At 63.4% G+C, this 57,671-nt stretch carries 52 protein-coding genes and 2 pseudogenes (1 of these 54 running past the window's edge); 20 read left to right on the top strand and 34 right to left on the bottom strand.

Annotated elements, in window-relative coordinates; genetic code table 11:
- A protein-coding gene (locus K323_RS0121285; RefSeq protein ID WP_022887289.1) for an aldose epimerase family protein crosses the window boundary here: on the top strand, nt 1-114 show its 3' end. It extends 810 nt beyond the left edge of the window; 114 of the gene's 924 nt are visible here — the last part of the coding sequence; its start codon lies off the left edge, out of view; its stop codon occupies nt 112-114.
- A 1-nt stretch (nt 115) separates the two neighbouring features.
- Here K323_RS0121285 and K323_RS0121280 read toward each other — a convergent pair whose 3' ends face one another.
- The 3 genes from K323_RS0121280 to K323_RS29160 all read right to left on the bottom strand — a co-directional run bounded on the left by K323_RS0121280 (nt 116) and on the right by K323_RS29160 (nt 2,139).
- Nucleotides 116-382: a hypothetical protein gene (locus K323_RS0121280; protein ID WP_157509533.1), complete on the bottom strand. Its 267-nt coding sequence runs from the start codon at nt 380-382 to the stop codon at nt 116-118.
- Between the two features lie 148 nt (nt 383-530).
- Nucleotides 531-1,409, bottom strand: coding sequence for a hypothetical protein (locus K323_RS0121275; protein ID WP_022887287.1), 879 nt, complete (start codon nt 1,407-1,409; stop codon nt 531-533).
- A complete protein-coding gene (locus K323_RS29160; protein WP_169515722.1) occupies nt 1,402-2,139 on the bottom strand; it encodes a TIGR02391 family protein in 738 nt (245 codons plus the stop codon). Before K323_RS29160 ends, K323_RS0121275 begins: the two co-directional genes overlap by 8 nt.
- Before the next feature lie 101 nt (nt 2,140-2,240).
- On the opposite strand from K323_RS29160, the gene K323_RS0121265 reads away from it, so the two are divergent.
- Complete coding sequence (locus K323_RS0121265) at nt 2,241-2,705, top strand: hypothetical protein (RefSeq protein ID WP_022887285.1); 465 nt, start codon at nt 2,241-2,243, stop codon at nt 2,703-2,705.
- A gap of 174 nt (nt 2,706-2,879) precedes the next feature.
- On the opposite strand, the gene K323_RS0121260 is transcribed toward K323_RS0121265, so the two are convergent.
- Nucleotides 2,880-3,593, bottom strand: a complete 714-nt coding sequence (locus K323_RS0121260; protein WP_084697584.1) for a DUF7927 domain-containing protein — start codon at nt 3,591-3,593, stop codon at nt 2,880-2,882.
- 234 nt (nt 3,594-3,827) lie between these two features.
- Between K323_RS0121260 and K323_RS27825 the strand changes: the two genes are divergently transcribed.
- The 5 genes from K323_RS27825 (at nt 3,828) to K323_RS0121235 (ending at nt 8,960) form a co-directional block, all read left to right on the top strand.
- Nucleotides 3,828-4,808, top strand: a complete 981-nt coding sequence (locus tag K323_RS27825) for an ABC transporter substrate-binding protein (protein ID WP_211219890.1) — start codon at nt 3,828-3,830, stop codon at nt 4,806-4,808.
- Complete coding sequence (locus K323_RS0121250) at nt 4,798-5,871, top strand: FecCD family ABC transporter permease (protein WP_211219889.1); 1,074 nt, start codon at nt 4,798-4,800, stop codon at nt 5,869-5,871. The genes K323_RS27825 and K323_RS0121250 overlap by 11 nt, the downstream gene beginning before the upstream one ends.
- Nucleotides 5,872-5,933: 62 nt before the next feature.
- Nucleotides 5,934-6,902, top strand: a complete 969-nt coding sequence (locus tag K323_RS0121245) for a FecCD family ABC transporter permease (protein ID WP_211219888.1) — start codon at nt 5,934-5,936, stop codon at nt 6,900-6,902.
- Entirely contained in the window at nt 6,895-7,746 is an 852-nt protein-coding gene (locus K323_RS27820; protein ID WP_022887280.1) for an ABC transporter ATP-binding protein, read from the top strand. The genes K323_RS0121245 and K323_RS27820 overlap by 8 nt, the downstream gene beginning before the upstream one ends.
- Before the next feature lie 242 nt (nt 7,747-7,988).
- On the top strand, nt 7,989-8,960 hold the full coding sequence (locus K323_RS0121235) for an NADP-dependent oxidoreductase (protein WP_022887279.1): 972 nt from the start codon (nt 7,989-7,991) through the stop codon (nt 8,958-8,960).
- 303 nt (nt 8,961-9,263) lie between these two features.
- Here K323_RS0121235 and K323_RS27815 read toward each other — a convergent pair whose 3' ends face one another.
- Nucleotides 9,264-9,821, bottom strand: coding sequence for an MFS transporter (locus K323_RS27815; RefSeq protein ID WP_022887278.1), 558 nt, complete (start codon nt 9,819-9,821; stop codon nt 9,264-9,266).
- Between the two features lie 193 nt (nt 9,822-10,014).
- Between K323_RS27815 and K323_RS0121225 the strand changes: the two genes are divergently transcribed.
- The 4 genes from K323_RS0121225 to K323_RS0121210 are packed head-to-tail and all read left to right on the top strand — an operon-like array spanning nt 10,015 to nt 13,109.
- Nucleotides 10,015-11,094 (top strand): cupin domain-containing protein, encoded by a 1,080-nt coding sequence (locus tag K323_RS0121225; protein ID WP_026851956.1) that lies wholly within the window; start codon nt 10,015-10,017, stop codon nt 11,092-11,094.
- Complete coding sequence (locus K323_RS0121220; protein ID WP_022887276.1) at nt 11,091-11,924, top strand: fumarylacetoacetate hydrolase family protein; 834 nt, start codon at nt 11,091-11,093, stop codon at nt 11,922-11,924. Before K323_RS0121225 ends, K323_RS0121220 begins: the two co-directional genes overlap by 4 nt.
- A 7-nt stretch (nt 11,925-11,931) precedes the next feature.
- Entirely contained in the window at nt 11,932-12,684 is a 753-nt protein-coding gene (locus tag K323_RS0121215) for a maleylpyruvate isomerase family mycothiol-dependent enzyme (RefSeq protein WP_022887275.1), read from the top strand.
- Nucleotides 12,675-13,109 (top strand): MarR family winged helix-turn-helix transcriptional regulator, encoded by a 435-nt coding sequence (locus K323_RS0121210; protein WP_022887274.1) that lies wholly within the window; start codon nt 12,675-12,677, stop codon nt 13,107-13,109. Before K323_RS0121215 ends, K323_RS0121210 begins: the two co-directional genes overlap by 10 nt.
- A 98-nt stretch (nt 13,110-13,207) precedes the next feature.
- Here K323_RS0121210 and K323_RS27810 read toward each other — a convergent pair whose 3' ends face one another.
- Nucleotides 13,208-13,978, bottom strand: a complete 771-nt coding sequence (locus K323_RS27810) for an IclR family transcriptional regulator (RefSeq protein WP_169515718.1) — start codon at nt 13,976-13,978, stop codon at nt 13,208-13,210.
- 132 nt (nt 13,979-14,110) lie between these two features.
- Between K323_RS27810 and K323_RS0121200 the strand changes: the two genes are divergently transcribed.
- The 4 genes from K323_RS0121200 to K323_RS27800 all read left to right on the top strand — a co-directional run bounded on the left by K323_RS0121200 (nt 14,111) and on the right by K323_RS27800 (nt 19,512).
- Nucleotides 14,111-15,352, top strand: coding sequence for a flavin-dependent oxidoreductase (locus tag K323_RS0121200; protein WP_022887272.1), 1,242 nt, complete (start codon nt 14,111-14,113; stop codon nt 15,350-15,352).
- 61 nt (nt 15,353-15,413) lie between these two features.
- The gene (locus K323_RS28575; protein WP_022887271.1) at nt 15,414-16,847 is read left to right on the top strand and encodes an aldehyde dehydrogenase family protein; all 1,434 of its coding nucleotides are present in this window, start codon (nt 15,414-15,416) and stop codon (nt 16,845-16,847) included.
- Nucleotides 16,847-18,541, top strand: a complete 1,695-nt coding sequence (locus tag K323_RS29155) for a thiamine pyrophosphate-binding protein (RefSeq protein ID WP_022887270.1) — start codon at nt 16,847-16,849, stop codon at nt 18,539-18,541. The genes K323_RS28575 and K323_RS29155 overlap by 1 nt, the downstream gene beginning before the upstream one ends.
- A 2-nt stretch (nt 18,542-18,543) precedes the next feature.
- A complete protein-coding gene (locus K323_RS27800) occupies nt 18,544-19,512 on the top strand; it encodes a malate dehydrogenase (RefSeq protein WP_051147472.1) in 969 nt (322 codons plus the stop codon).
- Here the strand turns inward: K323_RS27800 and K323_RS0121185 are convergent.
- The 6 genes from K323_RS0121185 to K323_RS0121160 are packed head-to-tail and all read right to left on the bottom strand — an operon-like array spanning nt 19,490 to nt 24,583.
- Complete coding sequence (locus K323_RS0121185; RefSeq protein WP_157509532.1) at nt 19,490-20,905, bottom strand: amidase; 1,416 nt, start codon at nt 20,903-20,905, stop codon at nt 19,490-19,492. The genes K323_RS27800 and K323_RS0121185 overlap by 23 nt on opposite strands.
- Nucleotides 20,902-21,114 carry a hypothetical protein gene (locus tag K323_RS0121180; RefSeq protein ID WP_022887267.1) on the bottom strand — a complete coding sequence of 71 codons (213 nt, stop codon included), beginning with the start codon at nt 21,112-21,114 and terminating at the stop codon, nt 20,902-20,904. Before K323_RS0121180 ends, K323_RS0121185 begins: the two co-directional genes overlap by 4 nt.
- A gap of 7 nt (nt 21,115-21,121) precedes the next feature.
- The gene (locus K323_RS0121175; RefSeq protein WP_022887266.1) at nt 21,122-21,928 is read right to left on the bottom strand and encodes an ABC transporter ATP-binding protein; all 807 of its coding nucleotides are present in this window, start codon (nt 21,926-21,928) and stop codon (nt 21,122-21,124) included.
- A gap of 37 nt (nt 21,929-21,965) precedes the next feature.
- Nucleotides 21,966-22,748: an ABC transporter permease gene (locus tag K323_RS0121170; protein ID WP_022887265.1), complete on the bottom strand. Its 783-nt coding sequence runs from the start codon at nt 22,746-22,748 to the stop codon at nt 21,966-21,968.
- Nucleotides 22,745-23,530 (bottom strand): ABC transporter permease, encoded by a 786-nt coding sequence (locus K323_RS0121165; protein ID WP_022887264.1) that lies wholly within the window; start codon nt 23,528-23,530, stop codon nt 22,745-22,747. The genes K323_RS0121170 and K323_RS0121165 overlap by 4 nt, the downstream gene beginning before the upstream one ends.
- A 57-nt stretch (nt 23,531-23,587) precedes the next feature.
- Nucleotides 23,588-24,583 (bottom strand): ABC transporter substrate-binding protein, encoded by a 996-nt coding sequence (locus K323_RS0121160; RefSeq protein ID WP_022887263.1) that lies wholly within the window; start codon nt 24,581-24,583, stop codon nt 23,588-23,590.
- A gap of 330 nt (nt 24,584-24,913) precedes the next feature.
- On the opposite strand from K323_RS0121160, the gene K323_RS0121155 reads away from it, so the two are divergent.
- Both K323_RS0121155 and K323_RS0121150 read left to right on the top strand, forming a co-directional pair.
- Nucleotides 24,914-25,861: a zinc-dependent alcohol dehydrogenase gene (locus tag K323_RS0121155; RefSeq protein WP_022887262.1), complete on the top strand. Its 948-nt coding sequence runs from the start codon at nt 24,914-24,916 to the stop codon at nt 25,859-25,861.
- Nucleotides 25,858-27,534: an FAD-dependent oxidoreductase gene (locus K323_RS0121150; RefSeq protein WP_022887261.1), complete on the top strand. Its 1,677-nt coding sequence runs from the start codon at nt 25,858-25,860 to the stop codon at nt 27,532-27,534. The genes K323_RS0121155 and K323_RS0121150 overlap by 4 nt, the downstream gene beginning before the upstream one ends.
- Before the next feature lie 36 nt (nt 27,535-27,570).
- Here K323_RS0121150 and K323_RS0121145 read toward each other — a convergent pair whose 3' ends face one another.
- From K323_RS0121145 to K323_RS27790, 7 genes are all read right to left on the bottom strand, one after another.
- Nucleotides 27,571-29,004: an amidase family protein gene (locus K323_RS0121145; RefSeq protein ID WP_026851951.1), complete on the bottom strand. Its 1,434-nt coding sequence runs from the start codon at nt 29,002-29,004 to the stop codon at nt 27,571-27,573.
- Nucleotides 29,005-29,018: 14 nt separating this feature from the next.
- Nucleotides 29,019-30,014, bottom strand: a complete 996-nt coding sequence (locus K323_RS0121140) for an ABC transporter substrate-binding protein (RefSeq protein WP_022887259.1) — start codon at nt 30,012-30,014, stop codon at nt 29,019-29,021.
- A 1,119-nt stretch (nt 30,015-31,133) separates the two neighbouring features.
- Nucleotides 31,134-31,907 (bottom strand): SDR family NAD(P)-dependent oxidoreductase, encoded by a 774-nt coding sequence (locus K323_RS0121130; protein ID WP_033373830.1) that lies wholly within the window; start codon nt 31,905-31,907, stop codon nt 31,134-31,136.
- Entirely contained in the window at nt 31,907-32,692 is a 786-nt protein-coding gene (locus K323_RS0121125; RefSeq protein WP_022887256.1) for an SDR family NAD(P)-dependent oxidoreductase, read from the bottom strand. The genes K323_RS0121130 and K323_RS0121125 overlap by 1 nt, the downstream gene beginning before the upstream one ends.
- A complete protein-coding gene (locus K323_RS27795; protein ID WP_084697572.1) occupies nt 32,689-34,068 on the bottom strand; it encodes an MFS transporter in 1,380 nt (459 codons plus the stop codon). The genes K323_RS0121125 and K323_RS27795 overlap by 4 nt, the downstream gene beginning before the upstream one ends.
- A 33-nt stretch (nt 34,069-34,101) precedes the next feature.
- Complete coding sequence (locus K323_RS0121115; protein ID WP_022887254.1) at nt 34,102-34,980, bottom strand: polysaccharide deacetylase family protein; 879 nt, start codon at nt 34,978-34,980, stop codon at nt 34,102-34,104.
- A 37-nt stretch (nt 34,981-35,017) separates the two neighbouring features.
- Complete coding sequence (locus tag K323_RS27790; RefSeq protein ID WP_022887253.1) at nt 35,018-35,974, bottom strand: asparaginase; 957 nt, start codon at nt 35,972-35,974, stop codon at nt 35,018-35,020.
- 199 nt (nt 35,975-36,173) lie between these two features.
- Here K323_RS27790 and K323_RS0121105 point away from each other — a divergent pair, with 199 nt between their 5' ends.
- Nucleotides 36,174-37,175, top strand: a complete 1,002-nt coding sequence (locus tag K323_RS0121105) for a LacI family DNA-binding transcriptional regulator (RefSeq protein WP_022887252.1) — start codon at nt 36,174-36,176, stop codon at nt 37,173-37,175.
- A gap of 309 nt (nt 37,176-37,484) precedes the next feature.
- On the opposite strand, the pseudogene K323_RS30585 reads toward K323_RS0121105, so the two are convergent.
- The 13 genes and pseudogenes from K323_RS30585 to K323_RS27760 form a co-directional block, all read right to left on the bottom strand.
- Nucleotides 37,485-37,873, bottom strand: a pseudogene (locus K323_RS30585) (transposase); the annotation flags it as partial.
- A gap of 20 nt (nt 37,874-37,893) precedes the next feature.
- A complete protein-coding gene (locus K323_RS0121100) occupies nt 37,894-39,363 on the bottom strand; it encodes an NAD-dependent succinate-semialdehyde dehydrogenase (protein WP_022887251.1) in 1,470 nt (489 codons plus the stop codon).
- A gap of 385 nt (nt 39,364-39,748) precedes the next feature.
- The gene (locus K323_RS27785; protein ID WP_022887250.1) at nt 39,749-40,840 is read right to left on the bottom strand and encodes a tartrate dehydrogenase; all 1,092 of its coding nucleotides are present in this window, start codon (nt 40,838-40,840) and stop codon (nt 39,749-39,751) included.
- Nucleotides 40,837-42,228: an acetyl-CoA carboxylase biotin carboxylase subunit gene (locus K323_RS27780; protein ID WP_022887249.1), complete on the bottom strand. Its 1,392-nt coding sequence runs from the start codon at nt 42,226-42,228 to the stop codon at nt 40,837-40,839. The genes K323_RS27785 and K323_RS27780 overlap by 4 nt, the downstream gene beginning before the upstream one ends.
- Nucleotides 42,229-42,233: 5 nt before the next feature.
- Nucleotides 42,234-42,479: an acetyl-CoA carboxylase gene (locus K323_RS0121085; RefSeq protein WP_022887248.1), complete on the bottom strand. Its 246-nt coding sequence runs from the start codon at nt 42,477-42,479 to the stop codon at nt 42,234-42,236.
- The gene (locus tag K323_RS0121080; protein ID WP_022887247.1) at nt 42,476-43,495 is read right to left on the bottom strand and encodes a 5-oxoprolinase subunit C family protein; all 1,020 of its coding nucleotides are present in this window, start codon (nt 43,493-43,495) and stop codon (nt 42,476-42,478) included. Before K323_RS0121080 ends, K323_RS0121085 begins: the two co-directional genes overlap by 4 nt.
- Nucleotides 43,492-44,391 carry a 5-oxoprolinase subunit B family protein gene (locus K323_RS0121075; RefSeq protein WP_022887246.1) on the bottom strand — a complete coding sequence of 300 codons (900 nt, stop codon included), beginning with the start codon at nt 44,389-44,391 and terminating at the stop codon, nt 43,492-43,494. Before K323_RS0121075 ends, K323_RS0121080 begins: the two co-directional genes overlap by 4 nt.
- A 9-nt stretch (nt 44,392-44,400) precedes the next feature.
- On the bottom strand, nt 44,401-45,141 hold the full coding sequence (locus tag K323_RS0121070) for a 5-oxoprolinase subunit PxpA (RefSeq protein ID WP_022887245.1): 741 nt from the start codon (nt 45,139-45,141) through the stop codon (nt 44,401-44,403).
- Nucleotides 45,142-45,213: 72 nt separating this feature from the next.
- Nucleotides 45,214-46,473, bottom strand: a complete 1,260-nt coding sequence (locus K323_RS27775) for a sugar ABC transporter substrate-binding protein (protein ID WP_022887244.1) — start codon at nt 46,471-46,473, stop codon at nt 45,214-45,216.
- 36 nt (nt 46,474-46,509) lie between these two features.
- Nucleotides 46,510-47,541, bottom strand: coding sequence for an ABC transporter permease (locus K323_RS27770; RefSeq protein ID WP_022887243.1), 1,032 nt, complete (start codon nt 47,539-47,541; stop codon nt 46,510-46,512).
- The gene (locus K323_RS27765; RefSeq protein WP_211219887.1) at nt 47,531-48,490 is read right to left on the bottom strand and encodes an ABC transporter permease; all 960 of its coding nucleotides are present in this window, start codon (nt 48,488-48,490) and stop codon (nt 47,531-47,533) included. The genes K323_RS27770 and K323_RS27765 overlap by 11 nt, the downstream gene beginning before the upstream one ends.
- 59 nt (nt 48,491-48,549) lie before the next feature.
- On the bottom strand, nt 48,550-50,037 hold the full coding sequence (locus K323_RS0121050; protein ID WP_157509531.1) for a sugar ABC transporter ATP-binding protein: 1,488 nt from the start codon (nt 50,035-50,037) through the stop codon (nt 48,550-48,552).
- A 28-nt stretch (nt 50,038-50,065) separates the two neighbouring features.
- On the bottom strand, nt 50,066-53,026 hold the full coding sequence (locus tag K323_RS27760) for an aminotransferase class III-fold pyridoxal phosphate-dependent enzyme (protein ID WP_022887240.1): 2,961 nt from the start codon (nt 53,024-53,026) through the stop codon (nt 50,066-50,068).
- Between the two features lie 138 nt (nt 53,027-53,164).
- Here K323_RS27760 and K323_RS0121040 point away from each other — a divergent pair, with 138 nt between their 5' ends.
- The gene (locus K323_RS0121040; protein WP_169515716.1) at nt 53,165-54,313 is read left to right on the top strand and encodes a helix-turn-helix domain-containing protein; all 1,149 of its coding nucleotides are present in this window, start codon (nt 53,165-53,167) and stop codon (nt 54,311-54,313) included.
- Nucleotides 54,314-55,143: 830 nt separating this feature from the next.
- Here the strand turns inward: K323_RS0121040 and K323_RS27755 are convergent.
- Nucleotides 55,144-55,434 (bottom strand): annotated as a pseudogene (locus K323_RS27755) (ISAzo13-like element transposase-related protein); the annotation flags it as partial.
- Nucleotides 55,435-55,680: 246 nt separating this feature from the next.
- On the opposite strand from K323_RS27755, the gene K323_RS27750 reads away from it, so the two are divergent.
- Nucleotides 55,681-55,992, top strand: coding sequence for a hypothetical protein (locus tag K323_RS27750; RefSeq protein WP_033373823.1), 312 nt, complete (start codon nt 55,681-55,683; stop codon nt 55,990-55,992).
- A gap of 539 nt (nt 55,993-56,531) precedes the next feature.
- Here K323_RS27750 and K323_RS0121020 read toward each other — a convergent pair.
- The gene (locus tag K323_RS0121020; protein ID WP_022887235.1) at nt 56,532-57,623 is read right to left on the bottom strand and encodes an IS630 family transposase; all 1,092 of its coding nucleotides are present in this window, start codon (nt 57,621-57,623) and stop codon (nt 56,532-56,534) included.
- Between the last annotated feature and the right edge of the window lie 48 nt (nt 57,624-57,671).

Genomic DNA, 57,671 nt, shown 5'->3' with positions numbered 1-57,671 from the left:
ACGGCGCCACCGAATGCCCTGCAGAGTGGAGTCGATCTGCGCTGGTTGGTACCTGGCGAAAGCTGGGTGCTGAGGTGGGGCATTCAGGGCTTGGGCAGTTTGGCGCCCCACTGAATCAACGCGTGCTCGTCACCACCGCGTTATGCAGGCGGTCGGATCGAGGAAGCGCGCCAACGCGTAGGTCCGGCGGCGCCGAAGGCCTGAGCGGGCTGGCCTGGATGGTCGCGCCAGACGCTTCACGCACCGAGCTGGCGGTGGCGTAGCGTTCCAGCCCGATCCCGACGAACAGCACCGCACCTGCGCTGAGTGCGGCGCTGACTGCGAGCCCGAGCCGTTCGAGACGGACGCGGGCATCAGGATCGCTTTCTCGTGCCCGGAGCACGGCGTGCACTCTGTCGTGGACCCGTTCGAGGGGAGCGGATGACAGGGTCGAGACTACCTATAGGTTGTCATTTCCAGCGCATCTTCTGCTGTGCGCCATGACCTTCTCATGACACGTCGAGCACCTGAACTCGTCGGGCGCTCGCTCGTCACTCCTGCGTGCGATTGATAAAGCCTGCGATGCTCGTTCGTGCGCCTGCGTGCGCTTGGGTCCACCGCTCCACGACGGATTCCCCGGGCACGCAGCGCTCGATCAGGAGATCGCAGATGGCCTGCGTGGCATCGATCATGTACATGCAGTACTCCATGACCATCTTGTCGTCGCGTCGCATCCGACCCGTCCGAAAGTCATAGAAGTTGGCGGTCGCCCACTCGTTGGAGTGAGCAGCGCCCGACAGGCCTGAGTACGTGTACGCACCGTGGCTTGGGTAGAGCGCCTCGAGGAACGCGATAGCGAGCATGCTGACCCCTCCTCCACTGAGGGAGAGGCCACGCACCTTTGCCCAGGCAGCGAGGTTCGCCCGGTGTACGTCGACCGGATTCGTGGCTTCAATCTCGAACGGGAGTCGACGGAGCAATGCCGCGCATCGCTGCGGATAAGACAGCGCACGGTGCTCCAGAGAGGCAAGCCGAGCGGTGCACCCCTGAGGGTCGTCCGCCGTGAGCAGCCAATACGCCCGGCTGTTGGCCTCGATACCCGCGCGGGTGACGGTCGCCAGCGGCACCATCAATCCACGACGCGACCGGGCCAATTCGAACAATGCAAAGCCGTGTTCTCGTGCTGCTTCGGTGCCGCGCCCGATGTCGCCGCGCAGCCGCGTGTGGAGCTCGTTGCCATCCCAGCTAGGAAGCGCATTGATGTCCGACGCCGCAAACTCGGCCGACCAGCTCCACGGCGTGAGCGGCCCCTGAAGGCACGCCGAGGCGACGCTGGCAGCCGCCTTCACGACGCGCAGGAGCGCTGCCGTGAGTAGCTGGCGATGCTCGTCCGTCATGGTCGTCGTCGAGTTGGCAGAGGGCTCAGGCATCAGACGGCCTATCTCCTACCGCCGCGGCGTTCCGTTGGCGGCGTAGTAGTCGTAGCAGGAGATCTGCGAGGAGGATCACTTCGCTCGCCTCAGTGGGGTCGTCGTAGTCAACGCGGCGATGCGATGCCGGATTCTTGAACAGACCGATCGCGCCAGCGAAGAGGTTCATCTGGGCAACAGACTCCGCCGTATGCAACTCGGAATCATGGAGCGGGCCATCTTCACGAAACGCCTGCTGCATAAGCGCAACTCCGATGAGATCAGCACCAAACGCGCCAAGTTCGCGCACGGCAATCTCGACCTCACGCATCGCAGCAAACGCCGCAAGTTCGAAGTCACCGAGCAGGAACTGAGGCCGGACCCGCTGCTCAAGCACCTCGACGAGTTCGACGTCGAGACGGGCAACCGCCCGTACGTACGGAAGTCCACGCTCCAGGGCAGCGTCTCCGGCGCGGGTGATGTGTACGTCGTGGAAGTCGAAACTGCCCCGCGCCCCGTTGGTGGACACAAGACCGTGCGCCGAAAGCCACCCCCATGCCTCCGCGAGCGCATCCTGCACATCGGCGAGTTGATTGTGCTCACGCGAGTTGCCGAATTCGAGCATCCAATTTCGCCAGTTCCATGGGTTGGTCGTGGATACGTCAGCTAACAAGAGCAGCGCGAGCCGGTCGACGGGTATCGCAACGATCTCAGCGTTGTTAAGCTCGCGGAGGAGCGCTGCGTCAGCCATCATCGCCCACTCGGATAAAAGGGAAGTCCATGCCAAGAGACTATGGTCGACCGGCGACGCCCCCACACCACTTCAAGTCGCGTCGCCCGTAGGATGCGATAGTGAGCAGTCAACATATCGGCGCGGCAGGCGAGGTTCTAGTCCAATACCTCCTGCTCAAGGAGGGGATCGACTCCGCGCGTCTGACAACGGACTCCGGTATTGATCTGGTCGCCTACGCACCCGGAACGTCGCGAGCGGTCACGATTCAGGTCAAGACGCAGGAGCGTCCACTTCCGGCGGGAGGCAAGGGTGCGTTGGCGCTCGGCTACCCCTTTCCGCATGCCCTCAGCGCGGAACTCCTGGCGCTGGTCGACCTATCAACAGACTCGTGCTGGCTGTTCTCGCGAGACGAAGCGCTCACGCTTGCGCAGCAGCGCTCCCCGAAGGATGTTCGGCGTCTGTACTGGTACCTCGAAGCTCCGCAGAATGCCCGCCTCGACGGACAGTTGAGCGGGCCGCTCCTAGAGAAGCATCGGCTCGCAGCGCGAATCCCGGAGTTAATCACGGGCGACACTTCGGCGTGACGCGCCTGTCTGCGATGGCCCGCCTGCTCCTACGCTGTAGCGTCGCTGACAAGCAGCGCTGACGTCCCGTCCGCCAGTCGAATCAGGTCTGCAGCGAGCAGATACGTCCACACCACACATGTCTCCGCTTCAGCTGCGGTGACGTCGTCGTGAATCCCCTTGCTTGCGAGCGAGTCAAGGGACTTGAGGCGCGCACCGAGACTCACCATCTGGCGGCGGCACCTGGCCCGGGTTGAGGATGAAGTTGCCCAGCTGGTCGTCACCACGCTCCCCGTCGGCCTTCACCGTCACCGTGTAGGTGACCGTCACTGCCTGACCGGCATCCAGCGAACCCGTCACCGAGAACCGGCCGTCCGTCACCGGCGACACGCTCAGTGCGGCATCCGATGATGCCGGATCCACAGTCAGGTCCACATCATCCAACACAGCACTCAGGTCGTCGTCGCGAGCGACATCAACCAAAGCCTTACCCGTGTTCTTGAAGTGCAGCGTGTAGGTCATGACTATGCCGGGCTGCACCGTGGTTCCAGATGCCGGATCCACCGACTTCCAGTCATCCAGGTCACCGACCGGGTGCTCAGTGCCCGGACCTGGACACAGTTCACCGTCCTCGCACAGCTGCGGAACATCCGGAATCAACACGTTGGCAAGATCGTTGTCACCGTGCAGCCAGACGGTCACCGTGACCTGGTAGGTCACGGTGACCGTCTGGCCCGGCTGGAGATCGCCGACAACACGGAGCTCGTCGTCTGCGCGTGTCGCGGTCACCGCATCCGGAGCCGACGACACCGGCTCGCTCGTGACATCCGCGTCGTCCAGAACGCACGGAGCGAGAGATAAGCTTCGAGCCGTGAGCTGAGTACCTCCACCGGACAGAAGCCGACGCATGACGCGGGTGCTGGAACTGGTGCAGTCACTCACGCAGTAGAGCGGCGATCTGGATCCAGGAGAGCTTCGGCGCTGTCAGCAGTCAGCGTGGGCGGGAGTGCATCGGTACCGAACATCGTCAGTTCGGCAGCCAATTTGACGGCGCGCTAGCCGGTCCCATATTCTAAGTTAGGTAAGCCTTACCTCCTTACCTCGCAACGGGCGCTGTGCGCTCATCTAGGAAATTTTCCCATTGTGACTCACCCGCTTGTGGCCCGTCGCGGCCCGCGCATCTTTCTGTCCACCGTGTCGGCGACTGCCATCGCACTCGCGATCGTGGCCTGTTCAGCGCAACCCGTGCCTCCCGCGGAGCGGGGCGGTGATGTCGCAGGGGTATCCGATTTTCGCACGGTCGCTCATGACCTGGGCGAGACCAAGGTCGCTGGAATGCCGAAGCGTGTTGTCGCCCTCGAGTACTCCTTCGTGCAGGCGCTCGACGAACTCGGCGTGACGCCCGTCGGTATCGCGGACGACGATGACCCGGACCGCATCGAGCAGCTGCTCGGCGAGACGATCGACTACACCTCTGTCGGCACCCGCCTCGAGCCCAACCTCGAGCTCGTGAGCAATCTCCAGCCCGATCTGATCATCGCCGATACCACGCGGCATGCTGCGATCTACGAGCAGCTCTCATCGATCGCGCCGACGGTCGTGCTCAACAGCTGGGAGGGCACGTACGACGACATCAAGGATTCCGTCGTCACGATCGCGGACGCTCTCGGCGACAAGGCTGCTGGTGAGCAGGCCGTCACCAACCACGAGGCGCGTATGGAGGAGATCGCCGCAGAGATCCCCAACGGAACCGACGGCACTTTCCTACTCATCGTCGCGAACCCCGACTCCGCGGCCCTCCACACGTCCAGCGCGTTCACCGGCTCGGTGTTCGAGGCGCTCGGCCTCACGCCTGCGATCGAGTCGGACGGTGAAGCGGTAGAAAGCGACGCCGGCCTCGAACGCCTCATCGATGTGGACCCGGACTTCCTCTTCGTTGCCACGGACGGACCCGGCACCGTCTTCGAGCAGTGGCCGAGCACCAACGCCTGGGCCGGCATGTCTGCCGTGCAGAGCGGAAACGTGTATGAGGTAGATCGCAACCAGTTCTCGCGGTTCCGCGGACTGCACACCGCAGAGGTGATCGCGGAAGACATCGTGCAGAAGCTCAACGGTGACAAGTAGCGTCATCAGCGACACCTCGTTGCGGCTCGCGCCCCGAGGCACCCGCCGTGGGAAGCGACGCCACTCCCCAGGAGCCCCTGCTCCATCCATCCGACGCCTGATGATCAGCTGCCTCATCTCCCTCGCGGCACTCGCGCTGGTTGTCGCGGTCAGCCTCGGCGTGGGTGCCACGGGCATCGACCCGCTGGGCACGCTGCGGACCCTCGTGACCGGCACACCGGCATCCGCTCATAATCTCGTCGTCGACGTGCGGATGCCGCGGGTACTGCTGACCGTGTTGATCGGCGCGAGTCTCGCGACGGCCGGCCTGCTCGCCCAGACGCTCACCCGCAACCCTCTCGCTTCCCCGCAGACCTTCGGGGTCAATGCCGGCGCGGCTGCGGCGATCGTGACGACGATCGTGCTCTTCCCCTCGCTAGGCGGCTTCAGCGTGGTAGCCGCCTTCGCCGGCGCGGCGCTCGTCGGCGTGGTGATGTGGGCACTCTCTGCGGCTTCGTCCATGTCGACGGTGAGTCTCGCTCTCGCGGGCATGACTCTGCAGATCCTGCTGTCGGCCCTGGTGCAGGCCGTCCTCATCATGAACAACGCGACACAGGATCTCGTGTTCTGGCTGGCCGGCTCCGTCACCGGAGCGCAGTGGAGCGACGTGACCCTGCTCCTGCCTTTCACCCTCGCCGGATGCACCATCGCCCTGATCGGGCAGCGCCACTTCGGCCTACTCGCCCTCGACACGGCCACGAGCAAAGCACTCGGCCAGAACACGAACCAGGTCGCTGGGCTCGCCGCACTCGTCGTGGTTGCGCTGGCCGGGGCATCCGTCGCCGTCGCCGGACCGATCGGGTTCATCGGGCTCATCGTCCCGCACATCTCCACCCGCATTGTGGGGAGCAGCTTCACCCACCGACTCATGTTCGGTCTCGTCTGCGGGCCACTGCTCTTCGCGAGCGCCGACGTCATCGCCAAGCTCATCGCCTTCCCGCAGGAGACACCGGCAGGCATTGTGACGGCGCTGATCGGCGCACCAGTGTTCCTCCTGCTCGCGCTGAGGCAACGGTCGCGATGAGCATGATACTGAAGTCGGGCCGTCCGCGGATACCCCGCGGGACGTCATTGCGAGGCCGGCGGTTGACCGGACTCATCGCCGTGGTAGTGCTCGTGATCGTGATCACGGTCGCCGGTATCTGTGTCGGCGCGGTGCCCCTGGCACCTGCGCAAGTGCTGGATGGCCTCGCAGGAGGGCCCAATGCGTTCATCGTGCAGGAATACCGCCTGCCGCGCGTCGGGGTAACCCTGCTCGCCGGGGCAGCGCTCGCCGTTTCGGGCCTTCTCTTGCAAGCCGCCGTGCGCAATCCACTCGCCTCCCCCGACGTCATCGGCATCACGAAGGGCGCGGCCCTCGGTGCGATGTCCGCGACAGTACTCGTGCCTGCCGCCGCGCAGTCCTGGGCCATCCCGCTCGGGATCGCAGCAGGCGCATCCGTCGTAACCGCCGCCATCCTGGTGCTCGCGGGACGCGTCGGATCTCGTGGTTCCACCCTCGCACTCGTCGGTATAGCCATCGCAGCTCTGGCCGGCGCCGGCATGCAATACCTGATGACGGTGTTCCCGCAGAAGTCCGACCAAGCGATGGTCTGGCTCGCAGGCAGCGCCTACGGTACCAATTCGACCGACGTCGCACTGCTAAGCCTGTGGCTCGCGGCCTGTCTCCCCGTCGTAATCAGCTGCACTCGCCTGCTCGATCTCAGCGCATTCGGCGACGACAGCCTCTCGAGCCTGGGTCACGCCCCAACCCGCGTTCGAATGTTGTTCGTTATCACCGCAGTCGCACTTGCCGGCGGAGCCGTCGCTACCGTAGGGGGCATCGGATTCCTCGGGCTACTCGCACCGCACTTGGCCCGCACCCTCTTCGGTTCGCGCCCGGCGTGGCTCGTGCCGGCATCCGCCCTGCTCGGTGCCGCGTTGCTCTCGGCGGCGGACCTCGCCGGTCGGCTCATCGCGCTGCCCAACGAGATCCCCGCAGGCATCGTGGCAGCCGTGATCGGTGGCCCGTATCTTCTATTCGTGCTCATCAGGGAGGCTCGCATCCGTGGCTGAACCCACCCACCACCTCACCGCCGCGTCGCTCGCCGTCGGATACTCACCGAGCCGGCCCGTACTGACCCTCGACGACCTCGCAATCCCCACCGGCCGCATCACGACGCTCATCGGATCGAACGGAAGCGGCAAGTCGACGCTCCTGCGCACGATTGCACGGGCGCTCGACCCCCTTGGCGGGGTGGTGTCTCTCGACGGCGACGACATCGCGCACGTTCCACGGAGACAGCTCGCAACTATATTGTCGCTGCTTCCGCAATCCCCCACCGCACCCGAAGGGCTCACGGTGAGGCAGCTGTGCGAATTCGGGCGGCATCCGCATCGGGGATTCCTCAAACGCTCGACGGATGCCGATCGGACGGCCGTGGATAATGCCCTCGCAGCCGCTCATCTTGAGGAGCTCTCGGGGCAACGGCTCGACGAGCTCTCCGGAGGCCAGCGGCAGCGAGCATGGATCGCGATGTGCCTCGCACAACAGACACCGATCATGCTGCTCGACGAGCCAACGACATTCCTTGACATCGCCCACCAGCTCGAGGTACTCGACCTGCTGCACGAGCTCAACCGGACAACGGGCACCACCATCGTGATGGTTCTACACGACCTCAACCATGCCGCCCAGTACTCCGATCACGTCATCGCCGTCGCAGACGGTGGTGTGCACTCACGAGGGCGGCCTGCCGAAGTCTTCACAACCGAAACACTGCGCGAGGTGTTCGACGTGGAGGCCGTTGTGATTCCACACCCCGTCACAGGAGCTCCGCTATGCCTGCCCTTGCCGCGAGCATCCAATGCAGCGGCTCCGAACGCATACTCAAGGCAAACGGGAGCATCCAATTTATAGACAAAGACTCTCGACTCTCGCTGGTCGATGTGAGCGGCGATCGCAAACATGATCGAGTGAAGAGGACTGCGGCTCCACAAAATTGCGGCTACTAAAAGGCAGGGCATGCTGTCCGGATTCGGGTGGTTCCTGACCGGATACCCGCTGCATCTAAGCATTGCACCGCCATGCTTAGATGGATAGCGCGCCAGACGGAACCTTCTACCCGGTGCCTGCGACCAAAGCAAATTTGAGGATCAACGATGGACGCTGAACTGACCGCCACGAACAGCCCACCTCTGATGATGGCACTCCGCGCGCATAAGCGCGGTGGGCCCGAGCAACTTGTGTACGAAGAGGCACCGCGGCCGGTTCCCGGCCCGGACGAGATCTGCGTCGCTGTGCGGGCAGCAGCTATCACGTTCGCCGAACTGACCTGGCCAGAGACATGGGAGGTTGACGGCATCGATCGAACTCCTATTATCCCGTCGCACGAATTCGCAGGAGTGGTCTCCGAAATTGGCCCGGGTGTAATCGACTTGGCTGTGGGCGACTCGGTCTTCGGGATCGCGCCATTCAACCGCGATGGCGCAGCGGCTGAGTTTGTGGTCGTCCCAGCCGCGTGCGTCGCACGGAAGGAGACTGGAGTTTCCGATGTCACCGCCGCCGCCGCAGCGCTGCCCGCTTTGACCGCCTGGGAGGCACTTCGCGATCAGACGCACTTGACTGCTGGTCAGCGCCTCCTGATTAGGGGCGGAACCGGTGCGGTCGGCGCGTTCCTCACACAGTTCGCACACGCGATAGGCGCGGAGGTCACAGTGACCGTGACCTCGGCGTTGGCCGAGGCCCGCGCAAGAAGGCTCGGTGCTGACCATGTGGACGTGACCACTCCTCACTCCGAAGCACGCGATCAAAAAGCGTTCGACGTCGCAATCGACGCTGTCGGCGACAACGTACCGGAATGGATGTATGCCTCGGTCCGCCCGGGCGGACAACTCATCGTTCTCCAGGAACCCCCGAGCAAGGAGCTGGCTGACAAGTACGGCATAAGCGCGGTCTTCTTCGTCGTCAGCACACGCCACGAAAGGCTAGAGGAACTGGCCGCGCTGATCGCCGCGAGCCAAATCGAAGTCGCGATCGCTCAGACGTTTCCACTTTCTGCTGGCAGGGCTGCCTACGAGAGCGGCTCCTTGCCGAAGCCTCGGCCTGGCAAGACGGTCATACTCGTCCCCTAGTCTGAACTCACCCATATCTGACCTAGACGCGACGTCAGCCACCGTGACTCTGGAACGGACCCCGGCCAAGCCCTGGAAGGGTTAGACGTCCTGACAGGGGAATCCACCGCAGAGGATGTCGCGAGGTCGCACGCTTGTGATCGTCGGCAGCCGCAGCGATGGCCGCCGGTGCATAGCCGGCGGCTTCGTGGTCGCGGAGGCTGGTGCGGGCGGCGACGAGACCGAAAACCTTAACCACCTGGGCGATCCGGCCCATCCCGAAAGCGCGGAGCGTCTGGTGAACATGCCGACAGCAGCCTTCTGTCAAGTCGTTGATCGGCTGGCGACCGGATCGAAACGTTCGAGCTGTGCTTTCCGCCTGGTTTCCTTCACCGGGAGGATCGCCACCGCGGCCAACAACATCACCGCAGCGCTGACGATGAAGAGCGCCGGGTAGCCGCTGACCGAGATCGCCCACGCCGCGATGAGTGGCGCGATCGCCTGTCCGACGTTCGTCGAGAAGTTGAAGATGCCGAGCCCGCGGGCGGCATGTTCTCCGGGATCGGGCAGCACCTGACTTGCCAGCGCGGTGTCGCATGCGATAGCCAGGCCCAAGGCCACGCCCAGGCAGACTGCCAAGGCGAGTATCCCCTCGGTCGTCGGCCATAGCAACGGAAACACATTCGCTGCCGCGACCAACGCGCAGGCCATGAGGATGAACGGTTTGCAACGGCCTAACCGATCGCTGAGCCATCCGCCCGCCACAACGGCGACGACGACACCCATTCCGCCGACGACGGTTGCTCGACCCACCAACCCGGCGGCATCAACGGGCCCGACGCCGACATAGTCGGTCAGGAGATAGAGGAGGTACCCGTTCACAACGCCGTAGGTCCGACTCAGGCTTCTTCCATCCAGAACGAGGCATACCCCCACAATACCGGCCAAACCCTTAACTGAACGGTATTGAGGCTAAGCCCCTAGACCGCCCGTGCTCTCGCTCTTGCGGTGGGTAGCGGATATAGTTGGTACACTGAGCAATTCCGGTGCACTGCAGCACGAGAGGACGAGACCCATGGAACAAATGGATGGTCACGCCGACAGCCCCGAGTTGGAGCAGCTCTATCGCGACTTCGACGCTAACCAGCTCTCCCCCCTATGGACGCAACGCGAAGGGCTCATGCCGATGGCGCCGGAGCCTGCCGCCGTCGCCCACGTATGGAAGTGGCAGACTCTTTACGAACTGGCCAGGCGCAGTGGCGACCTGGTGCCGGTCGGCCGCGGCGGCGAGCGCCGGGCCATCGGTTTAGCGAACCCTGGCCTGCCCGGCACTGCCTACGCGACCCCCACCCTGTGGGCGGCCATCCAGTACCTCGGCCCGCGCGAGACCGCGCCAGAGCACCGCCACAGCCAGAACGCGTTCCGCTTCGTTGTCGAGGGCGAGGGCGTGTGGACGGTCGTGAACGGCGACCCGGTCGCCATGCGCCGCGGCGACCTGCTGTTGACCGCCAGCTGGAACTTCCACGGCCACCACAACGACACCGACCAGCCGATGGCGTGGATCGACGGTCTCGACATCCCGTTCTCCAATTACACCGACGTCGGCTTCTTCGAGTACGGTTCCGAGCGGGTGACGGATGAGGCGTCCCCAGCTGTGTCGCGCGCCGAGCGACTCTGGGGGCACCCCGGATTGCGGCCGCTCTCGGGTCTGGAGGACACCGCCAGTTCACCGCTGGCCGCGTACCGCTGGGAGAACACGGATGCCGCGCTCCGCGAGCAGTTGCTCCTGGAGGACGAAGGCCACCCGGCCACCGTCGAGCAGGGCCACGCCGCCATCCGCTACGTGAACCCGACCACCGGCGGCGACGTCATGCCGACTATCCGCGCCGAGTTCCACCGGCTGCGTGCCGGAGTGGAAACTCCCACGCGTCACGAGGTGGGCTCCTCCGTGTGGCAGGTGTTCGAGGGGGACGGCAGTGTCGTCCTGGGCGGCACCGAGCACAAGCTCGTGACCGGTGACCTGTTCGTGGTGCCGTCGTGGGTGCCGTGGTCGCTGCACTCCACTAGCCAATTCGACCTGTTCCGTTTCAACGACGGACCCATCATTGACCGTCTCAATTTCGCCCGCACCTACATCCCAGGAGAAAACGCATGAAGCTCGCCACCCTTCGCACCGAGACCGGCAATAGCGCGGTCGTCATCACCGACGACAGCGCCATCGAGATCGATGAGGTGGCGGATGTCGGCGCCCTGCTCGGCAACCCGGAGTGGCGCGCCGTCGCTGAGGCCGCCGACGGCAAGGTGCACGCTCTGGACTCGATCGAGGACGCTGCGTGGGCCCCGGTGGTGCCGCAGCCGAGCAAGATCATCTGCGCCGGACTCAACTACCGCAAGCACATCCTCGAGATGGGGCGCGAACTTCCCGAGTACCCGACCTTCTTCGCCAAGTACCCGGAGGCGCTGATCGGCGCCTTCGACGAGATCGAGTTGTCGCCGCTGTCGAACGCCGTCGACTGGGAGGCCGAGCTCGCCGTCGTCATCGGCAAGCCGGTCCGGAACGCCACCGAGGCTGAGGCCGAGGAGGCCATCGCCGGCTACGCGGTGCTCAACGACGTGACCATGCGGGACTTCCAGTACCGCACGCTGCAGTGGCTCCAGGGTAAGACCTTCGAGAACACCACGCCGTTCGGCCCCTACCTGGTCACCACCGACGAGTGGACCCCTGGGCCCACCATGAAGGCAGTTGTCGACGGTGACACTGTGCAGGAGGTTTCCACGGGGGAACTCGTGTTCTCCCCCGCCGCCCTCATCTCGTACTTCTCACAGGTGGTCACCCTCAACCCGGGCGACGTGATCGCGACCGGTACCCCAGGAGGCGTCGGGCACGCGCGCAAGCCCCAGCGCTACCTGCAGAACGGCTCCGTGCTGCAGACGTCTATCGAGGGTGTCGGCGCGCAGCGCAACGTCGCCGGCCTGGCCGGATAGCACGACCATGGGTGCGCGCATCGACAAGACACAGGATCCGGAGATCCTCGCGGCCCTGCTGCTGGCCAGGCGGGGCACAGCCTATTTCCAGCGAAAGCTTGCCGAGCTCCGCGACGACCAGTTCGACGGGCCGTCGCTGCTGCCCGGCTGGAGTCGACGACACGTGATCGCCCACGTCGGTTACAACGCTCGGGCGCTCACCCGGCTCACGGAGTGGGCGGCCACCGGTGTGGAGAACCCGATGTACCCATCACCGGATGCGCGGGGTGAAGAGATCGAGTACGGTGCCACTCTCAGCCCGGCGGCCCTCCGCAACCTCAGTGCGCACGCTGCGGTGCACTTGAACGTGGAGTGGCGAGACCTGGAGCCGACGTCTTGGAATGCCGAGGTGCGCACCGCGCAGGGGCGCATCGTGCCGGCATCCGAAACCGTGTGGATGCGCACCCGCGAAGTGTGGCTGCACGCCGTCGACCTCGACAACGGCGGCAGCGTCACCGACTTCCCGCCCGAGCTGATCGACCGCTTACTGACGGATGTTCTGGGCGCCTGGAACCGTCGACAAGCCGCCGAAAGCATCCCCAACTTCGTGCTTCGCGCGGATGATCGGGCAGACATCCGCTCAGTCACCGGTGACACGGATGATGGCATTGAACTGCTCGGCACGGCGGCCGCCCTGACCCGCTGGGCGACCGGCCGAGGGAGCATCGGCGTCAGCACGGTGGGCTGCTCTCCGGTTCCGAAGTCCCCGCGATGGCTGTGACGCCTGCCGCCGTCCAGCTGGCCGACTACACCGGCTTCCTGATCAGGCGCGCGCAACAGCTGCACGCCGCCGTCTGGCAGCGCGAGGCATCCGCCGAGTTCACCTCAGTGCAGTTCGGCGCCCTCAACCTGGTGCACGCCAACCCGGGAATCGACCAACGCACGCTTGGCGAGCACCTGAAGCTGGATCGTTCGACGATCGCGGACGTCTGTGCTCGCTTGGAGCGTCGAGGCCTCATCATGCGCGACCGGGATTCAGCAGATCAGCGACGGAACGTCCTTTCTCTCACCGAGCAGGGCCAGGCTGTGCTGGTCGATCTGGTTCCTCGTGCCGACCGGGTCCACGAGGTACTGATTGGCAGGCTTAGCCAGCCCGACCGAGCGGAGCTCCACCGCCTGCTGATTCTCCTTCTCGCTAGGGGATAAGCTCGGACTACCGCTCGCCGACAGTCGCAACCCTGACGCGTTGTGAGTTGACACGCGGACACGCTCTCGATTTGGCAAACCGAACCGGCAGTGTGCCCTCAGATGCTACGCCCGATGACATCGGCATAACGGTGAAGCGGTCCGAGGAACTCGCGGAGACGTCGGGCACTTCCACGGGCAACTGGTACGGCAATAGCAACCGCCGCGACGACATCACCCGTGCCACCGCGAACGCCGACGGCGATGGCCCGAAGCCCTTCGTCGCTCTCGCCGCGATTCATTGCGTAGCCGAGCCTCTTGATGTCATCGAGCTCGTCGGTAAGAGTATCCGGCTGAACCAGTGTGTCGCGCGTGATACGTTTCAGCCGACCCGACAGAAGGGCCTCACGCCGCTGTTCACTCGCGTACGCCAGCAGGAGCTTCCCACCTGATGTAGTGTGCGCCGGCAGAAGCACACCGATCCGTGAGGCGACCCGAATAAGGTGCGAACTCTCGACCCCGTCGATGAACCGTACCCCGAAGCCTTCAAGCACCAGCAGGTGCACCGTCTCTCCCACCTCCGCCGCTAAACGCAGCAGGTAACGGCGGGCCTCACGGCGGATGTCGAGATCTCCTACGGCGGAGAGTCCTAGCTCGATCAGCACTCGCCCCGCACGGTAAGAACGGGAGACCCTGTCCTGTTCGGCAAAACCACGCACCACGAGCGTCGACAGCAGTCGATGCGCGGTGGACGGCGCAACTCCGAGCTCCCGGCTGACGTCGACGACTCGCACCTCACCACTCCCGCGAAGCATCATGAGCAGTGTAAGTGCCTTGTCGACCGAATCCAGGGTGGAGCGGGGCGAAACCGCCCGGGAGTTATTCCTCATAGAGGAATAGTGTTGCATACGCGGACTGGGCGCCCGATGGTCCATTACCTTCTGGGGACACCCGTTTGGACAGTATTGGATTTCTGGTAGCACCGATCGGGTAACACCAAATACGCACGGTCGGGAGTCGCATTGGAAGACGTAGCTATTATTGGAGCTGGCATTGGAGGGCTAACCCTGGCGCTGGAGTTACACCGCGTCGGCAAGACCTGCAAGGTGTACGAAGCCGTCCCCAGCGTCGCTCCGTTAGGTGTCGGCGTGAACCTGCTCCCGCATGCTTCCAAGGTGCTGGCCAACCTTGGCCTCGAGGACGCGCTGACGGCGACTTCAGTGCTGACGGAAGAGTCTGCATTCTTCAATCGTTTCGGCCAACTCATCTACAGTGAGCCGGCCGGGCGGTATGCCGGATACGCGTTCCCGCAGTACTCGGTCCACCGGGGTGACCTACAGTTGATGTTGCTCGAGGCCGTACGAGAACGACTTGGTCCTCATTCCGTAGTGACCGACCACCGCGCAACGGGCGTCCGCTCCTTGAGTGATCGCATCCTGGTCCAGATGGAGAACTTCGCCGGAACACAAAAGTACTCGGAGGTTCAGGCTAGAGTGGCGATCGGCTGTGACGGCATACACTCTGCCCTCCGGCGACAGTTCTACCCGGACGAGGCCGAAGCCCGCTACTCGGGCATCATGATGTGGCGCGGCGTGACAGTGCACGATCGCTTCCTCACAGGTGCCAGCATGGTTCGAATCGGATCGCTGGCAACCGGGAAGGTGGTCGCCTATCCATTGAACCCGAGACTCGAAGACGCGCCAGACAAGCAACTCATCAACTGGGTCGCGGAGATCGAGGTTCCCGAGGCCGACCAATCCACCGGCGCAGACTCACGAAGCTACCTCGCTGAGGTCTTCAAAGACTGGACCTTCGACTGGCTCGATGTGCCAGGTCTCATCCGCGGTGCGGACACAATTCTTCGGTATCCGATGATCGATCGCGATCCAGTAGACCGATGGACATTCGATCGCGCAACACTTCTCGGAGACGCCGCCCACCCGATGGTTCCCCGCGGGTCGAACGGCGCCGGCCAGGCGATCATCGACGCTCATGTTCTCGCCGAGAAACTTGTCAGCGAAGACGACCCCTCGCGGGCCCTCGCGGAATACGAGCAGGAACGCTTGCCGGCGACGAACCAGATCGTTCATGCCAACCGCACATTCCCTCCGGATCTGATCCTGCAAGAGACGCTGGAGCGCACGAACGACCAACCCTTCGATGACGTAACGGACATCTTCACCGAAGAGGAACTGCGCTCGATCACTCGTCGATATCAGGACGTGGCAGGATTCTCACTTACTGCCCTCGAAGGTGAGGAATGATGGAGACACCGATGCTCATTGGCGGCGTGCGCCGACTCGACGTCGGAGACAGGTGCAATCCGTGAGCGCGCACCCATCCGACAGCGATGCCAAACGCACGATCCGTAATCCTGCGCGGCTGATCGACGTGGTTGGCGAGCTGCCTCTCACGAGTACCGAGCAAGTGCTATGCGCTGTGGAAACGGCGGAGAATGCCTTCTCGGGTTGGTCGGCCGGAGAAGCGGCGGATCGGGCAGGTTTCCTCAGCCGTGCGGCTGATGCGGTGGACGCCGAGCATGGTGACTGGGCGACCCTCCTCACCCGCGAGCACGGCAAGACGCTGCGCGAGGCTGGGGCGGAGATCGGCAACGCCGCCGGAGTACTCCGCTACTACGCCGGGCTCGCGGAGCAGTACGAGCAGGAGCTCGAGCTCAACGACCACCTTGGACGCCGAATCCAGCGCCGTCACCCGTTCGGCGTCGCCGCCGTCATCGTGCCTTGGAACTACCCCGTGATCCTCGCGCTGCTCATGACCGCCCCGGCTCTGCTCGCGGGCAACACGGTCATCGTCAAGCTCCCCGACCATGCGGCGCTCGCCGTACGCGGAATCCTGGGCCGGCTGGCGGATCTGCTGCCCCCGGGCGTCCTGCAGATTGTTGCGGGCGACGCCAGCGGCGTCGGCAGCGTGCTCACTGCCCACCCGCGGATCCGCAAGGTCCTGTTCACCGGCAGCACCGACACCGGCCGGGTCATCATGCGCGACGCCAGCGCGAACCTGAAGAGCCTGAGCCTCGAACTCGGCGGCAACGACCCGGCGATCGTGCTCGAGGACGCTCGCCTCGACGACGGCATGATCACTGAACTGGTGCGCGGTGCGTTCTCGGCGAGCGGGCAGGTGTGCTACGCGCCCAAGCGGATATACGTTCATCGCTCCCGCTTCGATGAGTTCGTCGACGGCTACCTCTCCGTCGCCGATGAACTCGTCGTCGGCGACGGATTGGAGGCCGACGTTACGATGGGCCCAGTGAACAACGATGCGCAGTTCCGCCACGTCCGCTCGTTGATCCGGGGCAGCGCTGATGGCGGGGGAACGGTGCGCACTGTGGGTCGGATGCATTCTGGTTCAAGCGAGCGTGATGGCTTCTTCATACTGCCGACAGTGGTGACCGGTCTCGGCCAAAGCGCCGACCTCGTGCAGAAGGAGCAGTTCGGACCGGCCATCCCGATCCTGCCCTTCGAGTCGGAGGCGGACGCCGTGCGGATGGCCAATGACTCAGAGTACGGACTCGCGGCGTCGGTATGGTCTGCCGACTCCGATCACGCCTTCGGCCTTGCGCGCCGGATCGAGGCCGGAACAATCTTCGTGAACATCCACCGGGTGGGTGCGTCCGACGTCTCGATGCCGTTCGGCGGGTTCAAGCAGAGCGGCCTCGGGCGCGGCCATGGCTTCGTGGGGCTGGAAGAATGCAGCGAGTCGCAGTTGGTGGTAGAGCGCTCGGACCTGAGGGGGCTTTGATGAGCACGGACGGAACGGTCATTGACATGGAATCCGGAGCGGCGGAGCTCGTACATCTCCTCGAGGCGTGGGGCGTGCGGCACATCTTCACGTGCCCAGGCAGCACGGAGGCCGCGTTCCTCAAGGCAGCGAGCGCCAGCGAAGACATCGAGCTGATCCTCACGACGCACGAAGCCATCGCCGTCTCCATGGCCGACGGGCGTTCGCGCGTGGCCGGAGGCCCGTCCATCGCATACCTGCACGCCAACGTCGGGCTGACCAACGGGCTGAGCCACCTGTTCGCGGCCAAGCTCGCCCACAGCCCCGTGGTCGTGCTCAATGGTCTCAAGTCGACGGCGATTCAGAATCGTGGCGGATTCACGACCGCGGAACACATGCGCGACTTCGTGCGCCAGTACGTCAAGTCCGACTGGCAGGTGCTGTCGCCGACGGCCGTACTCGAGGACGTGAACCGCGCCCTGAAGATCTCGACGACGGAGCCGCAGGGCCCCACGTGGGTCGGCCTATCCCAGGACCTGCTGGAGGCCCCGGTCCCGCGTGCTCGCCCGGACGCGGAGCGCAGCCGAGTTCCGGGCCGCACCCGGCCCTCGCGGCAGCTGATCGAGGAAGCTGCTCGCGTCCTGTCCGCCGGTACTCGCGTGTTGATCGTTGCGGGTGCTGAGGCGCGCACTCCCGAAGATGTCGAAGAACTCCGGACTCTCGCCGAGATCCTCGATGCCGCGGTCGTCGAGGAGGATCGCCGCACCGCCGAACGTCTGGTGTTCCCCACCGGCCACCGGTCATACGCCGGGCGGTACTCCATCGGCCGTCAGAGCGTGAGTAGCGCCGACGTGGTGTTCCTGGTCGGCGCCCGCTCCTTCATCGAGTTCGAGCCGGTCGCGAACCCGGACCTCCCTGCCAACGCCACATTCATCCACCTCTACCCCGACCCGGCCGAGCTCGGCAAGCTGTACGGGACCGACATCCCGCTGGCCGGCACCGTGGCCGAGACGCTGCACGAACTCAACGAGATCCTCCGTGCTTCGGGCCAGACGCCGGCACGAAGCACCGCGCACCTGGAGGCGGCCGTCGAGGAGAACGACCGTCTAACGGCGACCACCCTCGAGCGGCCACCTTCGACCACCGCTGACGCCGGGAAGACGCTCTCCGTGCGCGAAGTGATGCACTCCCTGCCCGGAACAATTCCCTCCGGAGTCACTGTGATCGCCGACGCGATCACGTCGAACGGACTGGTGTTCCTCGCCGCGGAACAGATGGAGGACGTGCAGGTGCTCGCCTCCGCCTCGGGCTCCCTCGGCTGGGGCCTGGGAGCGGCCCTGGGCGCGCAGCTCGGCGATCCGAATCGGCGCGTCCTGGCCGTGCTCGGTGATGGCGGCTTCCAGTTCGGACTCCCCGGCCTCTGGACGGCCGCCCGGTACGACATTCCCACGATCTTCCTGGTGATCAACAATCAGTCCTACGCGGCAGTCGGTGCCGCCGTGCGGCGGTTCGCTGGAACCCTCACGGACGATGAGCGAGCGAGTTTCGTCGACCTCAGCGGAGCAGATCTTGCGGCGATCGCGAACGGATTCGGCATCCCCGGCGTGCGCGCGCGTACCCTCTCCGAACTCGGCGAAGCGCTGCGCGAGGCGTTCGAGCGGAGCGGCCCCAGCGTCATCGAAGTCATGACCGATCCCGTCGACCTCGGGCCGTGACCATGAGCGATCCGGCGAAGAGACCACCGGTGCGCGTCGCGGTGTTCGGCGCAGCAGGCGGCATCGGCTCCAGCATTGCTTTCAATCTATGCATGCGGCTACCCGGTGCCGAAATTGTGCTCGTGGACACGAACACCGCCATGGCCGAGAGCCACGCCATGGACCTGCTGGATGTGCTTGCACTCGGTGAGGCGCCAACGGTGCGGTTGGGCACTGCCGCGGATGCGGTCGATGCAGACGTGGTCGTGATCAGCGCCGGGGTCGCCCTGCACTCCATGCCGTCCCGGGCGGAGTTCCTCGACGCGAATGCCGCAATCGTCGCAGAGGTGGCCGATCCGCTCGCCGCAGCCGGGTGGCGGGGATCGATGCTGATCATGACAAACCCCGTTGACGCTCTCGTCACGTGGGTGCAGCGACGGACCGGCATCGACCGCTACCGCATCATCGGATACACCCTGAACGACACCCTACGTCTGCGCACCGCGATCGCGTCCCAGCTCGAGGTGCATCCAGCTACCGTCGACGCGTGGGTGCTCGGCGAGCACGGCGGCACACACCTGCCGGTCTTCAGCCGCGTCATGGTCGAGGGCCGGCCTGTCGAGCTCGACGCCGCACAGCGCGAAGCCGCCCGGGACTACGTCGACGGCTGGTTCGCCCGGCATGCGCGTCTCGACGTTCGCAGATCGTCCGCCTGGACCTCGGGCGCGGGCGGCGCCGAGCTCGTCGATGCCATGGTGTCGGGGCAGTCCTCCCCGTTGCCGGGGTCGATCGTACTCGATGGTGAATACGGGATCAGCGGAGCGGCCGTCAGCGTGCCTCTCGTCTTCGATCCTGCCGGTGACGCGAGGGTCATCGAGTGGACTCTCTCCGCCGAAGAGTCCTCAGCGCTCAGCGACGCGGCGCGTCGGGTGGGAGCGACCGCGGAACAGGTCGGCTCCGGCCTGCCCGTCAGCGAATGGCGCCTGGGCTGACCGGCGCGAGCGCTCCGACGAAGTCCGTGGCTCGCTCGTAGGTGCGGCCCACTCGCAGCACGAGCGCCTCCTCGAACGGCCGCCCGGTCAGTTGCAAGGACAGCGGCAGCCCAGCCTCCGACCGGCCGATCGGCAGAGCGAGGCTCGGGAAGCCGCTGACGTTCGCGGCCGCCGTGAGCCGGATGACCGCATTCCGCATCGGCTCCTCGCCGGCGGGCCCCCAATCCTGGAACGGGTGGCCTGCCCGCCCACCCGCCATGGGCAAGGTGGGTGACACGAGCAGATCGATATCGCGGAAGAGCTCGTGCCAGGCGGAGAGCACGGCGGTGCGCACCCGCTGGGCGCGGACGTACTCGGTGGCGAAGACAAACTGCCCGGCCTCGAGCACCTGCCGCACGTCTGCCCCGATGAGGTCCCCTTCCGACTGCAGGAGCTCTCGGTAGTAGGAACTGGCCTCGGGGAGCACGATGGATCGGTGGATCGGGAGCATGGCGTCGGCGAACGGCACCTCCACCAGCTCGACATGAGCACCAGCGCCCTGCAGCACCTCGACGGCGCGTACGCAGGCGTCGAGCACTTCCTGATCGGCCGGGCTCGCGAAGGAGGGGCTAGCCACGCCGATCCACACGCCATCGATACCGCGGTCGAGGGTGGCTGCGGAGGAGGGAACCGCCACCCGCAGCGAGCCGGGGTCCAGAGGATCGTAGCCAGCGATCGCGTCGAGCACGAGAGCGCTGTCAAGCACGTTCCGGGTGATGGCGCCTGCGGTGTCCATGGACCACGACAGCGGTGTGATGCCGGTGCGTGAGACGAGGCCGGCTGTGGGCTTGAGGCCGACGGCCCCACAGGCCGCGGCCGGGATTCGAATCGATCCGGCCGTGTCCGTGCCGGTGGCCACGAGACATTGGCCGCTCGCGACCGCCGCAGCAGACCCGCCACTGGAGCCTCCGGCGATGTACTCGCCGTCCCAGGGGTTGCGAACGGTCGGGGTGATGCCGCCTAGGGCGAACTCGTGCGTGTTGGTCTTGCCCACGAGGATCATGCCGGCCTCCTCCAGTCGCCGAACGACGGTCGCGGTCGCCGCGGCGGGTGCGTCGGAGGTGGCGAGCGAGCCGCTGCGTGTGGCGAGGCCCTCGACGTCGTAGAGGTCCTTCACGCCCAACGGGATGCCGTGGAGGGGTCCGCGATAATGGCCGGCGAGGATCTCCGCCTCGGCTGTCTTCGCCTGACGGCGAGCGTCCTCGGCCGTCACCAGGGCGAAGGCGTTCACCTGCTGCTGAGTCTCCTCGATCCGCTCGAGCGCCGACTCCACAACCTCGACGGGTGAGAGCGCGCGCGTGGCGATGAGCTCCGACACCTCGGCGAGGGGGAGCTCCCATGGCCGCACCGTCATCGCCATCGTGGGTCGAAGCCGACGGCCGGCGGCGTGGAGCCGAGCGGTACGCCGTCGAGTCGCCCGATCACCGAGCGCAGGCCGCGCAGAGTCTCCAGGACGGCCGGGAGTCGGTCTTCGGCAAGAGGGAAGGCGGCGTCCGCGGCCATCGTGCGGAGCCCAGCTGCGTTCAGTTCGTGCTCCGCCTCGTGCGCCGGGGTTGTCGGCATCACCGGCCTACCGGGTCACCAGCCCGAGCAGCCTCGTGCGTAACGAGGCGAACTCGGGGTCGTTGCGAGTGGCGGCCTGCTCGCGCGGGTTCGTGAGAGGAACCGTCACGAGCTCTCGCACCGTGCTCGGGGAGGTGGAGAGCACGACGATGCGATCGGCGAGATAGACGGCTTCGTCGATGTCGTGGGTGATCAGCACGACCGTGACGTCGAACTCGTCCCGCACTCGGAGGATCATGTCCTCGAGCTCGAAGCGGGTCTGCGCGTCCACCGAGGCGAACGGCTCGTCCATCAGCAACAGGTCGGGACGGTGGGCGAGGGCGCGGGCGATCGCCACGCGTTGCTGCATGCCACCCGAGAGCTGCCATGGGTAGCGCCGTTCCGAGCCGGCCAGGCCGACCGCCTCGATCACCTCCTGGGCGCGCTTCGCGCGCTCGACGCGTGGCACTTTCTTGACGCGCAGAGGCAGCTCGACGTTCTTGTTGACCCGGAGCCAGGGGAACAAGGATCGGCTGTAGTCCTGGAAGACGATGGACACGCGGTCGGGAACCGAGCGCACCGCTGCACCCTCGAAGAGCGCTTCACCCTCGGTCGCCGGCATGAGTCCGGAGAGGATCCGCAGCAGTGTCGTCTTGCCGCCGCCGCTTGGGCCGACGATGCAGACGAACTCGCCCTTAGCCACTTCAAAGCTCACGTCCTCGACCGCGGTCTTCGCCTCGGAACCCTTGCCGTAGACCTTCTTGATGTTTCTCGCCTGGAGTACCGGCACGGCCGCTTGAGCAGCCGGTGCCTCCCGCTCTGTGTTCGTGTCCACGGTGTCTTCCGATCGGGTTTGGTTTAGGCTCATCCGTTCACCTCGCGTTGTTCATCAGGGTCGATTGGTAGTGCCATTTGAGAACTCGTCTCTCGCCGAGCACAAACAGGATGTTCAGCAGGCTGCCCACGATCGCAAGCACCAGAATGCCCGTCCACATGTTCGTGACCGCGAAGGTTTGCTGCGACAGGAGGATGAAGTACCCGATCCCCTCCGTGGACGCAACCATCTCGCTCACGACCATGAGCACGATGCCAAAGGCAAGGGCGGTGCGCATCCCGGCGGCGATTTGCGGAGACGCCGCCGGAAGCACCACGATGCGAAGCTTCTGCAACACGCTGAGGTTCAGCGTCTTGGCGACGTCGAGTTTGATGTCGTCGGTGGCGCGCATGCCGTCGAGCGTGTTGAGCAGCACGGGCCAGAGGCAGGAGAGGAAGACGATCGCGACTTTCATCGTCATGCCGAGGCCGAAGGCCAGCATGAAGACCGGCAGAAGCGCCGGCGCTGGCAGCACGTAAAGGAAGTAGACCACCGGATGCGCCGCAACGGCTGCCCGGCGGAACCTCCAGAGCACTGACCCTAGCCCGATGCCGACGACGACTGCAAGCACGTAGCCGATGGCGAGGTTGAAGAGGCTCGGCACCAGGTCGTTCACCGCGTGATCGAAGATCCACAGCCGACCGGTTTCGGAGAGGATGGTCGACAGCGGCGGAAAGAACGTCGAGGTCGACGAGGCGGAGGCGATCCACCACCACGTGATGAGCAGAACGGGCAGCCAGAGGTAGCTCGCGACAAACAGGATGCGGCGCGGGATCGTCATGCTGCCACCTCGATGCTCCGGTAGGTGGTGTGCCAGGCAAGGAGCCGACGCTCGACGGCGCCGATGATTCCGGTCAGGAGCATCCCGACCAAGCCCGTCGTGAGGATCAACGCGTACATCGTCGGTAGCGCCGTCCCGCCAGACAGGGCCGCGTTCGAGATCTCGACACCGAGACCACTGCCTCCGGCGACGAGCTCGATGACGATCGTGATCACCAGGGCCATCGCCGCCGCGACCCGTACTCCTGTCGCGATGAACGGCGAGGCGGAGGGAAGCACGACCGAGAAGAACGTTCGCACCGGGCCCACGCCGATCGACCGCGCCGAATCGCGGATCATCGGGTCGATCGACCGGACCCCGTACAGGGTCTGCACAAGCAGCGGCCAGGTCACCGCGAACGCGACCAGGGTCATGCGCATCGAAGGCCCGGTCCCGAGGACGAGGATGCCGAGCGGCAGCACAGCGATGATCGGGATGGTCTTGAAGAACTCGACCGGCGCCGCGATACTCCGCTCCATCCAGACATTCAGGCCGGCGAGGATGCCGAGGGTGATGCCGACGACGCTGCCGATGACAAGACTCACGAACCACGTCTGCAGGGTGTCCCCGATGGCGCCCCAGTAGTTGGGGTCGCCAAGTTCGCCGAACAGGGCTTGGATCGTTGCCGGGAGCGTGGGGATCGATGTCTGATCGGGTACGGCTCCGAACACGAGCCAGATGAGCAGGAGGATCCCGACGCCCGTCCACTTGAGTGGGGTGTCACCGAATTTCCGGCGGAGCATCAGGAGCCTCCTCGCTCGAGGGTTGTCATTCTGGTTCGTCTCAGTGATACGTCGGGCTTACGGCGTGTACTTATAGTCGTCCACAGAGAGTTCCTCCTCGACCCAGCCGTACTTGAGCATCAACTCCTGAACGTACTCGATATCCTCGGGAGCGATTCCCGGTTTCCAGATCGCGCCCGTCACAGTGCCCTTCGCGGCCTCGTCCGAGATGTCGAGGATCTGCGGGAGCGTTGCGAGTGCCTCGTCCACGTGCTCCTGCGCGTAGGTGAGCGTCTCGTCGTGCGCGGCGATGAACTTCGCGACCGTCTCGGGGTTCTTCTCGATGTACGCTTCGCTCGCGGCGTAGCACTTCGTCGTCCGCTCGCTCATCAGGTTGCCGGGGGCCTCGCTCCATCCGAGGCTCTTGAAGCCCTTTTCCATCAATGGACTGGTGAAGGGCTCCGTGATGATGCCTGCGTCGACCTGCTTGCCCGTCAGGGCACCTTCGACCTGCGGGAAGGGGAGCTGCACGAATTCGACCGTACTCGGGTCTCCGCCCGCTCTTGCAATGAGGTCCGTGGCAACGAGGTGGTTGAGCGACCCAAGAGCCAGCACGCCGACCTTCTTGCCCTCCAGGTCCGCCGCAGAGGTGATGGGGCTGTCGGGGGCGACGACGAGGCCATTGTTCTGGATCTCGGGCGACGAGTCGCCGACGCCGTCCGCGGAAGCGAGGCATTTGATTCCGACGCCCTGCTGCACGGCGGAGACGAGCGTGATGATGGTGGTGAATCCGATGTCGAGCTCACCGTTGGTGAGTCCTGCGATGATGGCGGCCGGCGACACTGCCACCTCGCCCTTCACGTTCAGGCCGTGGTCCTCGTAGATGCCGTCCTGGATGCCCAGGAGCGTGGGTGCGATTCCCGCGAATGCCACGTAGGCCATCCGCACGTCGACGTTCCCTCCTGCTGCGCCCTCTTCGTCTCTGCCTGAGCCGGCGTCCTGAGCACACCCGGCGAGCATGAGCGCGGTTACGGCTGCTGCGGCGACGAGCACCGTTGCTCGTGGCTTCTTCATACGTTCTCCTCAGTTCCTCTTCGGTTTTTCCTTGGACATGGTGCAGGCATTCTGGTCCGCGCTTGCTGAGCCTGGGTCATCCTCGGGTCTAGCGTCGGCGGGGTGCTCCTCAGAGCGGTGACGAGAAACTAACACCCGCGTTCGACGCTCGTCGTGGGGAATGTCATCCTTCCTCTCTGCGGAATAAGTCGGCCAAACCTCGGCCTTGCGTGGCTTATCCATCGAGAGTGATTTCACGGACCCGATTGCCATGGGCCGCGCTCAGGAGCATCGATCGAGGGCGAGCCGGCGCATTCGGCATGAGCCGTGAGATCATCGAGAGGACACGAGATGTGGACACTGCAGCAAGACGGGCCCGGCGCGTTCCGGAAGATCGTCATTGATCCTCCCCGGGGCTCGGACCTGCGTGATGGGGAAGTCCTCGTGAGCTTCCTGGCCGGATCGATCTGCGGGAGTGACATCCCCAAGTTCCTCGGCCACATCGATCCATTCAATCAGGAGAGCGGCAGGTCGGGCTCACCCCTGCATGAGCTCGTCGGCACCGTCGTCGAGAGCAGGTCCGACGACCTGGCTCCCGGCACTCGTGTAGTCGGACGCCTCGCGAGCGGGCGCGGCCTAGCCGAGCTCGTCACCTGCCCCGCCGACAACATGATCCCGGTGGACGGCCGGCTCGGCGACACCACCGCAACAATCGTCCAGCCTCTGGCGACCGTCTTCAGCGCGCTCGACCGCATCCCCGACCTCGCATCCAAGCGGATAGCGGTCATCGGGCTCGGCCCGCTCGGTCTGCTGTTCACCCACGTGCTGAGGAGCCTCGGCGCTCGAAACGTCACTGGCATAGATCGCGTCGACCGTTCCGATTGCGCGGAACCGTTCGGCATTAACGAGGTGGTGGCCGACGACGCCACGCGCTGGGCGGCCGGGCTCGGCGAGCGCACATTCGACCTCGTCATCGACGTGGTCGGCCACAGCCAAGAGGTGATCGCGGCAGCCGTTGACGCCTTAGCGCCCCATGGGCACATGCTCGTCTACGGGCTACCCGATGCGCAGTACGTTTTCCCGATCCGCCCGTTCTTCCGAAAGAACGCGACGATGCACGGATCGCACACGGACGACTGGCGCCCCTACCTGCACCGGGGACAGGCCTACCTCCTTGAGCATTCTCGGCTTCCCGACGACTACATCACCCATATCTTCCCCATCGATGACGCTCAAGAGGCGTACCGTCTCTATTCCCTCCCGGCGGTTGGACGCCTGAAAGTGAGCCTGACCAGATGACCGCGAAACAGTGGAACCGTGACGGCATGACGCGGGATGCGGACGTCATCATCATCGGGGCGGGACCAGTCGGATTGACTGCGGCCATGGACCTCGATTCGCGCGGGGTCTCCGTGATCGTCGTCGAGTCCCGACCGTACTTGCAACCACCCAGCGTCAAGAGCAACCACGTGGCCGCACGCACGATGGAGCGCTTCCGCACGCTCGGCATGGCGCAGAAGGTACGCCAGGCCGGTCTGCCGGACGACTACCCGAACGATGTCGCGTTCCGCACGGTTCTCACGGGAACCGAGATCGCCCGGATCCACATTCCCGCGCGACAGGACCGATACACGTCCGATCTCGGGCCGGACACCGGCTGGTCGACCCCTGAACCACCGCATCGAATCAACCAGACCTTTCTGGAACCGATCCTCGTCGAGCATGTGGCGGGGCTGCCGAACGTGACCTTGCTGAACGAGACCACGTTCCTCAGCTACCACGACAGCGCGGACGGAGTCACGGTTCTGGTGAGCGGCGACCCCGATGGACAGGAACGCACGCTCTCCGCCCGGTTCCTGATCGGGGCGGACGGCGGACGTTCGGCCGTGCGCAAGCAGATGGGCGCCTCCCTCTCCGGCGACCCGGTGCTCCAGCACGTGCAGTCGACCTGCATCGAGGCGCCCGGGCTTCCCGAGGCGATGCCCGGCGAGCCCGCCTGGGGTTACTACACCTACAATCCGCGACGCAACGGACACGTCTACGCGATCGACGGACACGCGACTTTCCTCATCCACAACCATCTCTCCGACGAGGAGGCCGAGAACGGCACCGTCGATCGCGACTGGTCCATCCGGACCATCCTCGGAGTCGATGACGAGTTCGAGTACCGGATTCTCTCGGAGGAGGACTGGGTGGCGCGCCGGCTCGTGGCCGACCGGCTCCGTGCGGGCAACGTCTTCATCTGTGGCGACGCAGCGCACCTGTGGGTACCATATGCCGGCTACGGAATGAACGCCGGGATCGCCGACGCGTTTAACCTGGGCTGGGTGCTCGGGGCATACCTCCAAGGCTGGGGCGGGGAGGGCATCCTCGATGCCTACGAGGCCGAACGTCTTCCGATCACGGCTCAGGTGTCCAAGTTCGCCATGGAGCACCAGCGACGGACGGCTCGCTTCGCGGTCCCGCCCGAAATCGAAGACGACACGGATGCTGGGGAGGCTGCACGCCAAGCGGTCGGCAAGCTCGCCTACGAGGTGAACGTCAGGCAGTTCGCGGCCGAGGGCCTCAACTTCGGGTACTCCTACGACGGCTCACCCCTCATCGCATATGACGGCGAGTCGGCCCCGGCCTACACGATGTCCGAGTACACACCTTCTACGACCCCAGGCTGCCGGGCGCCGCACTTATGGCTCGAGCCGGGGGTCTCTCTGTACGACAGGTTCGGAAGCGGATACACGCTCTTGCGGTTCGATCCCGTGATCGACATCGAGCCTCTGATGGGTGCCGCCGGGCGGGCGGGGATGCCACTGGCTGTCATCGACGTCGACCGCTCCTCCGCCCCCTCCGCCTATCACAACGGTTTGGTGCTGTGCCGCCAGGATCAGCACGTCGCGTGGCGAGGTGATGTGGTGCCGGCCGACAGCGTGGCGCTCGTGCGCATCCTCTCGGGAACGGTGACTCGGACGCTCTGAGGAACAAGCCCGGCCCGGCTCACGGTCAGGCAGCGCTCAGGGCCGACCGGAGCTCACAAGCGGAGCTGGCTGGAACCCGCCGAGTGTCTGCTCGACGAGGCCGGCGAACTGTATGCCGAGCGCATCCGCGCCGTGCGGGGCGACGACCTGCAGGCCGCAGGGCAGGCCAGACTGCGTGAGACCGAACGGAACCACGGTGCTCGGAAGATAGGCCACCCCAGGCCACAGAGCCCAGTAGAGGGGTTCGTGTCGGACACCGGGTTGTGCCGACGGAGAGGGGGCGAAACGATCGGGCCGGTGATCGTGGGCAGGAGCCGCCGACGCAGACGTCGGGCACAACAGCAGGTCGTAGTCGCGGAAGAACGCGGTCCAGACGGCACGTTCCCGCTCCCGCTCGTTGTGCAGCTCCCACCACTCCCGATACGAGAGGTCGTGGCCTCGTGCCTCGAATGCTGGGCGATCGCGAGCCCCGGCCCGGAACCGCTCGAGGTCGGCGGCGATGTCGGCCGCCCGAGGCGCGACGGGCTTGGCAGCGCCGGTCGCGGCGCGGAGGAGAAGCATGTGGAGGTCAATCGTCCGTTCCGCGTCCAGGTCGGGCCGGGCGTCGAACTCGACGGTCAGGCCGGCGTCCTTCAGAAGGTCGATGCCCGTTCGCAGCTGTTCGGTGAGTTCGGGGTCCTGCCTGAGGAAGGGGCTCTCGAGCACGACGGCGACCCTGAAGTTGGCGAGTGTCCTGCCGCCGGACGTTCGCCGGTAGGTATCGCCGGCCAGGATGCCCATCGCGAGATCCAGGTCGGGAGCCGTCCGAGCCATCGGGCCCACAACCTGGATGTCGAGATCCGCGTGAGTTCCTGGCAGTCCGTGCCCGTCGCTCGGAACCATCCCGTACGTCGGCTTGTGACTGAAGACACCGCAGTAGTGTGCGGGGTTGCGTAACGACCCGGCGATGTCGGATCCCAGTTCGAGCGAGGTCATCCCCGAGGCGAGCGCCGCCGCGCTCCCTCCGGACGAGCCTCCCGCGACTCGATCGAGCGCCCAGGGATTGTTGGTCGTCCCATAGACATCGTTGAAGGATTGCGCGTCGGCCAGGTGCAATGGGACATTGGTCTTTCCATACACGATCGCGCCTGCAGCCTGCAGCCGCTGGACGGGCACGGCCGTCGTCTCAGGGAAGTTCCCCGTGAAGGCCGGGTCGCCGACAGTCGTCGGCGTGCCGACCCAGTCGAAGCTCTCCTTGACGGTCATGGGGATGCCGTGAAGCGGGCCACGGATGCGGCCGTCGCTGAGCTCCTGGTCCGCCTGCCTTGCCTGGTCGAATGCCTGCTCGATCTGCGTCACCACCACGGCGTTGACCAGATCGTTGTACCGGTCGTACGCCGCAAGGCTTTCCTGCAGGAGCTCGACGGACGAGATGTGTCGATCCCGCAGCATCCGCGCCAACGCGGTGGTGCTCTCGAAGGAGACCCCCATGCTCCCTTGCTGCGTCACTCGGTGTCGCCCGGCGAGTACACGTAGTCCTTCACGGAACGGGTCTCATCGACCCAGCCGAACTCGACCATCTTGTCCTGCAGGTACTCGACGTCGGCAGGCGCGATTCCCGGCTGGAAGATGAGGCCCGTCTCGGTTGCCAGCGCGGCTTCGGGGGAGAGGTCGAGGATCTGCGGAAGCATCGCGAGCGCCTCGTCCAGATGATCCTGCGCGTAGGTGAGGGCCTCATCCTGTGCGGCGATGAAGTGCTTGACGACCTCCGGGTTGGCCGCGATGAATTGGTCACTGGCCGCGAAGCACTTCGTCGTGCGCTCGCTCGTCAGGCCGCCCGGCGCGTCAGCCGAGCCGAGCATCCGGAATTTTTTGTCGAGGAGGGGGAGTGTGAAGGGCTCGGTGGTGATCGCCGCGTCTACCTGGTGGCCGACGAGCGCATCTCCTGTCTGCGGCAGAGGAAGCTGAACGAACTCGACCGTCGAGGGGTCCCCGCCCGCCTGGGCGATCAGATCCATCGCGATGAGGTGGTTCAGCGAGCCAAGGGCGATCACGCCGATGCGCTTTCCCTCGAGCTCGGCTGCCGAAGTTACCGCACTGTCGGGGGCGACGAGCAGGGCGTTGCTGATGTCGGCGGGGGGCGCCGTAGCTCCGATGCCATCGGCGGAGGCGATGCACTTGATCGGCACCCCCTCCTGAACGGCCGAGATGAGGGTCGGGATCGTGGTGAACCCGATCTGAAGCTCGCCGTTGACCAATCCTGAGAGAATCGCAGCGGGCGAGGCCGCGATCGATCCCTCTACGTTCAGCCCGTGACGCTCGTAGGTGCTGTTATCGATCGCGAGCAGAGTGGGTGCGATGCCGCTGAAGGCCACATACGACATCTTCACATCGGTTGTGCCGCTCTCGTCCTCAGCCGCAGGCCCCGGCTCAGCCGCGCAAGCGCTCAGGGAGAGGGTCGCAGCGATGACGACAGTCAGGATTCGGATGGACCGATTCATTGTCTCTTCCTTTGGAGTGCGGCTACCTCCTGCGCACGCAGGCAATCAGGAGATCGACTGACACTGAGCCGGATGACGCAGGGTCTTGAGGCAGACCATACAGCCGCGCTCGATACTCGCCCGCCGAGGTGGGGGGGATTCCTCAGCGCGGAAAACCGGCCTGCCGCGAGGTCAGGCGATGACCAAGCGGAAGCCGGCTGAGGCATGAGAAACTCGATCAGCAAGGCAGACCTTTCGACCATAGCAGCGGCGCCAATCGGTCTGCCAGGTCATACGACTTGGACGCAGACAGCGGGCGACGGGCATTCACTGCCGCAAAGCAAATCCTCTTGCCAAGCCTCTGCGATACAAGAGCTGCCTCCGCGGGGAGCAGCTTCAGACGATCAACGGCCGCCTTGTTGCTCCGATACTGCAAGGCGATGAACCGGCCCCTTGTAGCGTTGTCGGACCTGATATAGCTCGGCAACGACATAAACAGCTAGGGTCCCAATGGTTCGTATTCAAGGTGATTCGTGCTAAATGCGAGTTTGCGGAACGGCTCCGACACCCCGGGCAATCGGGGGCGAGCACCAATTCCTCTTTCGGTGGCAACGGATGCTCAAGAAGCGCGACCGGGTGGGTCGCCGCAAACCAGAGCAAGCAGTCGACGAGCTCGGACGGGGTCAGCGCTCCCGGGTCGGGGAACGATGGGACGCCGGTGAGTCTTGGCGCCAGCGGCTGTCCGGGCGCTATAAGAGTAGTGGTCGCGGCTTCGGTCACGATAGCGCTGCGAGGGCCGTCCTCGAGGATTCCCGACATACCCGAATCCACGGTCGGGGCGTCCACGTTCAGAAGGATTTGAGCAGCCGCAGCCGGCATCCCTGCAACACACACCGCGCCCACTACGGCAAACGCCGCATCCTCGATCGAGGCGCACACTGTCTGCTTGCCCGTTGCGCCAGTGACAACCCACGAGTCGCCAAATACGCCGACCCGAAAATTTGGGGCGCAGCGCGAGGAGAGCTCGCGTGTAACCTGCGCTTTGATGCCCCGAAGGGTGACGTGAGCACTTAGGGGTGAGATCACACTACCTCCGGGGCATCCTCCGCACATATGTATTTCCTCCAGCCTGGGCCGCAGTTATGGCATCACGTCGCCGCTGTTGGGGCCGAGCGTCTGACCCGTGTATAGGTTGCCGCCGGGGTCGCTCGCGAGCAGCAGCGCGGTTGGCGCAATTTCGTAGGCGTAGCCGAAGCGGCCAATGGGCAGCTCGGCCTGCTTGGCGGCCTTCCAATCCTCAGAGAGACCGTCAATGAGCGGCGTGAAGATGGGCCCAGGGGCGATTACGTTGGCAAGCACGCCGTGTGGAGCGAGCTCGAGTGCGAGCGACTTGGTAAATCCGATGACGCCCGCCTTTGCCGCGGCGTAGTGCGTGAGCCCAACCCCGCCCTTGAGCCCGAGCTGCGAAGCGATGTTGATGATCCGGCCACCAACTCCAGAAGCAACCATCACGGGCGCCGCCCATCGGCAGGCGGTGAAGATTCCCTTGAGGTCAACCTCGATCGTGCGGTCGAAGGTCTCCTCGGACATTTCGAGCAGGGGCGTCTGGTCCAGGATGCCCGCGCTGTTGACGAGGATGTTGATACCGCCGTGTGTGGCGACCACCGTATCCATGACCTGGCGAACCGACTCGGAATTGGTCACGTCGACGGCGTGAGCCGAGGCGATTGCACCTTCCTGCTCGCAAAGAGCGACGCTTTCGGCGAGGCGCTCAACTGAGAGATCGAGCAGGGCAATGGTGGCACCCTCGGCGGCGTAGAGCGAGGCGATAGCCTGGCCAATGCCGCTCGCGGCACCGGTGATTACGGCGACCTTCCCGGCGAGCTGACGCATTCCCGCGTTCGAGACTGTCATCAGCTTGGCCACCGAATCGTGAGGCCGCCGTCGACGATGATCTCTTGGCCGGTGATGTAGGCGGAGTCGTCGCTCGTAAGGAAGCGGAGCACGCGCGCCGCCTCGTCCACATTGCCAACTCGGCCCAGTGGGATACCAGCGTTCGCTGCATCCAGCCCCTCTCTGCCAAGCGAGTTCTTGGCGTCGAGCGACTGCGGGCTCTCGATGAGGCCAGGAATGACCGTGTTCACACGGATGCCCTTTGGCGCGAGTTCAACGGCAAGCGAGCGGCATAGCCCCAGCAGGCCCGATTTGGCAGCCGCGTAGTGAGAGTGCTCCTCCCAGCCATAGACGCCGCCCGCGATCGATGAGGTGGCGACCATGGCGCCGCCCTCGGTCATGCGAGCCGAGCAAGACCGGAAGACGCGCATGACGCCCGAGAGATCAACATCTATCATGTCGCCCCACGCTTTGTCGGTCATGTCGGCGAGGGAGTTGCGGCGAAGAATGCCCGCCGCGGCAACCGCAATGTCCAGCCTTCCGAAGGCATCAACAGCAGCCTGGGCGAGGGCCTCGGTCTGCTCGTAGTCGCGCACGTCGACAGGAACCGTAAGGCAGCGGCCACCAACGGCAGCAACCAGCTCCTGCGTCTGGGTCTTCGAGTGCGGGTCGCCAGCAAAGTAGCCGATCACGCTGTGTGCGTCGGCTCTGGCGTATGCCACAGCGAGAGCTTGGCCGATGCCGCTCGCGCCGCCGGAGATGACGGCTACTTTGCCCGCAAGATTATCGTCACGTCGGATACTCATGCTGCTGCGTACTCCTTTGCCTTCTTGTGGTCGCCCAACCGATTGGTCGTGCGGGTACCGAGCATGCTCAGGCCGGCGAGGAAGAGGCCGAGCGAGCCGGTGAAGAACGCGGCCCACATCATGTCTACATCCGCGAGTAGCAGCGCCCCGAGGAAGAACGATCCGGCGATGCCGCCGACGGGAGCCATAACGTGTGCAACGTTGGTGCCCATGCCGCGAACGTGGGCTGGAAATGATTCACCCATGTGGAAGAGCAGCGCAGCGAAGGGTCCGGTGAGGAAGAACAGGGTGATCGCGTACAACGTAATAACAAATGTTGCGTCGCTCGGGCCGAAGAGCATGACCGTCGACGAAACTCCGCCGAGCACCCAACCGAGCGTGACCGTGAGCTTGCGGCCGAGGCGGTCGCCAACCCAGCCGTGCACGAGGTAGCCGAGGAACGCAACTGCGTTTGCAATCACAAGGATGAGCAGGGCATTGTCGAATGAAACGGCCTTGGCCTCAACGAGCACCGTGGTGCCAAGCACCGAGAAGACCTGGATGGCGACCCAGCTGAAGAACCAGGCGAGCGACAGGCAGATGGTGTTCATCCGCAGTTCCTTGGTGAAGACATCCTTGAGGCCGGTCTTGTACTGGCTAGCCACTTCCAGGTCGTGTTCGGCGGCGAGCGAGTTGGCGCCCTCGATGTCGTCGGCCGCGCGGCGGCGGCGAACTTCCTTCATGGCAGCAAAAGTAGGAGATTCCGGCAGCCGTGTGGCGACGGCAACAACGATGAGCGACAGCGCGGCGGCAAACACGAAGCTCCAACGCCATCCGATGATGGGTAGCAGGAGGGCCGAGAGGCCGGCCGACAGCAGTGCGCCTACTGGCCAGCCTGACTGCACGAGGCTGAACATGAAGCCGCGGCTCTTGGCCTTCTTGTATATCTCGTTGAGGTAGACCGCGTTCACAACCTCTTCGGAGATCGAGAAGCCTGAGAAGGCGCGAATGATTACCAGGCTCGCAGCACCCACAGCGGCACCAGTGAGGCCGGAGGCAACCGCGCCGCCGATCATGAGGAGGATAAGCGCGCGTTTGCGGCCGAGACGGTCAAGAATCGTGCCAACAACAAGCGACACGATGAATACGCCAACCGTGGCAAAGGTGTTGATCATGGTGGCTTGGCCGGCATCCCAGCCGAAGTCCGCGGCGATCACCGGGAGCAGGGTGCCGAACAGGGTGTAGTCGTACACGGAGGCGACCCATGCGATGAAGCAAACGATCGAAACCTGAGTGATGGTTTTTTTGGTGATGGGCACGTCCCAGGGCGCCGTTTGCCCCGTTGGAGGTGTGGATCGCTGGTTTTGGGCGTCTTTTATCGCGGAAGGTGTGGTCATGAGAAAAGTTCCTTTCAGTAGGGAGGCCGCGGCTTAGCGCGGGAACCTCTGGTCGAAATCGCGAGCGATGTCTTTCATGGTGGCGAATTCCACGCCATCATGGCTGCTCATGTGCTCGATCAGGCGTTCGATCATGAGGAGGTTCTGTGGGCGTCCTGAAACATCGGGGTGAATGGTGATCGGGAAAACGGCGTAGTCCATCTCGCGGTAGACCCAGTCGAACTGGTCCTTCCACATCTGCTCGATGTCGCGGGGGCTCACGAAGCCGTGGCTGTTGGCCGAGCCCTTGATGAACATCATGGGAGGCAGATCGTCGAGGTACCAGTTGGCGGGAATCTCGATGAGGTCAGTCTCCTCGCCGCGCACGAGGGGTTTCATCCAGTCGGCGGCCCGTGGAGCGTTGTAGTCGATCTTGGTCCAACTGTCGCCAACGCGCACGCGGTATGGCGTGAAGTCGTTGTGCATGAGTGAGTGGTCGTAGAGGAAGCCCCGCTCGAGCAGGATTTCGTTGGTGACGGTGGAAAACTCCCACCACGGGGCCACGTAGCCCTCGGGGCGAACGCCTGTTTTGCTCACAAATAGGTCGATGCAGTGGTCGAGCACCTCGGTCTCCTGCTCGCGGGTCATCGCGAGGGGGTTCTCGTGGCTGTAGCCGTGCACGCCAACCTCGTGGCCTGCGGCGACGGTTGCGTCGAACTGCTCGGGGAAGGTTTCGATCGAGTGGCCGGGCCAAAACCACGTGGTGGGCAGGTCGCGGTCGGTCATGAGCTTGAGTAGACGGGGAACCCCTACCTCGCCGGCGAAGAGACCGCGCGAGATATCACCGGGGGAATCTTCGCCGCCGTAGGAACCGAGCCAGCCCCCAACGGCGTCGACATCGATTCCGATACTGACATAAATCTTCTTTGACATGTTGCCTCCGAGTGTCGCGATGCGTTGCGTTTGTGGTTTAGCGATGCCGAGCGAAATGCTCGGCGAAGTCTGCTCCGGTATAGCCCTGCGAAACCAGTAGAGCAGTGAGAATTCGGGATTGGTAAGGGTTGAGATCGCCCGCAAGAATCGCCCCGGCGGCAACCAGGTCGATACCGCCGCCGTTCCCGTACATTGGCACGACGGGCCCCCAGGGCACGCGGGTTGAGAGCACGATGGGCTGAGGGGAGGCCTGAACCACCTCGGCGAAGCCGGGGCCGGCGTTGCCAACGCCTGTTCCGGAGATGACAACGGCGGCGGAGCGCTCGAGAGCCGCCGTGAGCAGCACCGGTTCGGCACCTGGGTAGGTGCTCACAATATCCACCACCGTCTCGTCGAATGCCTCGGACGGCAAGTCGAGGGGTACGCGATGGATGGTGGATGCGGTTTGCACCAGCCGCATGCCGGCGAAGTGAGCCACTTCGGTGCCGCCTCCGAAGGGCGACGCTGCAACGGTGTGGCTCTTGCGCGCTCCGCGTGCCGTGCGCACGGTACCGCTGAACGAGATAAGAGCCCCTAGTTCGCGCATATTTGGGTCCGCGGCAACGGCGATGGCTTCGGCGATATTGCCGGGACCATCGGGGGCGTCGTAGTCTGCTGTGCGCTGCGCGCCCGTGATCACAACCGGTTTTGGCGAGTTGTGCACAAGGTCGAGTAGGAAGGCGGTCTCTTCGAGCGTGTCAGTGCCATGGGTGACAACGATGCCGTCAACATCCGGGTCGTTGGCGGCCGCAGCCACGCCCCGCGCAATGAGGCGCAGGTGCTTGAGCGTGAGCTGGTAGCTGCCGAGGGTGAAGATATCGCGGTGGGAAACGGCGTGCTCGATGACAAGCCCTGAGATGAGCTCGGCCGCGCCTGCCTTGGCGACGGCGCCCGCTGCCCCATTTGAGGAGGACGCGATGGTTCCTCCGGTGCCAAGAACTTTAATGTGTGCCACTTCGCTGCTACTTCCATGTAGACAAGGCTTGCTTCCGGCTCCGCGATGCGGTGGGCCGCTATTGAGAAATTAAGCAAACGTATGCGGCAAACGTGTGCCGCAAACGTATGTGTTCGACGTAGCGTTGATACTATGGCAACGGACGTCGCTCACGCAAACACGACTATCAGGTCGCGCGGCAGAGAATTGGAGACTGACCATGGACGTCACGGAGCCCGTCACGCTCAAATCCCTCGCCAGCGAGCTGGGGCTCAATGTCTCAACTGTCTCTCGGATCATCAATGCCGAACCGGGCACAGAAGCTAAATGGGCATCCCCCCAAACCATCCGCCGCGTCCGAGAACTGGCGGGCGCGCGCGGCTATGCGCGTAACCCGCACGCGGCCTCGCTTCGAACCTCGCGTTCTGATCTGGTTGGGGTGATCGTGCCGCGCCTGCAGGACTACGTGCTCGCCACTATCTACGAGGGCATCGACGCGGCGGCCGAGGCGTGCGGGCGGATGACGGTGGTTGCCAACTCCCTCGACGACCCCACCCGCCAGCGCTTGCGAACCGAGGCGCTGCTGGCCCGCCGTGTCGACGGACTCATCTTTGGTGACGCGAGCCTGGATTCGCCGTATCTCGATGAGCTAGCGGCGCGCGGCGTGCCGCTCACGCTCGTGTCGCGTCGGAGGTCCGGCCACGTTTCAGTCACCTGCGACGACGTTGCCGGCGGACGGCTCGCAGCTTCGCATCTGCTCTCGACCGGACGGCAGCGCTTCGCCGTGATAGCAGGCGCACAGTACGCCTCGACCACGGTCGACCGCGCTGGAGGCTTTCTTGAGATGCTGGAGGAACATGGCGTCGGGGGCTCGGATGTTGACATCCACTACGCAGGCTTCGACGCGCCTGCCGGACAGGCAGCGATCGCCGAGATTCTGGCCGCCCACGCCCGCCCTGAGGCGGTGTTCGCGGTGAACGATTTTGCGGCAATTGGCGCGATTGGAGCCCTGCAGGCGCTCGGCATTTCGGTGCCAGACGACATCGCGGTCGTCGGCTACAACGACACCCCCATCGCGGAGGCCGTGAACCTCACCACCGTTCGCTCGCCAATGGTCGAGATGGGGCGTTTGAGCTTCGAAAAGCTACTCTCGCTGCTTGACAACAGAGGGGCAGAGAGCGAGCTCCTAGCACCGGAGCTTATTGTGCGGTCGACGGCGTAGGCATGCTGCGCTGGGGTGTTTGCCTGATGGCGAAATCTCGATCAGCGACCGGGCGACCGAGATTGTGAACTATCGCGACGTGATGGGTATGTATGCGCGTATCGAATCGCGTGACCAGCAAACCGGGCGGCGAAGAACGGTGGGCGTAGGGTGCGGGGACTGTCATGCTCTCCATAGACGGATTCACTTCCTCAGGATCAGTGGAAACGTCACCGCGGGTCGAGTGGAGCAGAAAGCATAAAGGTGGGACGAATTCCCGGTCAGACTCCTATCAAGTCATATTCAGGCCGGCCCACAGCACCACCGGCGTCAGTGACAGATCCACAGTAGGATCCGTGGATTTGTTGGGCGCTGAGGGCGCCAATTTTGGTGGGTTCCTCCATTCTTGGTCGTGACGGCGGTGAGACGTGAGCGGCTTGGTACGTCGATGCCGAGGTAGGACGTCCCTCAGTCCATTCGTCATCGTGCTCTTCGGCCCAGACCGCGCCGACGGGGTGGACCATGGACGCGCTTCGGGAAGGCGCCCACGACATCGGTCCGACGCCGGATCTCGCGGTTGAGGCACGCCTGAGGGTTTTTGGACCAGATCTTGCGCCAGATCACTTTCGGGAAGCCGGTGAACGCGAGTACGTTCGCGCGGGTGCGCCCTCGAGGCGCTCGGCGACTTCCGGGACCTCCTCCTCGAGGGCGTTCAGGATCTACTCGAACTGGGAGTGGGTCAGTACGGGTTCGGCGTGAGCGTGTATTTCGTCTGCAGGTACTCGTGAATGCCCTCGGCGCCGCCCTCGCGGCCCAAGCCCGACATCTTCCAGCCGCCGAAGGGCGCCGCGGCGTTGGAGACGACGCCGAGGTTGAGCCCCATCATCCCGGTTTCGAGTCGCTCGATCATGCGCTGGCCGCGCGCGAGGTTCTCGGTGAACACATACGAGACCAGCCCGTACTCGGTGTCGTTGGCGATGCGCACCGCTTCGTCCTCGGTGTCGAAAGAAACGATCGCGAGCACCGGTCCGAAGATCTCCTCACGAAGGATGTCGCTCCCCGGCTGCACATCGGTCACCACGGTGGGTTCGAAGAAGGTGCCCGGCCGCTCGACGGCGGAGCCGCCGGTGCGCACCTGCGCACCACGCTTCACGGCATCCTCTACGAGGTGCGCCGCCTTCGCGACCGCGCGGTCATCGATGAGCGGTCCGACAGTGACGCCGTCCTCGGTGCCACGACCGATCGAGAAGCCCTGGACCCGCTCGGTGACGCGGCGCGCGAACTCGTCTACGACGGAGCGGTGGACGACGAATCGGTTCGCGGCCGTGCACGCCTGCCCGATGTTGCGGAATTTCGTCGCAAGCGCGCCGTCGACGGCTTTGTCGAGGTCGGCGTCTTCGAACACCACGAACGGCGCGTTGCCGCCCAGTTCCATCGAAGTGCGCAGCACCCCCTGCGCCGACTGCTCGAGTAATGCCTGGCCGACCGGCGTGGAGCCGGTGAACGACAGCTTGCGCAGCCGCGGGTCGCGGATGATTGGCTCCGAGACTGCGCTCGAGGTCGAGGTCGTGATGACGTTCACGACGCCCTTCGGCACACCCGCGTCATCCAACAGCTTCGCGAAGAAGAGGGTCGTCAGCGGAGTGAGAGCTGCCGGCTTGATGACCACCGTGCAGCCGGCTGCGAGCGCCGGGGCGATCTTGCGGGTGGCCATCGCCAGAGGGAAGTTCCACGGAGTGATCAGGAAGCAAGGCCCGACCGGATGCTGCGACACGATCATGCGGCCGGTGCCCTCCGGGTTCGCGCCGTAGCGGCCCTGCACGCGCGGGGCCTCCTCGCTGAACCACCGGATGAACTCGCCGCCGTACGCGACCTCGCCGCGCGCCTCAGCGAGGGGCTTGCCCATCTCGATTGTCATGAGGAGTGCGAAATCTTCCTTGAGCTCCTGTAGCAGGTCGAACGCGCGGCGGAGGATCTCGCTGCGCTCGCGCGCCGAGGTCGCCGCCCACGCCGGGAACGCGTCGGATGCCGCGTCCATCGCTGACTTCCCGTCGGAGGGCGAGGCATCCGCGATCGCCTTGACGGCGTCACCTGTCGCCGGGTCGGAAACGGTGAGCGTCTTGCCGCCCTCGGCGGCGCGCCACTCACCCCCGATGAACAGTTCATTCGGCACGCTCGCCAGTAGTTGGGTCTCACGGTTGTCCGTCATCAGGACTCCTTCGTTCTCGGGCGGATGCCTTGGCATCCGTTCCTTTTCGGGTGGGGGTGGTGGGGAGGGCATCTCAACGGCTGTGCCTGCCAACCACGCGGGCTCTGCGCGGGTATGGCTATTGAATAGCGGGCGATCCGCACGGAGCGCAACGTCGGAGTCATTTTCCGGTGGGGGGCTACCCAGCATCCTGGAGTCGGTCGAGCGGTGCACACCTGTGGCGTCGCCGATGAAACGGTCGGTAGTGCGGTCAGGGAGGCTGGTTGTTTCGTACCCTCTCTGATCAAAGCGATTTTCTCGAAGTCGGATCGAATCCGATACGGGGCCGAGCCATCGCACGCGACGTGCGAGCCGGCGGTGATGAGACTGATCTGAACCATGTCCTCTAGACCTTCACGACTGGAGAAGCGTTTCTGGCCAACGGCTCGAGGTGATTCACGACGGCGTCCGTGAATGAGCGCGTTGTCCCGGTACCGCCGAGATTTCGGGTGCATCGGCCAGGTACGCTCAAGACGGTCTCCACCGCCTCGATGAGCTCCCTCGCGGCATCGACCTCGCCCAGATGTTCGAGCATCATGGACGACGCCCACAGCTCGCCGGTGGGGTTGGCCACTCCGAGTCCGGCGATATCGGGAGCGGACCCGTGGATGGATTCGAACATCGATGGGTGATCGCGTTCGGGATTGAGGTTCGCCGACGGTCCAAGTCCGATTCCGCCGGTGAGCGCGGATCCCAGGTCGCTTAAGATGTCGCCGAAGAGATTGGAGGCGACAACGACATCCAGACTTTGAGGTGCAATGACGAACCGAGCAGCCAGCGCGTCGATGTGTTGGAGGTCGTTAGGCACGCCCCGACTTTCCGCCACCTCTGAGGCGACCTCGTCCCAAAACGGCATGGTGTGGATGATGCCGTTCGACTTGGTCGCCGACACGAGCTTCCCCTTGCGCTCCAGCGCGGCATCTGCGGCGAAGTTCACGATCCGATCGATACCGGTCCTGCTGAAGACTGACTCCTGAACGGCGAGTTCGCGTGGCGTTCCGGCGAACAATCGCCCTCCCGCTTCGGAGTACTCGCCCTCGCTGTTCTCTCGGACGATGAGAAAGTCGATCGGTTCCGGGGAATTGAGTGCGGAGCGCACGCCGCGCACGGAATGAACCGGTCGTAAGTTGACGTACTGGTCGAACCTCCGCCTGATGGGGATTAGCAATCCCCAGAGGGACACGTGGTCTTTCACCTTCGGAGAACCGACCGCGCCAAGAAGAATGGCGTCGTAGGACTCGAGCGTCTCCAATGCGCCGGGCGCCATCATGGAACCCGTCTGGAGGTAAAAGTCGCAGCCCCACGGAAATTCGGTCCATACGAGTTCGAAGCCGTGACGGCGGGCCAGCACGTCGAGGACCAGTACCGCTGACTCGCACACTTCCTGACCGATGCCGTCACCGGGCAGAAGTGCGATGCGGTGTTTCGCGTGGGTCACTTATTGACCGCGATCTTTTTGCGGTCGAGACGCGACGCGGAGGTGTGGAGGAGTGTGGGCAGGACCTTCTCCAAAGTTTCGGTCGTGTAGTCAGCGTCCTCGAACCAAGTCGTGTTCACCAAGTTCTGGACGACGGACTTGGTTGTGCTGATCCCGATTATGATTGTTTCGTTCAAGGCCCGGTTCATTCGGAGACTCGCTTGCTCACGCGTCGGTGCGTGGACCATGACTTTCGCGATGAGGGAGTCGTAGTGGGGTTGCACGGTGGTACCGGTCTCAACGAACGTGTCCACGCGAACTCCGGGGCCCGACGGTGTGCGGCAGTATTCGATTTCGCCGGGACTCCCGACAAAGTGAAAGGCCGGATTCTCGGCATTGATTCGCGCCTCGATGGCATGACCAGCGACAGTCACCTCCGCCTGGGTGAATGACAGTTCGCTCCCAAAGGCGACCCGAAGCTGTTCCACACAGATGTCGATCCCGGTAACCATTTCCGTTATGCCATGTTCCACCTGAATTCGAGCATTCACCTCAATGAAGTAGATACCACCGTCCTTGTCTACGAGGAACTCGACGGTGCCTGCGGAGACGTACTCCATCTTTTCGGCGAGCGTGACGGCGTACTCGTGGAGTTTCCGACGGGTTTCTGGCGCCAGGTTCGATGCGGGGGCTTCTTCCACTACTTTTTGTCGGCGCCGTTGGAGTGAGCAGTCGCGTTCGTGAAGGTGCACGATGTTGCCGAATCGGTCTCCGAGGACTTGGACCTCGATGTGTCTGACGTTGCTGAGTGACTTCTCGAGGTAGATGTTCGCTGCGCCAAAGGCGGCAGTGACCTCCCGAACCGCTTCGGTAAATGCCTGCTGGAGTTCACCCTCGTTCGCTACTGCACGGATACCTTTGCCACCACCGCCTTCGGCGGCTTTGAGGAGAACCGGGTAGCCGAGCCGAGAGGCTTCGTCGGTAGCGTGCGCGAGGTCGCTTAGCACCACGCTTCCCGGGACGACAGGAACGTCCGCTTCAATCGCGAGAGCGCGGGCCTGCGCCTTATCGCCCATACGGTCGATCGTGTCGGAGCCGGGTCCAATCCAGATGAACCCTTCGTGCTGAACAAGATCGGCGAACTGGGCGTTCTCCGCGAGGAACCCGTAACCGGGGTGGACCGCGTCGGCATTTCCCTCGCGGGCGGCAGCGATGAGGGCTTCCTGGTTCAGGTAGCTCTCAGGGGCGGCCGCTTTACCGATGTGGACGGCTTCGTCGGCCAGCTGCACATGCAGCGCGTCACGGTCGACGTCCGAGTAGACGGCGATAGCTTCAATTCCGGCGTCGTGACAGGCGCGGATGATGCGCACCGCGATCTCGCCACGGTTGGCGACAAGGACTCGCTTCATCTGGGTTATGCCCCCTCGAGCTCGACGAGGCTGGCGCCCATGGGTATGCTCTGGCCGTTGTCGATCACATAACGCTTGACGATGCCGTCACGATCGGCGTGCACCTCCACGAACATTTTCATGATCTCGATAATGCCGATGGTTTGGCCGATACGAACTTCCTGACCCGGCGAAAGGAAGGGTTCTGCGTCGGGGCCCGGTCGTTGCCAAAAGACCCCTGGTGCCGGGGCCGCGATCATTTGTGTGCTCATGGGGTTTCCTCTCGTTCTGCCCCAAATACCCACGGGTACTCTAGGGATTTTGCAATCTGTGCCAGCTCATTGTGGGCGTGTCGCCGTTTAGCGTGCGCTTCAGTGACGGACACGGAGTTGAAGGTCACCGTATCCGGTGTTTTCAGCTGCGCGAGTGCATCAAGGTCGGTGGAGATAATCGTGCCGAACGTGACGTATCCACCACCAGTGACTGCATCACGAAGCAGGCAGATAGGCTCGCTTCCACTCGGGATCTGGATCGACCCGAGGGGGTAGCCGAGATTGACGACGTTGCTGGGGTCGCTCCCGGCTCCGAAGGGTACGTCGCGTTCTACGAATTCGAGGGCCGGTCCGATCAGGCGGTAGGCGGTGCGGTTGGCTTCATGGGAGACGGTGAAGTTGGCTTCAAAGAAGAGCTGCACCGACTCGGGAGTGAACCGGTAGTTAGCCAGGCCGATGACAACAGCCAGGTCCGCGCTGGAATCAAGCGATGGCAGGTACTTCGGGTCCAACTCACGGATGCGATCGCCATGACCGTCCTCCGAGTGGATTTGGGTGCCGATGGGAAGCACATCACCCGGTTTCAAAGCACGGCCCATGTGCCCACCGAACTGAACGGTTTGGTATGTCGAGCGGCTCCCCAAGAGTTTTGGCACATCGACCCCGCCGCGCAGAGCAATGTACCCGCGACTGCCGCGGGTCATCGGCCCGAAAGACAGAGTTTGTCCCTTCTTGATGGGCACACTCGCCCACATCGGCTGTGGCTCACCGTCAATAAGGGCGGTCACTTCAGCCCCCGTCACCGCGATAACGGTGTCGGATTGGAACTGGATCGCTGGCCCCATGAATGCGAATTCCAAGCTGGCCGCTCGGGGATCATTTCCGACGAGCATGTTCCCTAGCGTGTAGGAGCGCTGGTCAAGGGCACCGGCGGGCGGCATCCCGAGGGCATAGTACCCGTCGCGCCCGCTGTCCTGAACGAGGGTCTGCAGGCCGGGCATGATGATGTGCATCATTGGAGTGCCTCCAGGAGTTCGTCGTTGTAGCCTTCCCAGTCCTCGATGTGCTTGCCGACCGAGAACTCGATATCAGCGATGCGAACGCGGTACTCGTCCGCCTCCACCGCCGCCCGGATATCGAAATATTCCGCTTCGGAGATAGCTCGGAAGGAGACGAGAGTGCCTGCGGGGAGCAGAACAGGGCGTTCCCGGAAGTCGGCACGCGTCTGCGCCATGTCCACGACGTTGATGGGGGTTCGGCCGAGTAACTGCACCCCGCCGGCGCCGGCGGAGGGGTAGATGTTCGCGAAGGCGCCGCCGTGCCCGACCGCGCGGGAGGGCGTTTCAGTCCGGGGGGACTTGTACTTGGGAACTTCTATCTGAAGGTCGCGCGGCACGAGCTGCACGCTCTCCGCATTCCCCGGAACGAAGTTCATGAATGTGACGAGGAATGGGTGTCTAGTGTGAGCGGCAATGAGCTCGTCGATGCTCTCGAACCCGTTGACTCGGGCCGCGTACTCGATGTCTGTGCTGCTCGGGTCCTGGTGGCGGTCTCGAAACTTCATGAGCGTTTCACGAGTCCACGGATCGTTGTAATAGACAGGCACATCCACGATGCAGGTGTTGATCGTGGCCGGGCGCCCGGTGACCATTTCCTCGTGAACCTCCTGAATCGTGGCGAGCAGTTCTGGTAGGTTCACTCGTTCCGGGGTGTAGCGGATCATATAGCTGGCGTGCGCGGGACACACGTCAGTCACACCAGGAAGGTTCATCGCGGTGAGGGTGCGCGCGAGCGTCTGAATGGTTAGCGCCTGCTGGATGCGCATCTCCTCGGACAGTTCAACGAAAATAAACTCATCACCGCCGAAGCTCAGCCTGCCGCCGCCGCTGAGCTGACGATACATTTCGGTCATCGATAATTCCTATGCATTCAAGGGGCCGACGTGGACACCCGCGTCAATCAGTGCCGCGCGCACCTGTCCCGCGATACCGGGGGCGTTCACCCGGTCGCCGTGCACACATATGCTCTCTAAATGCATGGATACCGTTTTCCCAGTGTTCGTGAGCACATGTCCTTGGGTGATCCGCACCGCCTGTTCGGCGATGGGACCGGGCGCCTTCTCCTGTGGGACTGGGTCGATCACGTTCATCCCCTCGTCGTCGAACTCGAGGTCGACAGCGTTCTCCCGCACGACCCGCACCCCGGCCATTTCCAGCGCATCGGCACCGACACTCGGGGTGAGATAGACGGAGAGGTGTGGGTAGCCGCGCACCAGCGAACGGCCGATCAAGTCGGCGAGTTCCGCATCGCGGGCAATCGTCCCATACAACGACCCATGGGGTTTGATGTGACGAAGGGTCCCACCACGAGCGGTAACGATCCCGTCGAGCGCCCCGACCTGATAAAGAATCAGGTCAACGACACTGAGTGGCGCCATCGGAATTATGCGCCGCCCAAATCCGATTAGATCCTGATAGCCCGGGTGTGCACCGAGGCTAAGCTCGTACTCCATCGCTTGGTCAACGGTCTTTCGCATCGTGGTCGGGTCGCCAGCATGGAAGCCGCACGCAATATTCACGGCGTCGATGTGCTTGAACAGCTCCGCCTGGTCGCCGAGGCTCCAACGGCCGAAGCTCTCTCCTGCATCCGCGTTAATTTCCATTGTTTTCGTCTTCCTTCTCTCACCTGATTGGCGGTGGGAGCGGCGCGGCCGCCCCCACCGGTGTTCGTGCTCCTACGGTTGAACGCAACCAGGCAGGCCCGCCGGAATCTGGTTCTCGGTGACCGTTCCTTCCGCCCAGCCTTCATCACAGGAATCACGGGTGTAGATACGGCGCCACTCGGCCTGTGCAAAGTCCTTCATTTTCGGAAGGTCCTGCACTTCGGTGATGCCGGTCCCCGTTTTGGCAGCATCAAGGGAGGCTTCTGGTAGTAGGTCCACCTGGAACACCTCGGTGACGAACGTGTCGGCCTCGCCGGGGAAGAAGTTACAGCCGTCAACGAAGTCGGTACCCTCGCACGGCTTCGCGGTTTCGGTGGTGACCCACGGCAGCGGCACCTCGATGTTTTTCGGAATGCCATCGGCGCCGTGTTCTAGAATGTGCAGGCCAACCTTCATCGCGATGCCAGCCTGTGCGGGCGGGGAGCCGGAGGAAACCCCGGGCCAGCCCTCGCTGAGCCGTTGCCGGAAGTAGTTGCTGTTCTCACCGGTGACGGGAATTTCCAGTCCTGCCGCCTCGAGGGCCTTCAAAACGCCCGCTTCGCCGTCCTGCGACCAGACGCCTTCGACATCTGGGTGAGCGGCGAGCGCTTTCGCGGTCTCCTGTTGGCTCTGCGAGGAGTCCCAACTGCCATAGTATTCCGCGACGATCTCGATCCCGGGATACTTGTTGAACACGGCCATGGCGGTGTCAAAATGGACGGTGTCGGTTGAGGTGCCGGCGACGCCGCGGTTCAGGAAGATTTTGCCTTCCCCCCCCAAAAGGTCCACGAGGGCTTGGGCGGTCTGCGCGCCGAAGAAGGCCCGCTCGGGCTCGTCGGCAAGGGCCCCTGTAATGAACGCGACGTTGTAGGCGCAATCTGCGTTTACGGTGGAGTCGTAGAACACAAAGGTGACTCCCCGGTCGCAGCCTTCCTGAATGACCTGGTCGAGCGCGGTCGGTGAAATCGGATAGGAGACGATGAGTTTCGCGCCGGATGCGATCATGGATTGTAGGTCAGAGATCTGCTTTTGAACATCGGTGCCGGAGATCTGCTTCGTCACGTCGTATTTTTCGGCGTTCTCCGGCGCCTCAGCGATAGCCATGGCGAGGTTTGCGGCCTCGTCCTGCCAGTTGTTGCCACTGTAACTGAGGTTCAGGAACACCTTGTCTTTCTGCCCGTCACCGCCGCTGTCTCCCGGACCGGCGGTACACGCCGCGAGCATGATTGTCGCCGACGCCAGCGCCGCGATGGCACCGACCAGCCGACTCAATTTTTTTGTTTTTGACGCCATTAGTAGCTCCCTTGTTCAGGCGGTTTGTGATTCGAATTAGGTTCTGGCAGCGCCAGCGTCCTTGCCCAATCGGGCGGCAATGAGCGCGATCAGGATGATGACGCCATAGAGGATTTGTTTCACCCCTTCGGAGAAACCGGCGGCACTAATGTCGATGCCGAGGACGGTGATGAGGAGTGCCCCTCCGATAGTGCCGGCGTAGGAGCCAGCACCGCCGCGAATAGCCGACCCGCCTACCACGACAGCAGTAATGCTCGGCAAGAGCCACGAGGCGCCGATGTTCAGGTCTGCTCCGGAAGAATAGCCAAGGAGCATGATGCCGGCGAGACCGGAGGAGATGCCCGCGAACGTGTAGACGATGATGAGCGTTGAGGAGACGGGCACCCCCGCGACCCGGGAGGCGATCTCGCTATTGCCGACTGCGAAGGTTCGGCGGCCAATCGTTGACCGCATCTGAATGAGATAAGCGATGAGCGCGAATATGACCAGTGCCCAGATCGGGGTGGGGATGCCAAGGAACGATTCTTTCCCACTGAACAGGCTCGATAGTGCGGCTGGGGATGGTTGGGCGGGTGTGCCGCGGCTGACTCCGAGTAGCACCGAACCCAGAATCGAGCCGGTGGCGAGTGTCACAATAAACGGCGGAAATTTCGCATAGGCTACGAGGAGCCCGTTGATCAGCCCTATGAGGGCGCAGCCGATAGTGGCGGCCACAATTGCCCCCATAACCGGCCAACCGGTGTTCGCGAGGTATCCGGTGAGAAACGCCCCAAGCGCGATGGTTTGTGGTAGCGACAGATCGAACCCGCCCGTGAGGATCACAAAACCCTGCCCAAAAGCGACCACGACGAGGAAAAGTCCGAGGATGAGGGTGCTTTCCAACTGCCCGAGGGAGGGAAAACTTGGGCTGACGATCCGCGACAGCGGAAACATGAGCACAAATATGATCCAAACGATCACGACCGGTTGCGCGAAGAAGGCCCCGATCCGTCGCGGTACGGTCTCCTGACGCGGGTCGGGGAGGATCGTGGCGCCGGTCTGATCTGTGGGAAGCGTGTTATTCGACATCGGCCAAATCCTTTCGTGAACGCGTGTCCGTCACGGCCGCTACGGCTGGGCGGCGGCGGCGTATAGCGACGCGAGACACAAGTGGCAGGCTTAGCGCCAAGAGGATAGTGATCCCCAGAATCGCGCCCGACCAGAAGTCCTGAATGCGAAGCCCAAACAGCAGCTTCGGGAGTGCGATGAGGGACCCGGCGCCAAATACGGCAGCGATTGCGGAGCCTTTCCCACCGCGGAAGCTCACCATTCCGAGAGCGACCGCGGCAAAGCTGGTCAGGAGGAACGGGAACCCCGCGTTCGGGTCGCCCGAGGCTGTCACCGCAGTGAGGAACAGCCCGGCGATCGCGTACATAACGCCTGCGAAGGCGTAGGCTCCGACCTCAGTGGCGCGAACGGGCATACCGGAGATCACGGCCGCCTGGCGGTCTGAACCGATTGAGAATAGCGTCGCCCCGAAGCGCGTCCGCCTCAGATACGTCCATAGCAAGCACAGCAATATGAGCGCGCCTAGCGCGGCGGGGAACCCGCCGATGGATAGCTTGAACATCGTGGTGAACTCGATCGGGACGGAACCACCGGGTGCGGGAAGGAGAATGAGCGCGACCCCGGTCATGCAGATATATGAGGCGAGCGTCACCGCAATCGACTGCAACCCAAGAAGCACGATGAGGACACCGTTAAACAGCCCGACAACGAGCCCCAGCCCGAGAATCCCGATCGTAATCGGCACGCCCATGTCCGGGTAAGCCGAGGTGAGCACGGTGGCAAGCACATTGGACAGGCCGAGCGTACCCGCCACCGACAAGTCGAATCCACCGGTAATCAGCACCGTGGAGGTGCCGATCACCGCAACCGCCAAGGGCATCATCAGGAGGACAAAGTTGCTAAACGAGTACAGGTTCCGCTCAAACGGTGCAATCGCCAATAGGAGGCTGTAAATCACCACAAAGATCACGACCGCGGTGACAAGGTCACCGGGTATGCGGCGGCGGCGCGCTGAGATGGTCGATATTGTCATACGATGCCCCTTCGCGCCGACATAGATTCGAGGTTGAGGGCGCCCGTGAGGATGCCCGATTCGGACACGAGCGAGCCTGTGAACTCACCGGTGAATTGACCACTGTGCATCGACAAGACTCGGTCGCACACCCCAACGAGTTCAGGGATCTCCGTGGAGTACATGAGCACAGCCCGACCCGATTGCGCATACGAGCGAATGAGGTCGTACAGTTCCACCTTCGTAGGTACGTCAACACCGCGAGTGGGGTCGAAGAGTATTAGACAGGCGGGATCCTGTGACAAAGCGCGCCCGAACACCACCTTTTGTTGATTGCCGCCGGAGAGCGCACTTACAGGCTTGTCAAGCATCGTGTGCGGCAGGTGGACCCCGTCCGCACGGGCGGTCCCAAGCGCGCGTTCTCGCTTCTTCGACACGATGCCGACGCGGCTCAGGTCGGACAGCGTCGAAACGGTGAGGTTGAATAGGGAGCTCAGCTGCAGGAACAACGCCTCAGCTTTGCGTTCCTCCGGCACGAGCGCGGTGTCGCGCCGCGCACTACCTCGGGTGATCTGGACCTGACCGCCCGTCCTTGGGGTGATGCCAGCGAGCGCGTAAAACAGATCGTGCTGCCCTTGCCCCTCCAGCGCCGCGACACCTAGGACTTCGCCCGGGTAGATGGAAAACGACACGTCCTCGACCTTGCCGGCTGACAGGCGATTGACCCTGACGATCGGTTCGACTGCGCGGACGTCGGCGTCTCGTTTCTTCGGGAATGTGTGCTCGAACGAGCGACCAATCATGAGCTCGACGAGCTCCTTTTCACTTTCCTGCCCCGCTGTAAAATTGCCAACATTGCGGCCATTTCGAATGACCGTGCCCTGAGAGCAGATCTCTTCGATCTCCTTTAGCTTGTGGCTGATGTAGATAATGCTCGTTCCCTGAGCGGCAAGATGACGCATCCGCGCGAAAAGCCAAGCGGTGTCTGGTAGGGCCGCGGTCGGTTCATCGAGGACCAGGAGTCTTTTCGCGTCCCGCATTCCCGCAATGATTTCGATCTGCTGCTTCGTCGCCAAATCAACTTCGGAGATGAGTGCATCCACGGGGATATACGGGGCGTGATACTCATCCAGTATTGTGCGCGCGTGGGACATGAGGCGTTTTTGGGCAATCATGCCGAGGACGTTCTTCGGGGTATTCCGGAGGCACAGCTTCATCGCAACGCTGATATTAGGTGGCGAACTCAACTCCTGGAACGCAATACCGATGCCCGCCTCACGTGCCGCTGTGGGATCGCCGTGCTTAAGCACCTCACGATCGATGACGACAGTGCCTTCATCGGGAGTGACTACACCCGAAAGCACCTTCATGAGAGTCGACTTCCCTGCGCCGTTTTCTCCGAGGAGACCGTGAATTTCTCCGCGGTCCAGCGCGAGACTCACTCCCTGAAGCGCACGAGTGGCACCGAAGTGCTTACTAACATTTTGGATTTCTACGAAGGCCACGCTGCCTCCTTTCTGTGGTCGGGGCGGATCATTCGCTCTGGTATATGTCCAGAACGATGTCAAGGGTCTGGATGAATTTGTCAACGTGCGACTCGTCGAACACCATCGGCGGCTTTATTTTGAGGACGTTGTTGTACCGGCCATTCGGGAACATGATCACCCCGCGGTCTTTGAGCATTTCACTGACGGTACTCGCGGCGCGCTTATCGGGGTCGGTCGTGCCCGGTGATTCCACAAGCTCGACGCCCAGATACAGTCCGTACCCGCGGACGTCCCCGATACGCCAGTGCCTGAGTTGGAGCTGCTCCAACTGTTCTTTGAAGTAGCCGCCGACACGCAGCGCCTGCTGCTGCAGGTTGTCGTCTTCCAGGATGTCGAGCACGGTCATTCCGACCACGCATGAAACCGGGTTGCCTCCAAATGTGTTGAAGTACTTAACGCCGTTGTCGAACGCCTCCGCAATTTCGCGAGTGGTCACAACCGCCGCAAGGGGGTGCCCGTTGCCGATAGGTTTCCCCATCGTCACGATGTCGGGAACGACGCCCTGCGTTTCGAAACCCCAATAGTGTGTGCCGAGGCGGCCGAACCCGATTTGGACCTCATCTGCGATGCACAGCCCCCCGGCATCGCGGACGCGCCGGTAGCTCTCTTGAAGGTAGCCCTCAGGGAGCACATAGTTGCCGCCCGTGCCGACAAGTGATTCAGCTATGAACGCGGCTGGTGGCGTCCCCTCAGCTACCAGTGCGTCCACCTGTTCGCCGACAAGCGCCGCGTACTTCTGACCGAGATCGGGATCACCGTACCGGTAGGGGCCACGGAACGCGTCCGGCGTGGGAACCTCGCGTGTGCCGTCGGGCACACCTTTCCCCGCCACGTGATATCGGTTCGGGCTCACGTCGGTGACCGCGCGTGTGTTGCCGTGGTAGGCGGAATCGATTACGAGTATCTGCTCGTTACCGGTAACCTGCCGAGCAATTCTCAGCGCCAAATCGTTCGCTTCACTTCCCGTGCACACGAAGAACACAGTGTCGAGCTTGTCGGGAAGGAGTGCTGTTAGACGTTCTGCGTACTGTGAGATTTGCGGGTACACGAGGCGACTGTTGGTGTTCAGTCGCCGCATCTGACGATAGGCCGCGTCGGCGATGCGATCGTTCGCATGCCCCACATGAGTGACGTTGTTGATCGCGTCCAAGTAGATCTGCGCGTTCGAGTCCATCAGCCAGACCTCGCGGCCACGCACGAGAGTCATCGGCTGGTCGTAATAGCTCTTTTGGGAGGGCGCGAACCGCTCCGCCCGAACCTTGAGCACACGCTCCTGATTCCACGCATCCCCCGCATCGAACTGATTGATGAGGGGCGCCGCGAGGCGCATATCAAACTGGCTAGACCAGTATTCACGTTCAAAGACGCGCACGTATGCTGGGGCCGCCAGCTGAATAAGAGTCGGATCGCGGAAGAACTGTACGATTCCAGCCAAGACGGTGGGCACGTTGCCAGGAGCGCCCACCCGCACAACGCGTTCTCCTGCCGAAATGCTGTCGCCCTCCGAAACGAGCGGGGTGCCCCCGAGCCACACGGAGTACACCGACGCCTCATCTATGTCGTGGCGAACAACGACGCGATCATCAGCGACGGATTCGACCGTGCCCTCAAGGGGCACCAACAACGCCGTTTCGCGAGCAACGCTCACCCCGATACCGTTAAGGATCGTTTTCGGCGCTGCGCTCCCGACCCCCCGCAGCGCCGACTCGGTTACGACAGCAGAGAACGGAAGAGTGATGCCGACGCAGTCGCCCAGCAGAGAGACCGCAGCATCAGTCGCCGCCGTGATGGCGGCGTTATCGAAAGCGACCCCGTCAATGAAATCTGCGTTCGGCGACAGGTCGAAGTGACGGGTGGGAGGTGCGACTATTGCGGCCGCCGCCACTTCGGAACTGCTCGAATCGTAGTGTGGCGCCGGAGTACCAGCCATTTCCCGGAACGTGTCAGCAGCAACATTCGGATGCACGCTAAGTAGTTGCTCGAGGGCTGGCCAGGTGGCCGCAATTCGCGATTTCGCGTAATCGCCGTTCATGCCCGAGCTACGGTAGGTCCACGTAGACGCGTTAACTGCAAGCCGCGCCACCGCTAACGGAAAAACCAGTTCAAGCTCGGTGTCGGTGAGCTTTGCACATGACAAGTAACCCCTGACAACATCACAGAACGCACCAAACGCGTCCTCCTGCCGTAGCGTCGCATAGGCGGCAGCGATTGCGAGCTCGGCGATCCTGACCGTATACACCGCGTCGTTGAAGTCGACCACGCCCCTCAGTTCAACCCTCCCGAGTTTGTCCCGGCTCGCCAAGAGGTTGAAGTCGTTCAGATCCTGGTGCACCACGGACGACGGCAGTTCCGGGATGCGTTCTTTCACCGCTTCAAACATGGACAGTGCGTGCAACAAGAGGCCACATTCTGTGGCGTCACCGGATGCGGATACCGTTTCCCGGATCGCGTCGCCGCTACGAACGACCATCCAGTGATGGTCGGGGCTCGTGGCCGACGCGGTCAGCTCGCTCAGACTGGAAGTAAGTTCGGCAGCGAGCTCCCCGAGTTGCGTACGATAGTGCCGCCCGGTGATTCCGACCTTGGCGACGACTTCGCCGGGGACCCAGTGGAAGAGGCGCGCCACGAAACGCCGTCCGTCGTCGAGCGCAAGGGAGGAGTGCAGCGCTCCATCCCTTTGCAGCATCATGCGCGGGAAGTCAACGGAGACTGGTCTCTTCTCAAGGTGCGCGAGCACCTTTTCTTGCCATTCGATTTCGTCCATATCTGCCGGTTCGGGCGTCAATCGCAGCAAGTATTTTTCGTTCGCGGTTCCGGCCACCGCAAAGTTCCAATCAATCTCCCCGCCGAGTCGGTCGAGGTGATCGATGCGGACTCCATAGCTTTCGTGAATTGCGCGAACAATGGCTTGCTGCTGATCACCTGACAGGCTGTGAAGGGCGGGCACGCTACTCCTCATCGAACGTAATGGCTATGGGTACAGGACCCAATCAAACCAAACGGCGATACACAAGAATAGGGCTCAGGTGCCCCCAATTCAGCCATTAGGATGTGCATCATGCACAGTTCTCACGAGGGATCGTACTTGGTCAGCGCCGCGCAACGCCTCCTGAATGACCACTTGGAGGAGCTTGTTCGCGCGTCGATTCAACGCTTGCGAGACGCCGATTCGGTGTATCAACAGGTTTCCGACAAGAGTCTCAACGATCAGATGCGAAAGACTATTTCCCTCACGCTGATGCGCATCACAGGTGAACTGATCCCGGTGTCACTTGCCTCAGTGGCGTTCGAAACTGGTCAGCTTCGCGCTATCCAGGGGGTTGACCTGCAGGCAGTTCTGCGTTCGTTCCGGATCGACCTGCGTGTGCTCTGGGAAGCGTTCCTCGCCGACGCTCAAGCCAACGGCTTGGGCGAGAACGCGGCCTACCTGTCGGAGCTGGTCGGGGTGTGGGAAGCCATCGAGGCAAATATTAATGAGGTGAGTGAGGGCTACCGGATCGCGACTGACACCTTGAACCAGCAGACGAGCGAACTACGCACAGCCGTCTTTCACCGGCTCCTAGCCGGCTCGGAGGTCGACAGTAGAATCGTGTCGAAACTTCTGTCGACCCTCACCTTTGACCCGTCGGAATCGCTGTTCTGTGTCGTCGTTGATCTCCACGAATCCGAGTATTCTTTGCTTTCGGCATGCCAGGCTCGTCTTAGCCAACGGGGAATCAAGAACTACTTCAGCTGGCACGGACAATACCTCGTCGGGTTCATTCAGTCCCGCGCCGTAAACGAAGACTCTCTGATGGTGCTGCTCACCGAGTTTCGCGAGTACAAGACCGGGTTGACCGAGGTACGCATCCCGACCACCGTGCGCAGCGCAGTCGACAACACCCGCACCTTGGTGGCGGCCCTCACATCTCCAGGGCTGCACAAACTTCGCAAAAACTGGTTGACTGCGTTCACTTACGCTGAACCCACGCTCTCGCGAGCGATTGCCGACGACGTGTTCTTCAAATTCGAACAGCTCACCCCGTATGTACGCGGGGAACTGCTGGCTACGATTCAAGCGTTCTTTGACACAGACGGGACCGTAAACGTCATTAGCAAGAACACTTTCCGGCACAGAAACACCGTACGAAGTCGGCTCGCTCAGATAGAGGAGCTTACGGGCCTTCGTCTTGACTTCCCCCGCGATATTGCTGTGCTCGCCGTCGCATTCAGCGCCAACAAGTTGGAAGACTAATGCAGACTGACGTCACCCCGAACTCGCCGGCGGACGGTGTCGAGGTTCGACAGCGGGCCGTCGAGAAGCATGACACGCGGCTCCCCCGCGCTCGCGCGCGAGCACAATCGGCTGCTGCCGGCCGCCGGGAAGTTGCCGCGGCATCCGGTCGGCGAAATTGCTCCTCCGAGACATGCGAATCGCGTAACGACGCTGAAACCAACAGAGAGCCTGTGTTCACCTTGGCCGACGTTAGTGCATGGGGGATGTCTCGCTCGCGATAGCGGCGGGAGACGTGGTCCATGGGATTGCGGGAAGATCTCGTGCCGCATGGCCAGTTTGAGCGCCAGCCGCAGCACGACCCGAGCCTGCTTCGCCCAGTGAGGGTTGACTGTGTAGCCCACTCAAAGGCTAGCCTCGCGACGATCGGGCCCCTGGCCGACACGTTCAGTATCAGGTCCGTGGCCGCCATGCGCCTCGACACCGAACTTGCTCAGCGCAGAGAAGGAGTCATCGTCGAGGCGATCGATCAACGCTTCGCTCGCGGCTTTGATGAGGAGGACTCGCTCGCCGGGCTTCAGGCGGCAAGTCTGCCCAACCGGAGCGCCAGTTCGCGTGTCGCGCGCTGGGGACCGACGCGCGTCATCGGCCCCGGCCGGATACACCCAGCCGCGCAATGCGTCCGCCGGGATCCCGAGCTGCTGCCTGATCCTCGAACGCGCGCCCCACGGACTGCCCTCCTGCTCACTGGTATCCAAGGCCAGACGTAGCGTCAGTTCCTTCAGCTCCGGTGGACACCTCTTAAACGCTGGGATCACTCTCAACCTTTCCAGTGCTCAAGAACGTCCCTGGCTGGTCAGGGGCCGCCCGTGCCAGTTCATGGAGATGTGGGAGAAGAGTTTGTGTTCGATCTTGTTCCATTTGCTGGTCCCCGGTGGCAGATGACAGACCGTGATGGTCAGTTCGGTTTCGTCGGCCAGCGCGGCGAGTTCGGTCTTGAACAGCCGGGTCCGGTAGTCGTTGGAGTCGCCGCCGTCGGCGGTGATCAACAGACGGGATGCGCCCGGGTAGCTGGTTTTGCCGACGATGTTGAACCAGGCGCGGATCGTGTTGACCGCGAACGCGGCGGTGTCATGGTCGGTGCGAGCTATTTGGACAAGAACTCCAACGAGGACCGCAGGTACACCATCACCGGTGGGGAGCTGCATGTTCACGCGACTGGTAACACCTCGTGGGCAGACAGTCGCTACACAATCGACTTTGTCGCCGACGAAGACCAGGCTCATCGGTACCTCCTCGGCAATCTCGACCTGCTCAACCAGGACGACGTCATCCAGACTGCAGCCGTTAGGCCAAAGCGGCCGTCAGAATCGGTCGCATCATCTGGTGTGCTCGTCGAGGACGATGCGCACGATGACGAAGGCTCCGATGATTCAGATGACTCCGATTCGACTGAGGAACAGTTCGTTGGCCCGACCTCCAGCGAGAGCGACAGGCTGGTCTTCGCCGGGATCGTTGCCGGGGCCGTGGTACTCGTCGTCGGTCGTCTCGCCTATGTCTTCGGCAAACCCGTGTGGGACAACCGAGTGAATCCCGCCATCGAACACCGGCGCGCCGAGCGTGCGCAGCGCAATGCGGCAGCTGCCAGTGAGAGAGAACGAACCAAGACGCGCGACCGCATACCGAACGACGAGGGCTGATCACTCGCCGAAGAATCGGATATGCGCAGTGGTTGGCTATACACGGTGGCTCGCAATGCCAGTCACGCACTTCTGGTTTAGTTGGGCTCATGGCTTCCAACCCCGCTGATTCATTCGAGACGTACTTGGTTCCACCACGAAGTTTCACGAAGTCAACCCTGGATGTCCTCGTGTGGTGTGGGGTGGCCCTCACTGCGGGAGTCGCTCTGCCAATATTCAGCTTCTTACAAGCGCCCGAGAATCAGGGCGCCTGGACCACCCTCACCACTGGCGGCGCCGCCTTGTACTCCCAGATCGGGTGAACATCGACCCTTTACGTCACCGCATTGATCGGATTCTTCGCTGTCACGATTGGCGGCCAGATCTTCGGCGGACCCGTTGAGGCAACGCGTTTGCGGCGCAACCTCGGCAACACAGGCTTGCTGCTGGCTGCTTCGTTGATACCACTCCTGGTGTACGTGACGTGCTACTGCCTTTCTTCTGAGGAGCACTGGGCCGGACTCATCGCACTCATCCCCGCCAACGCCCTAATCGTCTTTCTAGTGTCCTGCGCCGGTAGTTCGTTGTAGAAGTCGTTTGAGGGATTCGAGGATCTGTTCGGCGGATTTGGTCCAGATGAATGGCTTCGGGTTCTCGTTCCATCCTTTGACCCATTTGCGGATATCGTTTTCGAGCGCTTGAACGCTGCGGTGGTCGGAGCGTTGGAGGAGATCGGCGGTGACGTAGGCAAAGAACCGTTCGACTTGGTTGATCCAGGACGAGTACGTCGGGGTGAAGTGCAGGTGGAACCGGGGATGGGCTTCGAGCCATTTGACGATGCTCGGGGCCTTGTGGGTGCTGTAGTTATCGCAGACCAGATGAACCTCCAACTCGTCAGGGACTTCAGCGTCGATCTTGGCCAGGAACTTCTTGAACTCGATCGCCCGGTGCCGTCGGTGGATGCTGGAGATGACGGTGCCGTCGATCGTGTTGAAAGCGGCGAAGAGGCTGGTCGTGCCGTGGCGCACGTAGTCATGGGTGCGTTTCTCTGGCATGCCCGGCATCATCGGGAACGCCGGCTGCGAACGGGCCAGCGCCTGCACTTGAGACTTCTCGTCCACACAGTAGACAACCGCAGCCTCGGGTGGGTTCAAATACAGTCCGATGATGTCGTAGACCTTCTCCACGAATCGCGGGTCGTTGGAGAGCTTGAAGCCGTCCTCTCGGTGGGGTTTGAGCTCGAATGCCTTCCAGATCCGTCCGATCGTGGACTTCGACAGCCCTGAACGATCGGCCATCTTCGCCCTCGACCAATGGGTCGCATTCTTCGGAGTCGACTCCAACGTCGCCACAACGACCTCCTCAACCCGCTCGGCCGTGATCGAAGGCGGCCGCCCGGGACGCGGCTCGTCGACCAAGCCATCAAGACGGTCCGCCACAAAACGGGCACGCCACTTGCTGACCGTGTTCGACGAGCAACGCACCTGCCCAGCCACCGACTTGTTATCCAGGCCCTCACCACACGCAAGGATGATCCGGGACCGCACCGCCAACGCCTGAGAGGCCTTCGCCCGCCGCGACCAGCGCAGCAACTGCTCCCGCTCCTCATCGCTCAACATCAACTCGGTCCTCGGGCGTCCAGTTCTGGCCATACCTCAATTCTACAACTTAACCAGATAATTTCAGGCGCACGACACTAG

The sequence above is a fragment of the Glaciibacter superstes DSM 21135 genome (assembly GCF_000421145.1).
GTDB lineage: Bacteria > Actinomycetota > Actinomycetes > Actinomycetales > Microbacteriaceae > Cryobacterium > Cryobacterium superstes.
The sequence above is the reverse complement of the archived record's forward strand: the minus strand, read 5'-3'. Positions and strand labels throughout refer to the sequence as shown.

Coding starts and splice junctions, on each gene's coding strand:
- K323_RS0121125 (WP_022887256.1), bottom strand. CDS start 32,692: ATGAGTATCCGACGTGACGATAATCTTGCGGGCAAAGTAGCCGTCATC.
- K323_RS27795 (WP_084697572.1), bottom strand. CDS start 34,068: ATGACCACACCTTCCGCGATAAAAGACGCCCAAAACCAGCGATCCACA.
- K323_RS0121185 (WP_157509532.1), bottom strand. CDS start 20,905: ATGACGGTGCGGCCATGGGAGCTCCCCCTCGCCGAGGTGTCGGAGCTC.
- K323_RS0121105 (WP_022887252.1), top strand. CDS start 36,174: ATGGACGTCACGGAGCCCGTCACGCTCAAATCCCTCGCCAGCGAGCTG.
- K323_RS0121130 (WP_033373830.1), bottom strand. CDS start 31,907: ATGACAGTCTCGAACGCGGGAATGCGTCAGCTCGCCGGGAAGGTCGCC.
- K323_RS0121210 (WP_022887274.1), top strand. CDS start 12,675: ATGGCTGTGACGCCTGCCGCCGTCCAGCTGGCCGACTACACCGGCTTC.
- K323_RS27800 (WP_051147472.1), top strand. CDS start 18,544: ATGAGCGATCCGGCGAAGAGACCACCGGTGCGCGTCGCGGTGTTCGGC.
- K323_RS0121085 (WP_022887248.1), bottom strand. CDS start 42,479: ATGAGCACACAAATGATCGCGGCCCCGGCACCAGGGGTCTTTTGGCAA.
- K323_RS0121150 (WP_022887261.1), top strand. CDS start 25,858: ATGACCGCGAAACAGTGGAACCGTGACGGCATGACGCGGGATGCGGAC.
- K323_RS0121155 (WP_022887262.1), top strand. CDS start 24,914: ATGTGGACACTGCAGCAAGACGGGCCCGGCGCGTTCCGGAAGATCGTC.
- K323_RS0121235 (WP_022887279.1), top strand. CDS start 7,989: ATGGACGCTGAACTGACCGCCACGAACAGCCCACCTCTGATGATGGCA.
- K323_RS27810 (WP_169515718.1), bottom strand. CDS start 13,978: ATGAGGAATAACTCCCGGGCGGTTTCGCCCCGCTCCACCCTGGATTCG.
- K323_RS0121165 (WP_022887264.1), bottom strand. CDS start 23,530: ATGCTCCGCCGGAAATTCGGTGACACCCCACTCAAGTGGACGGGCGTC.
- K323_RS0121145 (WP_026851951.1), bottom strand. CDS start 29,004: ATGGGGGTCTCCTTCGAGAGCACCACCGCGTTGGCGCGGATGCTGCGG.
- K323_RS27770 (WP_022887243.1), bottom strand. CDS start 47,541: ATGTCGAATAACACGCTTCCCACAGATCAGACCGGCGCCACGATCCTC.
- K323_RS27775 (WP_022887244.1), bottom strand. CDS start 46,473: ATGGCGTCAAAAACAAAAAAATTGAGTCGGCTGGTCGGTGCCATCGCG.
- K323_RS0121225 (WP_026851956.1), top strand. CDS start 10,015: ATGGAACAAATGGATGGTCACGCCGACAGCCCCGAGTTGGAGCAGCTC.
- K323_RS0121180 (WP_022887267.1), bottom strand. CDS start 21,114: ATGCCGACAACCCCGGCGCACGAGGCGGAGCACGAACTGAACGCAGCT.
- K323_RS27780 (WP_022887249.1), bottom strand. CDS start 42,228: ATGAAGCGAGTCCTTGTCGCCAACCGTGGCGAGATCGCGGTGCGCATC.
- K323_RS0121140 (WP_022887259.1), bottom strand. CDS start 30,014: ATGAATCGGTCCATCCGAATCCTGACTGTCGTCATCGCTGCGACCCTC.
- K323_RS0121100 (WP_022887251.1), bottom strand. CDS start 39,363: ATGACGGACAACCGTGAGACCCAACTACTGGCGAGCGTGCCGAATGAA.
- K323_RS0121170 (WP_022887265.1), bottom strand. CDS start 22,748: ATGACGATCCCGCGCCGCATCCTGTTTGTCGCGAGCTACCTCTGGCTG.
- K323_RS0121160 (WP_022887263.1), bottom strand. CDS start 24,583: ATGAAGAAGCCACGAGCAACGGTGCTCGTCGCCGCAGCAGCCGTAACC.
- K323_RS29155 (WP_022887270.1), top strand. CDS start 16,847: ATGAGCACGGACGGAACGGTCATTGACATGGAATCCGGAGCGGCGGAG.
- K323_RS0121020 (WP_022887235.1), bottom strand. CDS start 57,623: ATGGCCAGAACTGGACGCCCGAGGACCGAGTTGATGTTGAGCGATGAG.
- K323_RS0121260 (WP_084697584.1), bottom strand. CDS start 3,593: ATGCGTCGGCTTCTGTCCGGTGGAGGTACTCAGCTCACGGCTCGAAGC.
- K323_RS0121080 (WP_022887247.1), bottom strand. CDS start 43,495: ATGATGCACATCATCATGCCCGGCCTGCAGACCCTCGTTCAGGACAGC.
- K323_RS0121075 (WP_022887246.1), bottom strand. CDS start 44,391: ATGACCGAAATGTATCGTCAGCTCAGCGGCGGCGGCAGGCTGAGCTTC.
- K323_RS0121220 (WP_022887276.1), top strand. CDS start 11,091: ATGAAGCTCGCCACCCTTCGCACCGAGACCGGCAATAGCGCGGTCGTC.
- K323_RS0121115 (WP_022887254.1), bottom strand. CDS start 34,980: ATGTCAAAGAAGATTTATGTCAGTATCGGAATCGATGTCGACGCCGTT.
- K323_RS0121215 (WP_022887275.1), top strand. CDS start 11,932: ATGGGTGCGCGCATCGACAAGACACAGGATCCGGAGATCCTCGCGGCC.
- K323_RS29160 (WP_169515722.1), bottom strand. CDS start 2,139: ATGGCTGACGCAGCGCTCCTCCGCGAGCTTAACAACGCTGAGATCGTT.
- K323_RS0121275 (WP_022887287.1), bottom strand. CDS start 1,409: ATGCCTGAGCCCTCTGCCAACTCGACGACGACCATGACGGACGAGCAT.
- K323_RS0121070 (WP_022887245.1), bottom strand. CDS start 45,141: ATGGAAATTAACGCGGATGCAGGAGAGAGCTTCGGCCGTTGGAGCCTC.